The sequence below is a fragment of the Kitasatospora sp. NPDC023120 genome (assembly GCF_055560835.1).
The window spans coordinates 129,115-184,768 of sequence record NZ_JBVHHY010000017.1 but is presented as its reverse complement, the minus strand read 5'-3'; the positions used below and the strand labels follow the sequence as shown (position 1 = coordinate 184,768).

General features: G+C 71.7%; 53 protein-coding genes and 1 riboswitch (1 of these 54 cut by a window edge). Of the genes, 27 read left to right on the top strand and 26 right to left on the bottom strand.

Going from position 1 to position 55,654, the window contains the following annotated elements; genetic code table 11:
• A protein-coding gene (locus tag ACZ3TI_RS25145; RefSeq protein ID WP_465729785.1) for an RNA polymerase sigma factor SigF crosses the window boundary here: on the top strand, nt 1-517 show its 3' portion. The gene continues 503 nt to the left of window position 1, outside the view; only the last 517 of its 1,020 coding nucleotides appear in the window; its start codon lies beyond the left edge, outside the window; the stop codon is at nt 515-517.
• A gap of 58 nt (nt 518-575) precedes the next feature.
• On the opposite strand, the gene ACZ3TI_RS25140 is transcribed toward ACZ3TI_RS25145, so the two are convergent.
• Nucleotides 576-1,004, bottom strand: a complete 429-nt coding sequence (locus tag ACZ3TI_RS25140; RefSeq protein ID WP_465729783.1) for a hypothetical protein — start codon at nt 1,002-1,004, stop codon at nt 576-578.
• A gap of 50 nt (nt 1,005-1,054) precedes the next feature.
• Between ACZ3TI_RS25140 and ACZ3TI_RS25135 the strand changes: the two genes are divergently transcribed.
• Entirely contained in the window at nt 1,055-2,026 is a 972-nt protein-coding gene (locus tag ACZ3TI_RS25135) for a diacylglycerol/lipid kinase family protein (protein ID WP_465729781.1), read from the top strand.
• A 368-nt stretch (nt 2,027-2,394) separates the two neighbouring features.
• Nucleotides 2,395-2,646 carry a WhiB family transcriptional regulator gene (locus tag ACZ3TI_RS25130; RefSeq protein WP_014138019.1) on the top strand — a complete coding sequence of 84 codons (252 nt, stop codon included), beginning with the start codon at nt 2,395-2,397 and terminating at the stop codon, nt 2,644-2,646.
• A 499-nt stretch (nt 2,647-3,145) separates the two neighbouring features.
• Here the strand turns inward: ACZ3TI_RS25130 and ACZ3TI_RS25125 are convergent, their stop codons facing one another.
• From ACZ3TI_RS25125 to ACZ3TI_RS25095, 7 genes are all read right to left on the bottom strand, one after another.
• Entirely contained in the window at nt 3,146-4,666 is a 1,521-nt protein-coding gene (locus tag ACZ3TI_RS25125) for a sensor histidine kinase (protein WP_465729779.1), read from the bottom strand.
• A gap of 442 nt (nt 4,667-5,108) precedes the next feature.
• Nucleotides 5,109-6,167, bottom strand: coding sequence for an SIS domain-containing protein (locus ACZ3TI_RS25120; RefSeq protein ID WP_465729777.1), 1,059 nt, complete (start codon nt 6,165-6,167; stop codon nt 5,109-5,111).
• Between the two features lie 187 nt (nt 6,168-6,354).
• On the bottom strand, nt 6,355-7,632 hold the full coding sequence (locus tag ACZ3TI_RS25115; RefSeq protein WP_465729843.1) for an extracellular solute-binding protein: 1,278 nt from the start codon (nt 7,630-7,632) through the stop codon (nt 6,355-6,357).
• 468 nt (nt 7,633-8,100) lie between these two features.
• Entirely contained in the window at nt 8,101-9,654 is a 1,554-nt protein-coding gene (locus tag ACZ3TI_RS25110; protein ID WP_465729775.1) for a glycoside hydrolase family 3 protein, read from the bottom strand.
• Nucleotides 9,655-9,660: 6 nt separating this feature from the next.
• A complete protein-coding gene (locus ACZ3TI_RS25105; protein WP_465729773.1) occupies nt 9,661-10,488 on the bottom strand; it encodes a carbohydrate ABC transporter permease in 828 nt (275 codons plus the stop codon).
• The gene (locus tag ACZ3TI_RS25100; protein WP_465729771.1) at nt 10,485-11,513 is read right to left on the bottom strand and encodes a carbohydrate ABC transporter permease; all 1,029 of its coding nucleotides are present in this window, start codon (nt 11,511-11,513) and stop codon (nt 10,485-10,487) included. The genes ACZ3TI_RS25105 and ACZ3TI_RS25100 overlap by 4 nt, the downstream gene beginning before the upstream one ends.
• Nucleotides 11,514-11,602: 89 nt before the next feature.
• Complete coding sequence (locus ACZ3TI_RS25095) at nt 11,603-12,892, bottom strand: extracellular solute-binding protein (protein WP_465729769.1); 1,290 nt, start codon at nt 12,890-12,892, stop codon at nt 11,603-11,605.
• 336 nt (nt 12,893-13,228) lie between these two features.
• Between ACZ3TI_RS25095 and ACZ3TI_RS25090 the strand changes: the two genes are divergently transcribed.
• The 4 genes from ACZ3TI_RS25090 to ACZ3TI_RS25075 all read left to right on the top strand — a co-directional run bounded on the left by ACZ3TI_RS25090 (nt 13,229) and on the right by ACZ3TI_RS25075 (nt 17,139).
• The gene (locus ACZ3TI_RS25090) at nt 13,229-14,020 is read left to right on the top strand and encodes a GntR family transcriptional regulator (RefSeq protein WP_391553897.1); all 792 of its coding nucleotides are present in this window, start codon (nt 13,229-13,231) and stop codon (nt 14,018-14,020) included.
• A 290-nt stretch (nt 14,021-14,310) separates the two neighbouring features.
• Nucleotides 14,311-14,586: a DUF3311 domain-containing protein gene (locus ACZ3TI_RS25085; protein ID WP_465729767.1), complete on the top strand. Its 276-nt coding sequence runs from the start codon at nt 14,311-14,313 to the stop codon at nt 14,584-14,586.
• Nucleotides 14,583-16,196: a monocarboxylate uptake permease MctP gene (gene mctP / locus ACZ3TI_RS25080; RefSeq protein WP_465729765.1), complete on the top strand. Its 1,614-nt coding sequence runs from the start codon at nt 14,583-14,585 to the stop codon at nt 16,194-16,196. The genes ACZ3TI_RS25085 and mctP overlap by 4 nt, the downstream gene beginning before the upstream one ends.
• 154 nt (nt 16,197-16,350) lie before the next feature.
• Entirely contained in the window at nt 16,351-17,139 is a 789-nt protein-coding gene (locus ACZ3TI_RS25075) for a histidine phosphatase family protein (protein WP_465729763.1), read from the top strand.
• A 7-nt stretch (nt 17,140-17,146) separates the two neighbouring features.
• Here ACZ3TI_RS25075 and ACZ3TI_RS25070 read toward each other — a convergent pair whose 3' ends face one another.
• From ACZ3TI_RS25070 to ACZ3TI_RS25060, 3 genes are all read right to left on the bottom strand, one after another.
• Nucleotides 17,147-17,269, bottom strand: coding sequence for a hypothetical protein (locus ACZ3TI_RS25070; RefSeq protein WP_465729761.1), 123 nt, complete (start codon nt 17,267-17,269; stop codon nt 17,147-17,149).
• Between the two features lie 4 nt (nt 17,270-17,273).
• Entirely contained in the window at nt 17,274-18,230 is a 957-nt protein-coding gene (locus tag ACZ3TI_RS25065; RefSeq protein WP_465729759.1) for a helix-turn-helix domain-containing protein, read from the bottom strand.
• 69 nt (nt 18,231-18,299) lie between these two features.
• Complete coding sequence (locus ACZ3TI_RS25060) at nt 18,300-18,521, bottom strand: hypothetical protein (protein ID WP_465729757.1); 222 nt, start codon at nt 18,519-18,521, stop codon at nt 18,300-18,302.
• A gap of 104 nt (nt 18,522-18,625) precedes the next feature.
• Between ACZ3TI_RS25060 and ACZ3TI_RS25055 the strand changes: the two genes are divergently transcribed.
• Nucleotides 18,626-19,120: a GNAT family N-acetyltransferase gene (locus ACZ3TI_RS25055; RefSeq protein WP_465729755.1), complete on the top strand. Its 495-nt coding sequence runs from the start codon at nt 18,626-18,628 to the stop codon at nt 19,118-19,120.
• A 27-nt stretch (nt 19,121-19,147) separates the two neighbouring features.
• Here ACZ3TI_RS25055 and ACZ3TI_RS25050 read toward each other — a convergent pair whose 3' ends face one another.
• The 3 genes from ACZ3TI_RS25050 to ACZ3TI_RS25040 form a co-directional block, all read right to left on the bottom strand.
• Nucleotides 19,148-20,833: an ArnT family glycosyltransferase gene (locus ACZ3TI_RS25050; protein ID WP_465729753.1), complete on the bottom strand. Its 1,686-nt coding sequence runs from the start codon at nt 20,831-20,833 to the stop codon at nt 19,148-19,150.
• A gap of 129 nt (nt 20,834-20,962) precedes the next feature.
• Entirely contained in the window at nt 20,963-22,162 is a 1,200-nt protein-coding gene (locus tag ACZ3TI_RS25045) for a LamG domain-containing protein (RefSeq protein ID WP_465729751.1), read from the bottom strand.
• Nucleotides 22,163-22,436: 274 nt separating this feature from the next.
• The gene (locus ACZ3TI_RS25040; protein WP_465729749.1) at nt 22,437-23,663 is read right to left on the bottom strand and encodes a ricin-type beta-trefoil lectin domain protein; all 1,227 of its coding nucleotides are present in this window, start codon (nt 23,661-23,663) and stop codon (nt 22,437-22,439) included.
• A 434-nt stretch (nt 23,664-24,097) separates the two neighbouring features.
• Here ACZ3TI_RS25040 and ACZ3TI_RS25035 point away from each other — a divergent pair, with 434 nt between their 5' ends.
• From ACZ3TI_RS25035 to ACZ3TI_RS25015, 5 genes are all read left to right on the top strand, one after another.
• Nucleotides 24,098-25,516: a glycosyltransferase family 2 protein gene (locus ACZ3TI_RS25035; protein ID WP_465729841.1), complete on the top strand. Its 1,419-nt coding sequence runs from the start codon at nt 24,098-24,100 to the stop codon at nt 25,514-25,516.
• 5 nt (nt 25,517-25,521) lie between these two features.
• Entirely contained in the window at nt 25,522-26,625 is a 1,104-nt protein-coding gene (locus ACZ3TI_RS25030) for a glycoside hydrolase family 26 protein (protein ID WP_465729747.1), read from the top strand.
• Nucleotides 26,622-28,397 (top strand): glycosyltransferase family 39 protein, encoded by a 1,776-nt coding sequence (locus ACZ3TI_RS25025; RefSeq protein WP_465729745.1) that lies wholly within the window; start codon nt 26,622-26,624, stop codon nt 28,395-28,397. Before ACZ3TI_RS25030 ends, ACZ3TI_RS25025 begins: the two co-directional genes overlap by 4 nt.
• 73 nt (nt 28,398-28,470) lie before the next feature.
• Nucleotides 28,471-28,602, top strand: a riboswitch (cobalamin riboswitch).
• 191 nt (nt 28,603-28,793) lie between these two features.
• Nucleotides 28,794-31,193 carry a ribonucleoside-diphosphate reductase subunit alpha gene (locus tag ACZ3TI_RS25020; protein ID WP_465729839.1) on the top strand — a complete coding sequence of 800 codons (2,400 nt, stop codon included), beginning with the start codon at nt 28,794-28,796 and terminating at the stop codon, nt 31,191-31,193.
• 17 nt (nt 31,194-31,210) lie between these two features.
• Nucleotides 31,211-32,206 carry a ribonucleotide-diphosphate reductase subunit beta gene (locus tag ACZ3TI_RS25015; protein ID WP_402219409.1) on the top strand — a complete coding sequence of 332 codons (996 nt, stop codon included), beginning with the start codon at nt 31,211-31,213 and terminating at the stop codon, nt 32,204-32,206.
• Nucleotides 32,207-32,270: 64 nt separating this feature from the next.
• On the opposite strand, the gene ACZ3TI_RS25010 is transcribed toward ACZ3TI_RS25015, so the two are convergent.
• Nucleotides 32,271-32,492, bottom strand: a complete 222-nt coding sequence (locus tag ACZ3TI_RS25010; protein WP_465729744.1) for a DUF397 domain-containing protein — start codon at nt 32,490-32,492, stop codon at nt 32,271-32,273.
• Nucleotides 32,485-33,354, bottom strand: a complete 870-nt coding sequence (locus ACZ3TI_RS25005) for a helix-turn-helix domain-containing protein (protein WP_465729742.1) — start codon at nt 33,352-33,354, stop codon at nt 32,485-32,487. The genes ACZ3TI_RS25010 and ACZ3TI_RS25005 overlap by 8 nt, the downstream gene beginning before the upstream one ends.
• A gap of 229 nt (nt 33,355-33,583) precedes the next feature.
• Here ACZ3TI_RS25005 and ACZ3TI_RS25000 point away from each other — a divergent pair, with 229 nt between their 5' ends.
• The 8 genes from ACZ3TI_RS25000 (at nt 33,584) to ACZ3TI_RS24965 (ending at nt 37,978) form a co-directional block, all read left to right on the top strand.
• Nucleotides 33,584-34,015 carry an ATP-binding protein gene (locus tag ACZ3TI_RS25000; RefSeq protein WP_465729740.1) on the top strand — a complete coding sequence of 144 codons (432 nt, stop codon included), beginning with the start codon at nt 33,584-33,586 and terminating at the stop codon, nt 34,013-34,015.
• 233 nt (nt 34,016-34,248) lie between these two features.
• The gene (locus ACZ3TI_RS24995; protein WP_465729738.1) at nt 34,249-34,452 is read left to right on the top strand and encodes a hypothetical protein; all 204 of its coding nucleotides are present in this window, start codon (nt 34,249-34,251) and stop codon (nt 34,450-34,452) included.
• The gene (locus ACZ3TI_RS24990; RefSeq protein ID WP_465729736.1) at nt 34,430-34,945 is read left to right on the top strand and encodes a DUF6879 family protein; all 516 of its coding nucleotides are present in this window, start codon (nt 34,430-34,432) and stop codon (nt 34,943-34,945) included. Before ACZ3TI_RS24995 ends, ACZ3TI_RS24990 begins: the two co-directional genes overlap by 23 nt.
• On the top strand, nt 34,921-35,235 hold the full coding sequence (locus ACZ3TI_RS24985; RefSeq protein WP_465729734.1) for a helix-turn-helix domain-containing protein: 315 nt from the start codon (nt 34,921-34,923) through the stop codon (nt 35,233-35,235). Before ACZ3TI_RS24990 ends, ACZ3TI_RS24985 begins: the two co-directional genes overlap by 25 nt.
• A gap of 50 nt (nt 35,236-35,285) precedes the next feature.
• On the top strand, nt 35,286-35,771 hold the full coding sequence (locus ACZ3TI_RS24980) for a DUF5753 domain-containing protein (RefSeq protein ID WP_465729732.1): 486 nt from the start codon (nt 35,286-35,288) through the stop codon (nt 35,769-35,771).
• A gap of 219 nt (nt 35,772-35,990) precedes the next feature.
• Nucleotides 35,991-36,212, top strand: coding sequence for a hypothetical protein (locus ACZ3TI_RS24975; protein ID WP_465729730.1), 222 nt, complete (start codon nt 35,991-35,993; stop codon nt 36,210-36,212).
• A 106-nt stretch (nt 36,213-36,318) separates the two neighbouring features.
• Nucleotides 36,319-36,555 carry a DUF397 domain-containing protein gene (locus tag ACZ3TI_RS24970; protein ID WP_465729728.1) on the top strand — a complete coding sequence of 79 codons (237 nt, stop codon included), beginning with the start codon at nt 36,319-36,321 and terminating at the stop codon, nt 36,553-36,555.
• Between the two features lie 370 nt (nt 36,556-36,925).
• On the top strand, nt 36,926-37,978 hold the full coding sequence (locus ACZ3TI_RS24965; RefSeq protein ID WP_465729726.1) for a ferritin-like domain-containing protein: 1,053 nt from the start codon (nt 36,926-36,928) through the stop codon (nt 37,976-37,978).
• Nucleotides 37,979-38,344: 366 nt separating this feature from the next.
• On the opposite strand, the gene def is transcribed toward ACZ3TI_RS24965, so the two are convergent.
• The 8 genes from def to ACZ3TI_RS24925 form a co-directional block, all read right to left on the bottom strand.
• Nucleotides 38,345-38,998, bottom strand: coding sequence for a peptide deformylase (def, locus tag ACZ3TI_RS24960; protein WP_465729724.1), 654 nt, complete (start codon nt 38,996-38,998; stop codon nt 38,345-38,347).
• Nucleotides 38,999-39,046: 48 nt separating this feature from the next.
• On the bottom strand, nt 39,047-40,039 hold the full coding sequence (locus ACZ3TI_RS24955; RefSeq protein ID WP_465729722.1) for a tetratricopeptide repeat protein: 993 nt from the start codon (nt 40,037-40,039) through the stop codon (nt 39,047-39,049).
• Nucleotides 40,040-40,384: 345 nt separating this feature from the next.
• Nucleotides 40,385-41,713 carry an HD-GYP domain-containing protein gene (locus tag ACZ3TI_RS24950; RefSeq protein WP_465729837.1) on the bottom strand — a complete coding sequence of 443 codons (1,329 nt, stop codon included), beginning with the start codon at nt 41,711-41,713 and terminating at the stop codon, nt 40,385-40,387.
• A 50-nt stretch (nt 41,714-41,763) separates the two neighbouring features.
• On the bottom strand, nt 41,764-43,197 hold the full coding sequence (locus ACZ3TI_RS24945; protein WP_465729720.1) for an HD-GYP domain-containing protein: 1,434 nt from the start codon (nt 43,195-43,197) through the stop codon (nt 41,764-41,766).
• A 352-nt stretch (nt 43,198-43,549) separates the two neighbouring features.
• A complete protein-coding gene (rsrA, locus tag ACZ3TI_RS24940) occupies nt 43,550-43,963 on the bottom strand; it encodes a mycothiol system anti-sigma-R factor (RefSeq protein WP_465729718.1) in 414 nt (137 codons plus the stop codon).
• Nucleotides 43,960-44,703 carry a sigma-70 family RNA polymerase sigma factor gene (locus ACZ3TI_RS24935; protein ID WP_465729716.1) on the bottom strand — a complete coding sequence of 248 codons (744 nt, stop codon included), beginning with the start codon at nt 44,701-44,703 and terminating at the stop codon, nt 43,960-43,962. The genes rsrA and ACZ3TI_RS24935 overlap by 4 nt, the downstream gene beginning before the upstream one ends.
• A gap of 377 nt (nt 44,704-45,080) precedes the next feature.
• A complete protein-coding gene (locus ACZ3TI_RS24930) occupies nt 45,081-45,716 on the bottom strand; it encodes an alpha/beta hydrolase family protein (protein WP_465729714.1) in 636 nt (211 codons plus the stop codon).
• 28 nt (nt 45,717-45,744) lie between these two features.
• Nucleotides 45,745-46,497, bottom strand: coding sequence for an SOS response-associated peptidase (locus tag ACZ3TI_RS24925; RefSeq protein ID WP_465729712.1), 753 nt, complete (start codon nt 46,495-46,497; stop codon nt 45,745-45,747).
• A 150-nt stretch (nt 46,498-46,647) separates the two neighbouring features.
• On the opposite strand from ACZ3TI_RS24925, the gene ACZ3TI_RS24920 reads away from it, so the two are divergent.
• The 5 genes from ACZ3TI_RS24920 to hisN all read left to right on the top strand — a co-directional run bounded on the left by ACZ3TI_RS24920 (nt 46,648) and on the right by hisN (nt 51,198).
• A complete protein-coding gene (locus ACZ3TI_RS24920; RefSeq protein ID WP_465729710.1) occupies nt 46,648-47,373 on the top strand; it encodes a M50 family metallopeptidase in 726 nt (241 codons plus the stop codon).
• Between the two features lie 94 nt (nt 47,374-47,467).
• A complete protein-coding gene (gene aroA / locus ACZ3TI_RS24915; RefSeq protein ID WP_465729708.1) occupies nt 47,468-48,799 on the top strand; it encodes a 3-phosphoshikimate 1-carboxyvinyltransferase in 1,332 nt (443 codons plus the stop codon).
• A 15-nt stretch (nt 48,800-48,814) separates the two neighbouring features.
• A complete protein-coding gene (gene rsgA / locus ACZ3TI_RS24910; RefSeq protein WP_465729706.1) occupies nt 48,815-49,870 on the top strand; it encodes a ribosome small subunit-dependent GTPase A in 1,056 nt (351 codons plus the stop codon).
• Between the two features lie 121 nt (nt 49,871-49,991).
• Nucleotides 49,992-50,315 carry a DMT family transporter gene (locus ACZ3TI_RS24905; protein WP_465729704.1) on the top strand — a complete coding sequence of 108 codons (324 nt, stop codon included), beginning with the start codon at nt 49,992-49,994 and terminating at the stop codon, nt 50,313-50,315.
• 85 nt (nt 50,316-50,400) lie between these two features.
• A complete protein-coding gene (hisN, locus tag ACZ3TI_RS24900; RefSeq protein ID WP_396544470.1) occupies nt 50,401-51,198 on the top strand; it encodes a histidinol-phosphatase in 798 nt (265 codons plus the stop codon).
• A 70-nt stretch (nt 51,199-51,268) separates the two neighbouring features.
• On the opposite strand, the gene ACZ3TI_RS24895 is transcribed toward hisN, so the two are convergent.
• On the bottom strand, nt 51,269-52,744 hold the full coding sequence (locus ACZ3TI_RS24895) for a catalase (RefSeq protein WP_465729701.1): 1,476 nt from the start codon (nt 52,742-52,744) through the stop codon (nt 51,269-51,271).
• A gap of 105 nt (nt 52,745-52,849) precedes the next feature.
• Here ACZ3TI_RS24895 and ACZ3TI_RS24890 point away from each other — a divergent pair, with 105 nt between their 5' ends.
• On the top strand, nt 52,850-53,275 hold the full coding sequence (locus tag ACZ3TI_RS24890; RefSeq protein ID WP_465729699.1) for a Fur family transcriptional regulator: 426 nt from the start codon (nt 52,850-52,852) through the stop codon (nt 53,273-53,275).
• A 7-nt stretch (nt 53,276-53,282) separates the two neighbouring features.
• On the opposite strand, the gene ACZ3TI_RS24885 is transcribed toward ACZ3TI_RS24890, so the two are convergent.
• Nucleotides 53,283-55,256, bottom strand: a complete 1,974-nt coding sequence (locus ACZ3TI_RS24885) for a tetratricopeptide repeat protein (protein WP_465729697.1) — start codon at nt 55,254-55,256, stop codon at nt 53,283-53,285.
• Nucleotides 55,257-55,654: the final 398 nt, after the last annotated feature.

The window sequence follows — 55,654 nt, the reverse complement described above, 5'->3', positions numbered from 1 at the left end:
GACCTACGCGACGCCGACCATCGTCGGGGAGATCAAGCGGCACTTCCGCGACAAGGGCTGGGCGGTGCGCGTCCCGCGCCGGCTGCAGGAGCTGCGGCTGTCGCTCACCACGGCGACCAGCGAGCTCTCCCAGCGGCACGGCCGCTCCCCCACGGTGCACGAGCTGGCCGAACACCTGGGGATCTCCGAGGAGGACGTCCTGGAGGGCTTGGAGTCCGCCAACGCGTACTCCACGCTGTCCCTGGACGTGCCGGACAGCGACGACGAGTCGCCGGCCGTCGCGGACACCCTGGGCGCCACCGACGAGGCGCTGGAGGGCGTCGAGTACCGCGAGTCGCTCAAGCCGCTGCTGGCCCAACTGCCGCCCCGGGAGCAGAAGATCCTGGTGCTGCGGTTCTTCCGGAACATGACCCAGTCGCAGATCGCCGCCGAGGTGGGGATCTCCCAGATGCACGTGTCCCGACTGCTCGCCCGGACGCTGGCCCAGCTGCGGGAGAAGCTCCTGGTGGAGGAGTAGGGCTGACGGTCGCTCGGCTCCGGCCGGGCGACCGCCCGGCCGTCCGGCGGCCCTGCGCTCAGTCCTCGGACGGGGCGTACAGGGCCGCCGTCGACTTCGGGTTCAGCAGCGAGCCGATGCCCACCAGCCCGAGCAGGCCGACCAGCCCGCCGACGGCGACCATCGAGCCGCCGCTCTCGATCATGTAGTAGGCGACCGGCAGGCAGATCGAGTTGGTCAGCACTGCCGGGCTGCGGCCCCAGCGGCGCGCCTTCAGCAGCGCGCGGGCGGCCAGCACCGGCAGCACGCCGAGCAGCACGATGACCACGCCGCCGAACTCGTTCAGGGCGAGCTGCTTGGACTGGCCGGACAGTGCGGCCACCATGTCCCAGACGCCGACGACGGCCAGCGCGGCGCCCTCCAGGGCGGTGATGGCGGCGCCCAGGGTCAGGGACGCCGGACGGCCGGAGCCGCCCGCGGGTACGGGTGCGGAGGTTTCTGCGGTCACTCCAGCAGGGTAGCCGCCGGTTGGTCCGTACCGACCCGTAGGCTTTCCCCATGCGCGCTCTCCTGGTCGTGAACCACAAGGCCACCACCACCAGTGGCCGGACCAGGGACGTCCTGATCCACGCGCTGCGCAGCGACCTCAAGCTGGAGGTGGCCGAGACGCAGTACCGGGGCCACGCGCGCGACCTGGCCCGGGAGGCGGCGGAGGACGGCACCGTCGACCTGGTGGTGGCACTGGGCGGCGACGGCACCGTCAACGAGGTGGTGAACGGGCTGCTGGCGCACGGCCCGGGCGAGAAGGTCCCGCGACTGGCCGTGGTGCCGGGCGGTTCGACCAATGTGTTCGCCCGCGCGCTGGGCCTGCCCAACGACCCGGTGGAGGCCACCGGCGCCCTGCTGCACGCACTGGAGCACGGACGGGAGCGCCCGATCGGCCTGGGCAAGGCGATGACCGACGGGCTGCCGGACCGCTGGTTCACCTTCACCGCCGGCCTCGGCTTCGACGCCGGGGTGGTCGGCCGGGTCGAGGAGCAGCGCAAGGCCGGGCGCAAGTCCACCCACGCCCTCTACGTCAAGCAGGCGATCCGGCACTACTTCACCCAGCGTGAGCAGCGCCGCTCCGGCCCGGTCTCCCTTGAGCTGCCGGGCCACGAGGCCGTGCCGGGGCTGGTGCTGTCGATAGTCAGCAACACCTCGCCGTGGACGTTCCTCGGCAACCGTCCGGTCTATCCCTCGCCGCTCGCCTCCTTCGACACGGATCTGGACGTCTTCGGGATCACCCGGATGACGGCGTTCGGCACGGCTCGAACGATCCGTCAGATCCTGCGGTCGTACGCGCCTTCGAGCGACGGCGCACCGCCGGTCGGCCCGTCCGGGAAGCACGTCGTCTCCTATCACGACGTCAGACACTTCACCTTGGTTTCAGAGGAACCCACCCCGTTCCAGGTGGACGGCGACCATCTTGGAGACAGGAGTCGCGTCAGTTTCACAGGCGTACGGCGGGCACTGCGTGTGATTGTGTGACCGGAAGCGGGGTTCACCCTTCTTCTCGAACGCACAAGCCCCCTTCACTCCATAGAAGTACTGGCTGTGAGGTAGGCGACACCGAAGAATCAAAAATTCCTCCCCGAAGGGGGTTGTATCCGAGCCCGAGGTTTGCGAACCTCTACATGGCGATCGGGACACATCGCAGCGACGGCGACTCCGGAACCACGGAGCACCGACCGCGGGGTGTCCCTCGAATCGCCGAATCCCCCCCAGCACAGACCACCCGGGTCCGGTAGGCCTTTGGTCTCTTTTGCTGTCGTGGGATTCGTGAAAGCGTTCACATTCACAAAGCCATCGATTATGCCGCCCGGGCCACCCCCGTCGGCAGGAGGAGTTGGACGACCATGGACTGGCGCCACCGCGCTGTCTGCCGCGAAGAGGACCCGGAGCTGTTCTTCCCGATCGGGAACACCGGTCCTGCTCTGCTGCAGATCGAGGAAGCCAAGGCCGTGTGCCGCCGCTGTCCGGTCATGGAGCAGTGCCTCCAGTGGGCCCTCGAGACCGGCCAGGACGCCGGCGTCTGGGGCGGCATGAGCGAGGACGAGCGTCGCGCGATGAAGCGCCGTGCTGCCCGCAACCGCGCCCGCACCGCCTGATCGCGCTGATCACACGGCGTAGCACCAGCAGTGACCGCAGTACCGATCAACACATGATCAAAGGCTTCCCTGCACCTCCTGGTGAAGCCTTCCGCACAAAGGACCTTGCTCGACTCGGTCCCGCGACACCGGACCCGTCCAGCCACTTGATACTGTTCACTTAGAGCAATACTGTGGAGCTGTGGCGCTCACCGTGTGCAACGCACCGGCGAGGTGTCGCACTACCCAGAGCCCCCGTTCCGGCCGACTCCCCCCGACGGCCGGAACGGGTTGAGAGGCCCTGTCGACCCACCCCCCCCCGGTCGACAGGGCCTCGTTTCTGTTTCCGCGCGTCGTCCGCGTCGTGCGCGTTCTCGCGTCGTGCGCAGCGGGTCGGGTGCGCCAGGCGCGCGGAGTGCTCACCCGGCGCGTCCGTCCGGGCACGCGCCCCTGCCGCGCGCCTGAACGCAACGGATTCTCAGCAGAATCTCAGCCGGCCGGGGCCGTGGCCGACCGGGCCTCAGCGGACCGGGATCTGAAGGACCACCTTGGTGCCGCCGTTCGGGCCGGCCACCATGTCGAAGGTGCCGCCGAGCTCACCGGTGGCCAGCGTCCGGACGATCTGGAGCCCGAGGTTCCCCGCCGTCTTCGGGTCGAAGCCCTCCGGCATGCCCCGACCGTCGTCCTGCACCGTGATCAGCAAGTACTCCTCCGGGCGGGCACCGCCGTTCCAGCTGTCCGACCAGCCCATCCCGGTGGCCGGGGCCCGCCCGCGCAGCGCGCTGACCTCCAGGTTCCCGGAGGCCGTCGGGCCGAAGGCGTGCTCCAGGGCGTTCTGCAGCAGCTCGGTCAGCACCATCGACAGCGGGGTGGCCACCTCGGCGGACAGGATGCCGAAGCTGCCGGTGCGGCGGGTCGCCACCCGGCCGTCCTGGGACAGCTCCATCGCCATCGCCAGCACCCGGTCGGCGATCTCGTCGAAGGCCACCTGCTCGTCCAGCGCCTGGGAGAGGGTCTCGTGCACGATCGCGATCGAGCCGACCCGGCGCACCGCCTCGTCCAGCGCGGCCCGCCCGGACTCCGACTCCATCCGGCGGGACTGCAGCCGCAGCAGGGCCGCGACGGTCTGCAGGTTGTTCTTCACCCGGTGGTGGATCTCCCGGATGGTGGCGTCCTTGGTCATCAGCTCGCGGTCGCGGCGGCGCAGCTCGGTGACGTCGCGGCAGAGCACCAGCGAACCGGTCAGGGTGCCCTTGGGCTTGAGCGGGATCGCCCGCAGGGTCACCACTCCCCCCTGCGCCTCCACCTCGGTCTGCCGCGGCGCCCAGCCGCTGGCCACCTTCACCAGCGCCTCGTGGACCGCTCCCCGGGACGGCGGAGCGAGGTCGGCGGTGGTGCGGCCGAGGTGGCTGCCGACCAGGTCGGTGGTGAGGCCGAGACGGTGGTAGGCGGAGAGCGCGTTGGGGCTGGCGTAGGTGACGATGCCGTCCGCGTCCAGGCGGATCAGGCCGTCGCCGACCCGGGGCGCGGCGTCCATGTCGATCTGCTCGTGGCCGGGGAAGGGGAAGCTGCCGGCCGCGATCATCTGCGCCAGGTCGGAGGCACTCTGCAGGTAGGTGAGCTCCAGCCGGCTGGGGGTGCGGACGGTCAGCAGGTTGGTGTTGCGGGCGATCACCCCGAGCACCTTGCCCTCGCGCCGGACCGGGATCGACTCGACCCGGACCGGGACCTCCTCGCGCCACTCCGGGTCGCCCTCGCGCACGATCCGGCCCTCGTCGAAGGCGGCGTCCAGCAGCGGGCGGCGACCACGCGGGACGAGGTGGCCGACCATGTCGTCCTGGTAGGAGGTCGGCCCGGTGTTGGGCCGCATCTGCGCCACCGAGACGTAGCGGATGCCGTCCCAGGTGGGGATCCACAGCACCAGGTCGGCGAAGGAGAGGTCGGAGAGCAGCTGCCACTCCGAGACCAGCATGTGGAGCCATTCCACGTCGGCCCCGGTGAGGGTGGTGTGGCGGCGGACGAGTTCGTTCAGCGAGGGCACATGGCGAGGGTAGCGCCGACGGTCCGGGCGGGGCGCGGCGGACCGGCGGGCGGACCGGGCGTGAAGGTCTCGCGACCGGGAGGAGTTGTTTAGACCAATTTGGCAGGAGGCCTGGACAACCCAGATTGGTCTAGTCCACAATGGAAGGGCACCAAGGAGAGGCCCCCGCGCAACTGCCCTGACCGCGCGCGGCCTTTCCTCGGTCGGACGCCGCCGATCGAGGACCCCGCACAGTCCTCGATCGTCCCCGGTGCCCGACGACAGCTCCGGGCTACGGTGCCGCATGGGTTGAGGGTCCCGTGTCGGCGCCGTGGCCCGTAGTGCTTTCCGGGCACCGCCCGTCCCCCGAACCACGTCCCGCCGCTCAGCGGTCCGGCCCCCGTCCACAGCCTGTGGACGGGGGCCGGACCGTATCCGCCCGAGGCGGGTGGGCGAGTGACGGCTACCTGGTTTCGGTGACCTTGGCCAGGGCGCGGGGGGCGTCCGGATCCTGGCCGCGGGCGATGGTGACCTCGTACGCGAGCAGTTGCAGCGGGAGGATCTCCAGGATCGGCTGCACCTCCTCGGGCACGCCGGCCGGGAGGGCGAAGCCCGCCGAAGCGGCGTCGACCTGCGCCTGCTGGCCGATCACCACCAGGTCGGCGCCGCGGCCGCGCAGGCGGTCCAGCACCGGCTGCAGCGCCTCGCCGCCCTTGCCGTCCGGGACGATCGCGATGACCGGCGACACGTTGTCCACCATGGCGAGCGGCCCGTGCAGCAGGTCCGCGCCGGAGAACGGGCTGGCCGGGATGTAGGTGGTCTCCATCAGCTTCAGCGCCGCCTCGCGGGCGGTCGGGTAGCCGTAGCCGCGCGAGGTGATGACCAGGCGCTGGGCGAAGCGGTAGCGCTCGGCGAGCGCCTTCACCTCGGCCTGCCGGGCCAGCACGCCGGCGGCCAGGCCGGGCAGCGCCTTGGCGTCCGCGCCGTCGCCGCCCCGCAGCCCCTCGACCAGCAGGTAGAGCGCCAGCAGCTCGGCGGTGTAGGTCTTGGTGGCGGGCAGCGCCTTCTCCGGACCGGCCAGCACGTCGATGTGGAACTCGGAGACCTCGGCCAGCGGCGAGGCGGAGTTGTTGGTGACCGCGAGGGTGATCGCGCCGGCCTCGCGGGCGGCCTTGGTGGAGGCCACCAGGTCCGGCGAGCCGCCGGACTGGCTGACGGTGATCACCAGGACGTCGGTGAGGTCGGGCTTGGCGCCGTACGCGGTGGTGGTGGACATCGAGGTGAGCCCGGCGGGCTTGCCGAGCAGGATCTCGATCAGGTACTTGGCGTACAGCGCGGCGTTGTCGGACGTGCCGCGCGCGGTGAGCAGGACGAAGCGCGGGTTGCGGGCGGCGATCCCGGCCGCGATCTCGCCGATCTTCGGGGCACCCTCGTCGAGGATGCGCTGGAGGACGGCCGGCTGCTCGGCCATCTCCGCCGCCATGATCCGGCCGGGGACGGAAACAGTCTGCGGGTCGGACATCTGGGTCTGCCTCCGATGAGATGGTTCGACCCCGCCCGGGCGGCTGCCCGACGGGGGATCTCTACGGCGGCGAGTCCGCACACTCGCTGCGGTTCTTCGTGCCTGGCAATCCTACGGGCGCGCCCGCCCCGGAGCACCTCCGTCCGCCCGCTCCCGGCTCCGGGTGCGGGCGGACGACGGCGCGGGGTCAGGACGCCTTGTTGATCAGTTGGTCGATCGCGGCGTCGGCCTCCTTGGTGGCCTGGTCCACCGACTTGCCCTTGAGGATCGCGGTCAGCATGTCGGGGATGATCTTCTGCTTCTCGACCGCGCCCCAGCCGGGCGCCAGCGGGGTGAACCAGGCGTCCGGGACGGCGTTGGCCGCGGCGGCGGTGGACGGCTTGCTCTTCAGCGGGTTCAGCTGGTTGAGGTTGTTCGGCAGGATGTCCTTGTCCGCCAGCGCCTGCTCGGACTTGGTGCTGGTGAACATCCGGATCCAGTCGGCCGCCGGCCCCGCCGACGGGGACTTGGCGGTGACGGCGAGGTCGGATCCGCCGATGAAGGTCGGCAGCGGCTTGCCGTCCGGGCCGGGCATGGTGGCCACCTTGACGGAGTCCTTGAGGCTCGGGTCACCGGTGACGGGCGCGGTGACGCCGGCCGCCTCGTAGCCGTTGCCGTAGAAGGACGCGGCGTGCCCGCGCGCCATCGCCTCGTACTGGTTCTGCTCGTTCACCGTCACGTCGCCCTTGTTGTACTTGCGCACCAGGTCGACGAAGTGGCCGATGCCCTCCTGGGACTTGGGGTCGTGCAGGGTGCCGTGCCAGTTGCCCGAGCTGTCGAACTTGGCGATGCCGCCGCCGTACCCGGCCACGTAGCTCATCGCCGCGTACCAGTACGGGCCGGGCAGGTAGAGCGGGGAGAAGGTCCTGTCCGCCTTGTTCTTGTCCGCGACCTTGTCCAGGGCGGCCAGCAGTTCGGTCTCGGTCTTCGGGAACTCGGCGCTGCCGGTGGCCTGTTGGAAGGCGGCGGAGTTGTAGATGGCGACCCGGGAGCCGGCGTAGTACGGCACGCACCAGAGCTTGTCCTGGTAGGTGCAGGTGTTGGCGAGCGCCTTGATCCAGCTGTCGGAGTTGTCGAAGGTGGTCCGGTCCACCGGCGCCAGCGCACCGGACAGCACGTACTTCATGGTCTCGGTGTTGCCCAGCTCGACCACGTCGGGGGCGGCGCCCTCGGCGATGGCCTTGTCCAGCTTGGCGACCTTGTCCGCCCAGCCCTGGTAGGAGAGCTTGAGGGTGACCTTCGGGTACTTCGCGGCGAACTCGTCGTTGACCCGCTGGACCAGGTCGGGCCAGTTCTTCTGGGCGTCGTCCATCAGCCAGACGGTGACGGTGCCGGTGGCCGTCTTCGGGTCGGCGGCGGCGCTCCTGCCGTCGCCCGACGGCGATCCCGAGGAGGAACAGGCCGTCAGGCCCGCCGCCAGTGCCATGGTCCCGAGAGCCGAGACGAGCTGACGCTTATTCACGCCGTCCTCCGAGGGTGTTCTAGAGCCGTGATGCCCGCCGGCAGCGTGATTGGCGCCCGCAGCGGAGATTCCGGACAGGGGGCGGCGAGGAGCTTCGGGGTGGGCCGATACCACATCCGGCGAGGTTGAACCTCGAACCGGATGACTGGACTCTGGCCTAGACCAAAGGTGGTGTCAACGGCCAACAGCCTTTGTGGCCAAGGCCGTTGCAGAGCCGTTGTACCCCGTGGCGATCAGTCGCCGACCCGTCACCTTGAGTGGGACTTAAGGTGGATTTAAGGCCTGCTTGAGGGAACGCCGTCACCGGCGGGTCCCGGCTCGACGCCGGGGAGGGCGCCGGGAGAAACGGAACGGGCCCGCCATGCGACATGCGCATGACGGGCCCGTCGGCGGACGCCTCCCGGAGCTGGCCGGTGACGTCCTGCACGCGGTTCAGCCGACCGCTCCCGGCTGCCCGGTGAGCACCTCCACGGCCGCCAGCCCGCAGACCCGGGCGGCGCCGTGGGTGGCGATGTAGAGCGCGCCGACCGGCTCGGACTGGGGCAGCCCCATCTCGACCACGGCGGCGTCCGGGCGGGCCGCGACCAGGCGGCTCAGCACGGCGGACATCCACGGGTAGCGGTGCGCGTCCCGGACCACCAGCACCAGGCGGCGGCCCTCGGCGCCGGCCACCAGCTCGTCGACCAGGGCGTCCAGCTGCTCCGGAGCGGCCTCGGCCGCCGACACCTCGCGGGTGCGGGTGCCGGGGAAGCGGTCGGCCAGCATGCCGGCCACGCCCCACGGGGTGACGCCGCCGACCGCGATGTTCGGCTCGTCCGAGAACGAGGCCACGTACGGGCGCTCGCTCACCGGAGGCGTCACCAGGCCCGGGGCCCGGACCACCTTCAGCGCCCGGCGCGCGGCCCGCAGGCCGACCGCCAGGTCGGGCTCCGGCCGCTCGCCCTGGGCCGAGATCCGGCCCCAGCTGCCCAGCGCCCGGACCCGCGCGGCGGCGTCCGCCAGCCGCTCCTCGTCGAGGTGCCCGGCCCGCACGCCCGCCACGATGGCGTCGCGCAGCATCAGCACGGTCTCCTCGTCGGCGAGCCCGCCGCCGACGCAGATCGCGTCCGCACCGGCCGCCAGGGCCAGCACCGTGCCCTCGCCCATCCCGAAGGTGTCGGCGATGGCGCCCATCTCGATCGCGTCGCTGACGATCAGGCCCTGGTAGCCGAGGCCGCCGTCGGCGGGGGCGGCGCGCAGCAGGTCGCGCAACACGGTCGGGCTCAGGGTGGCCGGCAGCTTCGGGTCCAGCACCGGGATCATGATGTGGGCGGTCATCACGGCCTTGGTGCCGGCCGCGATCGCCGCCTGGAACGGGATCAGGTCGCGGGCCCGCAGCACGTCCAGGTCGACGTCGATGACCGGCAGGCCGTGGTGCGAGTCCACCGCGGTGTCGCCGTGGCCGGGGAAGTGCTTGGAGCAGGCGGCCACTCCGGCCGACTGCAGGCCCTCGACCCAGGCGGCGGTGTGCCGGGCGCACAGCTCGGGGTCGGCGCCGAAGGAGCGGACGCCGATGACCGGGTTGCGCGGGTTGGAGTTGACGTCCGCGGTGGGCGCCCAGTTGTAGTTGACGCCGGCCGCGGCCAGCGCCCGGCCGAGCTCGCGGGCGACGTCCCGGGTCAGCGCCGGGTCGTCGATCGCGCCGAGCGCGAGGTTGCCGGGCCAGGACGAGCCGGAGCCCGCCTCCAGCCGGGTGACGTCCCCGCTCTCCTCGTCGATGGCGATCAGGAGGTCGGGGTTCTCGGCGCGCAGCGCCCGGGTGAGCGCGGCGAGCTGGTCGAGGTCGACCACGTTGCGGTCGAACAGCGCGACCGAGCCGAGGCCGGCGGCGAGGTGGCGCAGCAACCACTGCGGCGGCTCGGTGCCGACGAAGCCGGGCTGCAGGACGGTCAGGGCGTCGCGGTGCAGCTGGTCGCTGTCCGGCACGGTGGGAACGAGGATGCTCACGGTGACTCAGCCCTTCACGGCGCCGTCGGTCAGACCGCCGACCGCCTTGCGCTGGAGGAAGATGAACAGGATCAGCACGGGGATGGCGAACATCGTGGACGCGGCCATGGTGGCGCCCCAGTCGTTGCCGAAGGCGGTCTTGAAGGAGGACAGCCACAGCGGGAGGGTCTTGCCCTCCTCCTTGTTGAGCATCAGGACGAGCGGGAACTCGTTCCACGCCGTGATGAAGCCGAACAGCGAGGTCGACATCAGACCGGGGGCCAGCAGCGGGAAGACCACCTTCACGAAGGCCTGGGTGCGGGTGCAGCCGTCCACCATGGCCGACTCCTCCAGCTCCCTGGGCACGGCGGCGATGAAGCCGCGCAGCGTCCAGATGGTGAAGGGAAGGATCATCATCATGTAGAAGAGCGTCAGCGGCAGCAGGCTGTTCAGCATGTCGTTGTCGCGGGCGATGATGTACGCCGCGATGGTCATGACCTCCCAGGGCGCCATCTGCGCGACCATGATGACCAGCACGAAGGTCTTGCGGCCGCGGAACCTCATCCGGGCGATGGCGAAGGACGCCAGGGTCGCGATCACCAGCGAGATCAGCACCGCACCGACCGTGACGGTGACGCTGTTGGTGACGAACTCCCAGAAGTGCTCCGCGTTGACCGCGGTGGTGAAGTGGTCGATCGTGCCGTCGAGCGGGAGGAAGACCGGCGTCTTGCTGATGATGTCGCGGTCCTGCTTGAAGGAGGTCGCGACCATCCAGTAGACGGGGAAGATGAAGAAGACGAAGAGGACGACCGCGATCACGTTCGGCCAGGTACGTCCGAAGAGAGAGCGCCTCACAGCTCGTCCTCCTGCTTGATCATGATGCGGAAGTAGTACGCCATCAGCGCGCCCAGCATCAGGATGGTGAGCACCGCGATCGCGGAGCCGATGCCGTAGTGCTGCCCGGACGTGCCCTCCAGGTAGGCGTGCACGGGCAGGGTCCTGGTCAGGTTCTCGGGGCCGCCACCGTTGATCGCGTAGACCTGGGTGAAGGACTTGAACACCCAGATGACTTCGAGGAACGTCGTGGCGAGGAAGAACGGCTTCAGGTTGGGGAAGATCACCAGGCTGAAGATCTTGCCGGAGCCGGCGCCGTCCATCCGGGCGGCCTCGTAGAGCTCCCTGGGGATGGTGGTCAGGCCGGCGTACATGTTGAACGCCACGAAGGGGATCGACTGCCAGACGATCAGCAGGATGACGACGAAGAAGGTCGAGTACTGCGAGCTGAGCCAGTTGTAGTCGGCCATCGAGTGCCAGCCGAGCTGGTCCAGGAACCAGTTGACGACGCCCCACTGCTGGTCGAACAGCCAGGTGTAGACGGTGGTCGCGGCGACCACCGGCATGGCCCAGGCCATCAGCAGCGCGATCGACAGCGCCAGGCGCATCCGCTTGCCGAGGTGGTTGAGCAGCAGGCCGACCAGCGTGCCGCCGACCATGATCAGCACCACGTTGACCAGGGTGAAGACGACCGTGCGGCCGGTGACCGACCAGAAGTCCGGGTCGGTGAGCTGCTCCGTGTAGTTGTCGAAGCCGGTCCACTCGGTCAAGTGCATGACCAGCTGGCGCCTGTTGAGGTTCTGGAACGACAGCAGGACCGTCTTGACCAGCGGCCAACCCAGCAGGGCGATGGTCGCCACCATGGCCGGCAGCAGCAGCAGGTACGGGGCGAGGCGGGCGCCCGGTCCGCGGCCGCCCGCCGTTCTGGTGCCCTTCGGCGCGGCGCCCTCGGAACCGCCGCGCGCGGCACTCGTCCCACTTCCGGCCACCACGGCCTGCCCCGCGTCCGGGGACGGTGCCTGCACCCGCTCTGAATGCACAGCCATCGTTCTCACTTCCTCACAACCCGACCACGACGGACAGGCGCCGCCCACCGGCCCCCCGCCGGGAGCCGGTGAGCGACGCCGCTCAGTTGTCACTGCTTCTGGTTGAGCCGCTTCGCGATCTCGTCGTCGTACTTCTTGGCCGTGGCCGCGTAGTCGCCACCCTGCAGGGCGGCGGTCAGGAACTCCTTGATCGGGTTCGGCTTGTCCTCGACGCTCGCCCAGTTCGGGGTGTTCGGGGTGATGCCGCCGACCGCCGCGGCCGACTGGGCGGCCTTCGCGAAGTCACCGGTGATCTGGCCGTTCAGCGCGGCCTTGTTCGGGATGTTGCCCGCGGCGGCGACCAGGCCCTCGTTCTTGTCGTTGAGGGCGACCTTCAGGAAGTCCTTCGCCATGTCGGTGTTCTTGCTCTGCGAGGCGACCGCGAGGTTCGAGCCGCCGAGGAAGACGCCGGACGGCTTGTCGGCGGTCTTGCCCGGGAGCGGGAAGAAGCCGATCTTGTCCTTGGCCATCTCCTCCGGCTTGGGGAGCTCCCAGCCGAGGGCGATCATGGCGCCGACGTTGCCCTTGGCGAAGACGTCCTTCTGCTGCGGGGTGGCCTCGTCCTTGTCCTTCGGCCCGGTGGCCGAGTAGCTCTGCAGCTTCTTGTAGGTCTCGAAGGCCTTCTGCGCCTCGGGCGAGGACAGGCCGCCGACCCACTTGTCGCCGTCCTTCTTGGCGATCTTGCCGCCCTCGCCGGTGAGCAGGCCGAAGTAGGTGTACCACTCCTGGCCCGGCAGGTAGATCGGGTCGGCGACGCCCTCGGTGGTCTTGAGCTTGTCCAGGTCGGCGTAGAACTCGTCCAGGGTCTTCGGGGCGGCGGTCAGACCGGCCTTGGTCCAGAGGTCCTTGTTGTAGGCGACGACGCGGTTGGAGACCCACCACGGGGCGGCGTACTGCTTGCCGTCCAGGATCGCGGCCTCGTTCTGGTTGGCGGCCCAGCCGTCGCCGCCCAGGTTGGCCTTGTCCTTGGTGATGTCGAGCAGGCCGCCCGAGGCCGCGTAGCCGGCGGTCTGGGTGTTGCCGATCTCCAGGACGTCGACCGAGCCCTCGGACAGCGCGGCGGTCACCTTCGGGCCGATGCCGTCCCACTCCTGGATCTGGAAGTCCACCTTGGAGCCCGGGTAGGCGGTCTCGAAGTCGGCCTTGACCGCGTCCGTCCAGCCCTTCGGGGCCGAGCCGGTCATCAGCCACACCTTCAGCGTCTTGCCCTTGTACTTGTCGGCCGCCGAGGCGGACGACGACTTCGAGTCGCCGTCGCTCTTCTTGCCGTCCGAGCCACAAGCCGCCAGGCCGACGACCATTGCTGCGACGCCGACCGCCGCGATGAGCTGACGCTTCACGCCATCCTCCTGAGGGATGCCTGGTTTACCCCCGTCGGGCGGTAGCGGCAGACCCACACAAAGCGGGGGAAACGGTGCCGCGGACCCTTCGAACGGGTGGGGGGATTCGTAGTGACCGGCCTAGTGGTGTAGACCAGATGCCTGGAGCTTGGCCTAGACCAATGGGCCTGTCAACGGCTGTTCGACCGATCTCGACCACCCGTTATCAAGCCGACACCGCTCATCGTTCATCGCGTGATGAGGTATTCGTTCCGTAGCCATACATGCAACGATGTGAACCGTTAACGATGTGGCGGGGCCTGTGAAGGCCCCGCGAGAAGCGGGAGAACAGGTCCGATGAGCAGTGACGGGGGAACCACCGCCCAGGCCGACGACCCCGAGGTGAAGAACCTCCCGACGCAGACCGGCACCGACCCGACCGCGCGCGTCCCCAAGTACTACGGACTCAAGCGCCACCTGCTGCAGCTCACCGAGACCCAGCCCGCCGGCACCCCGGTCCCGCCCGAGCGCGCGCTGGCCGCCCAGTTCGACACCTCGCGCACCACCGTCCGTCAGGCCCTGCAGGAGCTGGTCGTCGAGGGCCGGCTGGAGCGCATCCAGGGCAAGGGCACCTTCGTCGCCAAGCCCAAGGTCGCCCAGGCGCTGCAGCTCACCTCCTACACCGAGGACATGCGGGCCCAGGGCCTGGAGCCCACCTCCCGGCTGATCGAGATCGGCTACATCACCGCCGACGACCGGCTCGCCCCGCTGCTCGACATCAAGCCCGGCGGCCGCGTGCTGCGGATCGAGCGGCTGCGCCTGGCCAACGGCGACCCGATGGCCATCGAGGTCGCCCACCTGTCCGCCAAGCGCTTCCCCGCCCTGCGGCGCAACCTCGCCAAGCACAACTCGCTGTACGCGGCGCTGCGCGAGGTGTACGGGGTCACCGTGGCCGAGGCCGAGGAGACCATCGAGACCACCCTCGCCAACCCGCGCGAGGCCGGGCTGCTCGGCTCCGACCTCGGGCTGCCGATGCTGCAGCTGTCCCGGCACTCCTTCGACGCCGAGGGCGACCCGGTCGAGTGGGTCCGCTCCATCTACCGGGGCGACCGGTACAAGTTCATCACCCGGCTGAAGCGTCCGGAGTAACCGGGCGCCCCCACGGCGCCTCGGGCACCGGCGCGCGCGACCCGCACGCCGGTGCCTTCTGCGTCCCCGGCCTTCGCCTCCGTCCGGATGGCGGGAAGTTGCGCCGATACCAGTGACATGGATCACCCCATGCTCTAGATTGCGCAGCCATACTGACTGCCGATCACCGATGGTGCTGCTCGGCGGGCTCGTGGGGGCGCGGGACGCCGCCCGGGCTGCGGCGCCGACGGGGAGAACCCTCCGGAGCGGAGCCGAAGATGCCGTCTGATCCCGATATCGTCGAAGATGTCATGCCCGAGCCACCCGGGGCTCCCGTCCCGGTGGTGACGCCCGAGCGCGTGCTGGCCGGTCTCGCCCTGCTCGTGCCGATCGTCGCGATGATGTGGGTGTCCTCCTACGACAAGGGCGACCCGGTGGTGGCCGGATGGCCGTTCTTCTACTGGTACCAGCTGCTCTGGGTGCCGGTGTCGGCGGTCTTCACCGTCGCCGCCTACCTGCTGATCAACCGGGACGAGAAGGCCCGCAGGACGGCCCGCGGGGCGGCCCCGAAGGGCGGTGCGCGATGAAGGACGTCAACGTGCCGGCCCTCGTGGTCTTCGTGCTGTTCTTCGCCCTGGTCACCGTGATGGGCTTCCTCGCCTCCCGCTGGCGCCGCGCGGACGACGCGGCGCACCTGGACGAGTGGGGCCTCGGCGGGCGCAGCTTCGGGACCTGGGTGACCTGGTTCCTGCTCGGCGGCGACCTCTACACCGCGTACACCTTCGTCGCCGTCCCGGCGGCGGTGTACGCGACCGGCGCGGCGGGCTTCTTCGCGGTGCCGTACACGATCATCGCCTACCCGCTGGTCTTCCTCTTCCTCCCCCGGCTCTGGTCGGTCTCCCGGGTGCACGGCTACGTGACCCCGGCCGACTTCGTGCGCGGCCGGTACGGCTCGCGGCCGCTGTCCCTGGTGGTCGCGCTGACCGGGATCCTGGCCACCATGCCGTACATCGCGCTCCAACTCGTCGGCATCCAGGCGGTGCTGGACGTGCTGGGGGTCGGCGGCGGGGAGAACGCCAACTGGTTCGTCAAGGACCTCCCGCTGTTCATCGCCTTCGGCGTGCTGGCCGCCTACACCTACTCCTCCGGGCTGCGCGCCCCGGCGCTGATCGCCTTCGTCAAGGACGCCCTGATCTACATCGTGATCATCGTCGCGGTGATCTACATCCCGATCCGCCTCGGCGGCTACGGGCACATCTTCGACGCGGCCGCGCACAAGTTCAGCGCGCCGGGCTCCAAGGGCTCGATGACCGTCCCGCACGACAAGCAGTGGACGTACGCGACGCTGGCGCTCGGCTCGGCGATGGCGCTGTTCATGTACCCGCACTCGGTGACCGGCGTGCTGGCCTCCAAGTCCCGCAACACCGTGCGCCGCAACATGGCGATCATGCCCGCCTACTCGCTGATGCTGGGCCTGCTGGCGCTGCTCGGCTTCATGGCGATCGCGGCGGGCGTCGGCCAGGGCGTGAAGGGCTACAACGCGCAGCTCTCGGTGCCGCAGCTGTTCGCGAGCATGTTCCCGGACTGGTTCACCGGCGTGGCCTTCGCCGCGATCGGGATCGGCGCCCTGGTGCCCGCCGCCATCATGTCGATCGCGGCGGCCAACCTGTTCACCCGCAACGTCTACAAGGAGTGGCTCAAGCCCGCCGCCACCCCCGCCGACGAGACCCGGGTCGCCAAGGCGGTCTCGCTGCTGGTGAAGGTCGGCGCGCTGGTCTTCGTGCTCGGCATGGACAAGCAGGCCGCGATCAACCTCCAGCTGCTCGGCGGCCTGTGGATCCTGCAGACCTTCGTGGCGATCGTCGGCGGCCTGTTCACCCGCTGGTTCCACCACTGGGCGCTGTTCGCCGGCTGGGCGGCCGGCATGGCCTACGGCACCTGGCAGGCGTACGGGATCGCCAGCCCCGCCACCAAGCACTTCGGCGGCAACGCGACCGAGATCCCCGGCATCGGCGAGATCGGCTACATCGGCCTGACCGCCTTCGTGCTGAACCTGGTCGTCGCCGTGGTGCTCACCCTGGTGCTGCGGGCGGTCAAGGCGCCGCAGGGCCCGGACGAGACCAAGCCGTCCGACTACAGCGCCGACGCAGGCGACGACGAGCTGAAGAACGCGCCGGAGCCCGTAGCGGCGCACTGATTCGCGCCGTACGCGCCCTGTGATCGCGCCGCCTTCTCCGTGAACACTGGAGAAGGCGGCGCGATCATATGTATGTACAGGCGTGCACGCCGGGCACCACCAGACCGGACCGGCAACCGGCCGGAACCTGATCGACCACGGGGAGCTCGCGGCCATGGCAGAACTCGGTACCACCCTCAACGGCAAGCACCAGCCCACCCTGAACCCGCTCGGCGCCAACGGCTCGCCGCCGGCCACCCGGCTGCCGTCCGTGCTGATCGCCACCCGGCACGGCGAGTCCACCGCCAACGTCGAGTTCCAGCTGGCCGAGGCCACCGGCGCGCTCAGCGTCCCGATCAGCTGCCGCGACGCCGACATCCCGCTGTCGCTGCACGGCCGGCAGCAGGCGCAGGCGCTCGGCCGCTGGTGGGCCGCCCTGCCCAGCACCGACCGCCCGCGCAGCGTCTGGTGCTCACCGTACGTGCGCACCGCCGAGACCGCCCGGATCGCGCTCGCCCGGGCCGCCGGGCTCGGCGCCGTCCCGGTCTCGCTGGCCGTCCGCTACGACGAGCGGCTGCGCGACCGCGAGCTCGGCATCCTGGAGATGCTGCCCAAGGCCGCCATCGAGGCCAAGTACCCGGAGGAGGCGGCCCGGCGGCGCAAGATGGGCGAGCTGTACTACCGCCCGCCCGGCGGCGAGTCCTGGGCCGACGTCGCGCTGCGGGTGCGCAGCCTGCTGCGGGACGTCTGCGAGGAGGAGGCCGGCCGGCCCGTCCTGCTGGTCGCGCACGACTGCACGGTGCTGATGCTGCGCTACGCGCTGGACCGGCTCACCGAGGACCGGCTCACCGCTCTCGGACCGGTGCACAACTGCTCCACCAGTATGTGGCGGGCCCGGGAGGGGCGGCTGCGCCCGGACGGCTGGAACGGCGTCGACCACCTGACGGCCCCGGACACCGACTGACGAATCGTCACTTCGGCGCCCGGTCCTGGCCCTGGTCGTGGTCCTGGTCCTGGTCCTGGTCGTGGTCCTGGCCCTGGCCCCGGTTCGGCACCGGCGCGGTTTCAGCACCGGCTCGGTTCAGCACCGGCACCGGCTCAGTTCAGTACCGGGTCGGCGAAGCAGCGCCGGTAGGTCAGCGGCGTGGTGCCCAGCCGGCGGCCGAAGTGGTGCCGCAGGGCGGCCGCGTTGCCGAAGCCGCAGCGGGCGGCGATCGCGTCCACCGACTCGGTGGTGGACTCCAGCATCCGCTGGGCGAGCAGCACCCGCTGCCCGACCAGCCAGCGGTGCGGGGTGGTGCCGGTCTCCTGCTGGAAGCGGCGGGCGAAGGTGCGCGGCGACATGTGCGCCCGGGCGGCCAGCTGCTCGACGGTGGCCTCCTCGTCCAGGTGGTGACGCATCCAGTCGAGCAGCGGGGCCAGCGATTCGCCGTCACCCTCGGGCAGCGGACGGTTCACGAACTGGGCCTGCCCGCCCTCCCGGTGCGGTGCCACCACCATCCGGCGGGCGATCTCCCGCGCCACCTCGGCGCCCTGGACCTTGCGCACCAGGTGCAGGCAGGCGTCGATGCCGGCCGCCGTCCCGGCGGAGGTGATCACCGGGTCGTCGTCCACGTACAGCACGTCCTGCTCGACGGTGGTCAGCGGGAAGCGCGCGGCCAGCGCATCGCCGTGCCGCCAGTGGGTCGCGGCGCGGCGGCCGTCCAGCAGCCCGGCGGCGCCCAGCACGAAGGCGCCGCTGCAGATGGAGAGCACCCGTCCGCCGTCCGCGACCACCCCGCGCAGCGCCTCCAGCAGCGGCTCGGGGTAGTCGGGCCGGATCGTCGCCGCGGTGACCACCGCGAGGTCGGCCCCGGCCAGCCGCTCGGGACCGTACGGGACGTCCACCGCGAAGCCGGAGTGGGTGGCGTGCGGCCCCGGGCGGGCGCCGGCGACCGCGAAGTCGTAGCCGGGCAGCCCCTCGGCGGTGCGGTCGAGCCCGAACACCTCGCAGGCGACGCCCAGTTCGAAGGGATGCACCTTCTCCAGCACCACCGCGACCACGTTCTTCAGCATGCCGTCCAGGATGCCCCGCCCGTCCGCGTCGACGTAAGCCCCGGGGTGGCAGGATTTCGAGGCAATCGGTCATTCCTGCCACTCGTGGCCGCCGTCCCGCCCGGCCACAGTGGAGCCATGGACAGCGACACCCTCGCCAGCGCACTCGCCCTGGCCGGAGCCGTCGGCGGCTCCGGCCTGCTCGGCGTCCTGATCGGCCGCGAGGTCGACCGCGGCCCGGCGGCCGGCCGCGACAACTACCACCGCCCGGGCGGCTACCCGGCCGACCCCGCCCACCCCGACCGGCTGCACGGCACCGCGCCCGCCGCCCCGGCCGCCCTCCCGACCCGTTCGACCCGTTCGACCCGTTCGACCCCGGAGCTTCCCGCTCCGCACGGCTCCGGCACACTGGCCGCATGGACTACCTCATCCGCCGGGCCCTCCCGGAGGACCTCGAAGACGCCGGCCGCATCACCGTCGATGCCTTCGTCGGCGGGGGCTTCACCTCCCCCGGGAGCAGCTACGTCGAGCTCCTGCGCGACACCGATCGCCGGGCCCGGGAGGCCGAGCTCCTGGTCGCGGTCGACCCGGCCGGAGGGCGGGTCCTCGGCTGCGTGACCTTCGCGGTCGGCGGCACCGAGTGGGCGGACATCGCCACCCGGCAGGAGGGCGAGATCCGGATGCTCGCCACCGACCCCGCCGCCCGCGGCCGCGGCGTGGGCGAGGCCCTGGTCCGCGCCTCCCTCGCCCGCACCCGCGAACTCGGCCTCGCCGGCATGGCCTTCTCCACTCGCCCCGAGATGACCGCCGCCCACCGCGTCTACGAACGCGTCGGCTTCCGCCGCACCCCCGACCGCGACTGGTCGCCCTACCCGGGGATGGACCTGATGGTCTACACCCTGGCGTTCTGAGCGCCCGTCACGCCCCCTCGGCGCCCGTCACGGCTTCTTGTCGTACCCGGGCGCCACGTAGACGGTGTACCGGCCGTGCTCGCCGCTCTTCACGACGGTGGCCACCCGGTACCCGGCGGCCTTCAGCGTCGGCTGGATCGCCTTGTCGGTGGCCGCGGTCTGGGTGAAGTCCAGGACCACGACCTTCCACTCGTGCGCCTGGATCCCGGCCTGGATCGCGGGCACGCCGTTCTGCATCTGCCCGGTGGCCGGGTCACGGCGGAAGACCGCCACCAGGTCGTGCCACTGCTGCCAGTTGCTCTGCTTGCGCAGGTAGTACGCGGGGACGTTGTAGTTCTCGACCAGGTACTTGTCCTCGCCCTTGACGACGTACGGCTCCAGCGCGGCGACGAACTCCTCGGAGTTCGACCACTCCCCGTACATCTCCCGGCCCTGGGCCGCGCCCACCCAGGCCAGCGGGCCGACCACCAGCGCGGCTGCGGCGACCCCGGCCACCAGGTGCAGGCGCCCCTTCAGCCACAGCACCGCACGGGCCAGCACCAGGCCCACCACGATGCAGGAGAACCAGGCTCCGAAGTCGACGTGCTTCTGCAGCGACAGCCAGGTGTGGATGCGGATCTGGTTCACCGGCGCCATCAACCCGGCGAGCAGCAGCAGCACGGCCAGCCAGAACTCGGGCCACGCCGCACCGCCTCCGCGGCGCGCCCGCACCAGCTGCGCCAGCACGCCGATCAGCGCCACCACCAGCAGCGGGCCCACCCAGCGGGCGGCCTCCGAGGCCACGTAGGAGTACGAGTCGTGGCCCGGGGCGCGCTGGAGCGTGGTGTGGTTGAAGCCGTTGACGTAGCGCTCGCCGGCCGCCAGGGCCGCCGCGCCGACCGCCACCACGAAGGTGAGCAGGACGAGCAGTCCGCGCCGCCAGGCTTCCCAGGAGCGGAGCGATCCGCGCGGCCCGGCCAGCACGGCGATGCCCGCCACCACCGGCACCCACAGCAGCGCGGCGTACTTGGTGGCGCCCGCCAGCGCCAGCAGCAGACCGGAGGCGACCAGGCTCGGGTACCCGCCGCCGGTGGTCATCCGCACCGCGAAGTACCCGGCCCAAGCGAGGATCGCCAGCGCCATCGCGTCGTAGGTGGCCAGGCCGCCCAGGAACTGGGTGGGGCCGAGCGCGACGAAGGCGGCCGCCGCGCAGAAGGCCGCGAGCGAGCCGTGCAGCCGCCGGGTCGCCAGGTGGACGGCCACGGTGGCGGAGAGCATGAACGCCAGGCTCAGCAGCCGGGCGCCGTTCAGCCCGCCGAGGAAGTCCGCGACGGCCACCACGACCGGGTAGATCAGCGGGGAGCCGGAGAAGAAGGTCTCGTACGTCGACACCGGCGTGCCGTGCCGCAGGTGCGCGATCTCCTGGTAGCCCGCGTAGATGTAGGTGCCCTCGTCGATGAAGGCGGTGTTGCTGAGGATCAGGTGGTACGAGAGCGCCCCCTGGACCAGCAGCACGGCCAGCAGCGGCAGCCAGTCGGCGCGCAGCGCCGGCCGGGCCGGGTGCGGCACCCGGGGCGGCCCGGGCTTGCGGCGGCGCCGGTCGGCCGCGTACTGCCGGGCCGGCCCGGCGGCCGCGCGGTCGCGCTCGCCGAGGCCCACCCCACCCCGCCTGGCCCCGCCCAGGACGGGCTTGCGGGTGGACTCGGGCCGGATCCAGCGGCCGTCCGCGCTCATCAGTACTGCTCCTCATCTGGGACTTCACGCCCGGACGCGTCCTGGCGGACGCAGGCTCCGGGACGCGCTTCGGCCGCCGCCCCACTGCCGGGGACGGCGGCCGGACGTTCACAAAGGCCTACGGCGGGCTCAGCCGCCGCTGAGCCAGGCGCCCGTCGGCGGGACGGACGGCGGCGAGCTCGGACCGGCCACGATCTTGACGATGTCGGCCTCGGGCAGCACCTGGCCCCAGACCTGGATGTCGGCGACCGCGCCGTGCCAGGGGTCGGCCCACTGCGAGTTGGAGCTCAGCCGCCCCACCTGCAGGGAGTTGGTGCCGCTCGGCTGCACCCCGGCCGACTTGGCCGAGGACTGCGGAGCGCCGTTGACGTACAGGGTGAGCTGGCCCGACGGATCGTCGTACACCCCGGTCAGCAGCACCCACTGGTTGACCGTCGCGTCGCCCTTGGACCAGGCGATCGCCGAACCGCCGCCCGGCACCTGGACCTTGAAGTACCACTGGTCGTGACCGTTGTTGTTGGCCCGGCCCAGCGAGTACGAGTAGTACTGGCCGTCACCCTGGCTGATCGCGCTGCGGTTGCCGTTGGGCAGGTCGACCAGCACCCGGGCGGAGACCGTGAAGCTCTTGCTCACGTCGACCACCGAGGCCGAGGTCGAGGCGAAGGAGTCCTGGCCGCTGGGCAGCTTGAGGACCTGTCCGGAGAACCCGGCCATCGTCCCCGGCTTGGCGTCGGCGCCCAGGTTGAGCGCCGTCGGGCCCGTCTTGGCCGGCAGGCTGCCGACGGTCGGCGGGCTGTCGATGCCCTTGACCGGCGGAGCGCTCGACGAGGTCGACGGGCCGGTCGAGCCGGACGCCGTCGGACTGGCCGAACTCGTGCTCTGCGCGGTCTTCGTGTCGTCCTTGGACTTGCGCTGGAGGAACCAGTAGCCGCCACCGGCCGCGGCCACGACGACGACCGCGGCCGTCAGCGCGCCGATCAGCTTGAGCCGGCGGCCGCGCTTGGCGGCCTGCTCGTTCCGCTCGGCCAGCGCCTCCCAGTCCGGCGTGCCGGATGAGGCGGCCGGCGGCGAGAAGCCGCCCTGCTGCTGCCACGGCACCGAGGGCTGCGGCGGCTGTGCCGCGGGCGGGAAGGCCTGCGGGCCGGGCTGCGGGCCGGGCTGCGGCTGGCCGGCCTGCGGCACGGGCGGCTGGGGCTGGACGGCCTGCGGCGGCTGGGGCACGGGCTGCTGCTGGACGGGCTGCGCCTGCTGCGGCGCCACCGGGCCGGGCTGTACCGGCCCCGGCATCGGCACCGGCGGCACGGGCTGCGGCACCGGATGCGGCGTCATCTGCTGGGGATGCTGCGCAGGCGCACCGGGCGGCGGCCCGTAGCCGGACGCGGGGCCGAAGGCACCGCTCGGAGACTGCGGTGGCACACCGGTGGCCGGAGCGGCCCCCCCGGCCGGTGCCTGCTGCGGTGGCGTGGGCGGCTGGCCCGGCTCGCCACTCGGTACCGGTCGATCGCTCATGGCCGGAATGCTAGGGCATCCGCCCCGACACGCCCATGGGGGGTGCGCGGACGAAACGTCAATGCTGCCGCGATTCCGGTTGTGAGGCGCCGCGTCACGCGACCCCGTTGTACGGCAGCTTCCAGCGCTGCGAGACCGCGTCCGCGCACGGCCGCAGGAGCACCGCCGTACCGTCCGCGAGGGCACCGCCCGCGGTGCCCAGGCACAGCCCCGAGTCCGGGTGCCGCAGCCGCTGCCCCGAGGTGGGCGTCCAGCGCTGCGCGGAGCCGCCGGTGCAATCGGCCAGGGTGACCGACGAGCGGTCGGAACTCGGCGCCAGGCAGGCCGCTCCCCCGCGCAGCGAGCCGTCGTTGCCGACCGTCCAGCCGGTCGAGACGCCCGGGTCGCCGCAGGTCCCGACGGTCACCGGGGTGCCCGCGAGCCCGCCGCCGCCGTGCCGCAGGCAGATCCCGGGCGCCCCCGCCGGGACCTCCCCGGCCGGCAGACCGACCCGGTTGTGGAAGGCGAAGGACTCGCTGCGCAGGCCGGTGCCTCCGCTCCACACCTCGAAGCCCGCCTGCACCCGGCACAGGTAGGAGCCCTTGGGGACGTACCCGCGCGCCATCGCGTCGGCGGTGAACAGCCGCAGGTTGAGGCCGCGGGTGGTGTGGGTCGGTTCTGTGCGCACGTAGCTGATCACGCTGTGCGGGCCGGTGATCGGGGCCTGGTAGACGTGGTAGCTCGCGTCCCCGAACCGCTGGGAGTCCGCAACCTTGTCCCCGGCCGGGCGCACGTTGTCGGTGGCGTCCAGCCAGACCATCAGCTCGGCGCTCTCCCCCGGCAGGCAGTTGTCCGGGCTGGAGCCGTACCAGAGGTCGAAGGAGAGGTTGAAGGAGCCGCTCACCCGCCCGTTGGCGTCCCAGTCCGCGGTCGCGTCGCCGAGCGCGCTGACCGGGACGGGCAGTCCGCTCGCGCCCGGGGCTGTGGAGACGTTGGGGTAGGCGCCCGGGGCGAGCGGGTTCTTCGGGACGAAGTCGCGGATCTGACCGACCGTGAACCCGCTGTCCCCGACCGGGTCCACGCAGACCGTGCCCGCGGTGTTCCACGGGTTCGGTTCGAGGATCTTCGACCCACCGTCCATCGCCAGCTTGGGGAAGGGCTCCTGGGCGGTCGAGCAGAGGCCCGGACCGGCCGCCACCGTCGTCGCCGCGGCGGTCGGCGGCTGCTCCACCGCCCGGACCTCGCCGCTGCAGCCGGCCAGCAGCGCCGCGACCGTGCCGAGCACGGCCACCGCCCTCAGCCCCCGCGCGACGCGCCCGACCGCGCCGTCCTCGATGCTCATCACTCTTCCCCGAACCGTCCTGACCGCTGGGCGGACACCGTACACAAGTGCTCCACCCGCACTTCCGTTCACATCACGATCGGAACTCGATATCGGTTCCGGATGGCTGACGGAAGAGGGGGGAGCGAACTGACCGCAACCGGTCCCGTACGATCCTGGCGTCCCCCCGCAACCCGACCGACAACGGCCGCCACGCGGGGACGGTTCAGACTCAATACGGTTTCGGGGGAGTAGAGCACGTGACTGTCACCGAGGGCACGCGACTCGCGGGCAGCGGTCCAGCGCCCGTCTCACGACGCCGGAGCCGACGGGACCCGGCCGCCCGCAACCAGTGGGGCCTGCTCCCCCAACCACCGGACAACACCGAGAAGTACCTGTACGCGCGCACCAACCTCTGGGTGCTGACCTGCTTCTCCCTCATCAGCTTCGGCTGCATGGTGGCCAGCGAGATCGGCCTGCTGAGCGCGACGCCGTGGTTCTTCGTGTTCGTCCCGCCGCTCGCCTTCACGATCGTCTACTACCTGATCTCCCGGTGGGTGCACGGCTTCAACCAGACCTTCGACCTCGCCGCGCACCGCGCCCTGGTCAAGGGCTGGCGGCCCGAGCGCTATCCGACCGTCGACATCTTCCTGCCCGTCGCCGGCGAGCCGATCGAGGTGCTGCACAACACCTGGACGCACGTCGCCCGACTGCGCGACCAGTACCCGGGCGAGGTCACCCCGTACGTCCTGGACGACAGCAACAGCCCGCAGCTCGCGCAGATGGCGGTCGACTTCGAGTTCGTCTACGGCACCCGCAACAAGCTCGGCTGGTTCAAGAAGGCCGGCAACCTGCAGTTCGGCTTCCGCAATTCCGACAGCGACTACATCCTCATCCTGGACGCCGACTTCGCGCCCCGGCCGGACCTGCTGAACGAGATGCTCCCGTACCTGGAGGCCGACCCCCGCCTCGGCATCGTCCAGTCCCCGCAGTTCTTCCGCATCCTGGACTCGCAGAACTGGATCGAACGCGGCGCCGGCGCCGTCCAGGAGCTGTTCTACCGGACCGTCCAGGTCTCCCGGCAGAGCAACGACGGCGCCATCTGCGTCGGCAGCTGCGCGATCTACCGGCGCGAAGCGCTGGAGGAGAACGGCGGCACCACCCTGATCGGCCACTCCGAGGACGTACACACCGGCTTCGACCTGCGCCGCCTCGGCTGGGACCTGCAGTACATACCCATCGCGCTGGCCACCGGCGTCTGCCCCGACAACGTCGGCGGCTTCTTCAACCAGCAGTACCGCTGGTGCACCGGATCGATGAGCCTGCTCGGCAGCAAGAAGTTCTGGCAGACGAAGCTGCGACCGATCACCCGCGCCTGTTACCTGTCGGGGTTCTTCTACTACATCCACACGGCGCTGTTCACCGTCGTCTCACCACTCATCCCGATCGTCCTGCTGCTCGCCCGGCCCGACCTGATCCGCTGGCAGAACACCGCGCTGGTCCTGCCCGGGCTGCTCTACGCGACGGTGATCTTTCCGCTCTGGCACCGCAACCCCTACCGGCTGGAAGCCTGGGCCGCCCGCATGATGTACGGCTGGGCGCACGTCTTCGCCATCTGGGACATCGTGCGCCGCAACCGGATGGCCTGGCAGCCGACCGGCTCCAGCGGCGCCAAGAAGAACAAGACCCGCCGGTTCTGGATCGGCGTCATCGCCTGGGGCGGCGGGACGGCCCTGCTCTGGGTGCTGCTGAGCATCTGGCGGATGCTCACCATGGGCCCGCTGAACTTCGCCCTCGTGCTCGCCTCCGGCCTGTTCTACGCCACCATCGTGGGCCGGGTCCTCGTCCAGCCCCGCCCCACGGAAGCAGTGTGATCGCCATGACCGCCCACCCCCGACGGGCCACCCGGCTCCGTCGCCGGCTGGCGCTCCCGCTCCTGACCGTCGGCCTGCTGCTCGCCACTGCCTGCGGCCCCGAGGACCCGGGCTTCGCGATGCAGGAGGGCCTCGCCCAGCCCGCCTCGGCCGCCACCACCGCCACCCCGGGCGCCGCGACCCCTTCTCCCGGCACCGGCACCGCGGCCCCCTCCGCGGCCGCCAAGCCCAAGGCCCTGCCGGCCGGCGTCCCGTACGACGTCACGCCGCTGCTCAAGCCGAGCCACAAGTACCTCGGCGCCGCCCTCCAGGACGTCCCCGGCTCGATGGACGCGCTGGCGCCCTACAGCGGCGCGATCGGCAAGCAGCCCAACGTCCTGGAGTACTACTCCCATTGGAAGGGCGGCTTCGACACCGCCGGGGTGCGCCGGATCTACGAAGCCGGCGCGCTGCCCTACATGGCCTGGGAGCCGTACGACCACTCGCTCGCCTCGATCGCGGCCGGGGACACCGACGACTACGTGCGAGGCGTCGCCAAGGCCGTCGCCAAGCTCAACCTGCCGATCGCCGTCAGCATCGCCCACGAGATGAACGGCGACTGGTACCCGTGGGGCCGCCAGGCCTCCGGCCCGGAGGAGTTCGTCGCCGCCTGGCGCCACGTCCACGACCTCTTCGACCAGGCCGGCGCCACCAACGTGATCTGGGTCTGGAGCCCCAACATCACCGACCCCGCGCCCAACACCCGCCTGGCGCCGTACTACCCCGGCGACACCTACGTCGACTGGGCCGGCATGACCGGCTACTTCACCCGCACCGGGCCGAAGACCTTCGAGACCCTGTACGGGCCGACCATGGCCGAGATCCGCACCTTCTCCAAGAAGCCCTTCTTCATCAGCGAGACCGCCTCCGAGCAGGGCAAGCGCCAACGCGCGGACATCGACCAGCTGTTCTCCGGGCTGGAGGCCCACGACGACGTCGTCGGCTTCGTCTGGTTCAACATCGTCAAGCGGGCGGACTGGCGGGTCGAGGCCGTCCCGGACACCCTCGCCGCCTTCAAGCAGCGCGTGTCCGACCCCCGCTACGGCTTCGACATCCGGAACCCCCGATGAGCACTGACTCCGAGTTCAACCCGTTCGCCCCCCTCCCCCGCCGCCGCGGGCCGAAGGGCGAAACCCCGCCCGGCAACACACCGTCCGGCGAAACCCCGCCCGGCGACACCCGGCCCAGCGGCACCGCGCGCGGTCGCGATGCCCGCGGCCGCTCCGCCGAGCCCGAGCCGGCGGTCCCCGAGTTCCGCGCCGACACGGCCGTGGCCGTCGCCGTCGACAACCCCGACGGCATCGAGCTGGCCCCGTACACCATCCCGCAGGTCCCCGCGATCGGCTGGGACCCGGGCACCAGCCCCCGCCGCCGCTGGATCGCCCGCGGCCTGCTCGGCGCCGTCCTGGCCGTCCAGGCCGCGCTCTCGCTGCGCCTGCTCGCCGCCGCACACCCCGACGAGGCCGCCGCCATGGTGGCCGGCCGCCAGCAGCTCGCCCACCTGCTGCACGGCACCCCGGTCACCACCGACCTGGTCGACCGGATCAACGGCTCGCCCTGGCTCTATCCGCCGCTGGCCGGCGCCGCCGCCGACGCCAACGGCATCTGGGGCATCCGGCTGCTCAGCCTGGGCTTCGCGCTGGTCACCACGGTGCTGCTGTACTCGCTGACCCGGCGGCTGTTCAACGAGCGGGTCGCCATCTGCGCGATAGCCGTCTACGCCGTGCTGCAGTCCACCGTCGTGGTCGGCTTCTACGCCGCCCCCGAGTCCCTCGCCGTGCTGCTGGTCGCCCTCGCGGCCTGGGCCACGGTGTTCACCGCCCGGCGCCATCCGGCGCTGGTCCTGACGGCCGCCCCGGCCGCCGCGCTGGCCTGCGCCGTCGCCTACTCAGCGGCCCTCGCGGTCCCCGCCCTGGTCGCCCTCGCGCTGGCCACCGCCCGTCCGCACCGCCGACCCGGTCCGGCCGCCCTGCGCGCACTGCTGCTGGCCGCGGGCACCGCCGTCCTGCTGCTGCCGTACGGCACGCTCGGCAAGGTCGCCGAGTGGTCGCCCTCGCACGGCAACGCCCCCGGCTCGGCCGGCTCCATCCTGCTCTCCACCCTCCAGTGGGCCGGCCTGTTCACCGTCCTCGCGGTGGCCGGCACGGTCGCCTACGCCCGCCACGAGCAGATGAACGAGCACGACGCGCCGGAGAAGGAGTCCGTCCCCTCCACCCGGGGCCAGCGTGCCCTGCTCGGCACCGTGCTGACCGCCACCGCCCTGCTCGTCCCGGCCGCCCACCTGTGGACCGGCACCTCGGGAGCGCTGTTCCGCCACCTCGGGTACGGGATGCTGCTCGCCGCCCCGCTCGCCGGGGTCGGCCTGACCCGGCTGGTCGGCGCCCACTTCCGCCACCCCCAGCTCGGCATCCTGGTCTGGGTCGCGCTGCTCGCCCTCGGCCTGGAGCAGTCCGCCCTGCGCTACCAGAACGGGCCCGACTCCGGCCGGCTGCTGGCCGTCCTGCGGGTGCACGCGGTGCCGCAGGGCCGCTACCTCACCGAGGTCGACGGACTCGCCGAGTACTACCTCGGCGCGGTCAGCAGACCCGAGCAGTGGGTCTCCGCGCGCACCGGCACGGACTACCGCGACGCCGCCGGCGTACAGCACCACGGGGACGACGGGAGCGTCGCCGCGATCCGCGACGGCTGGTTCACCATGGTCGTCCTCGACAGCACCGCGCCGCGCGCCACCGACCGGGCCCTGAGCGCCGCTCTGGCGGTAGGCGGACAGTACCGGCTGGTCGCCCAATTCACCTCGCCGACCGGCGATTCGAGCACGTACAAGGTCTATCTCAAGCACTGACGGCCCACCCGGCCCGCCCGCACCGGCGACACGACAGCCACAACATATGGTGCCGCCGCAGTCCGGCGCCACTACATGTATGCTCACTCCTGCTGTCGATGCAGGGGAACCCGGTGGGAATCCGGGACTGCCCCGCAGCGGTGTGCGGGCGGCTGGAGCAGCCGTCCCCGCGAGTCCGAGTACCTGCCGGCGGCGTGCGCCACGGCCCTCCCGCAGAGGCCGCGCCAGCACCAGTAGTACCCCTCCGGGCCTCGCGGGCGGGCCGGGGAGACACCTCGCGCGACGCCGTTTGCGTTCGTGCCGTGCTCCCCTGCCCCGATCGGCCCGGCGGCCCCCGATCACCGCCGCCGATCGCCGCCAGGAGAGAGCGCCTTGACCACCGCTGCCTCAGCCACCCTGCCCGCCCAGGGCTCCGGTACCGCCTTCACCGACCCGACGGTCTCCGACCCCGGCGGCTCCCTGCTGCGGCTGCTCACCGACCGCAGTGCCGACCTCCCCGAGGTCGACCCCGGCCATGTCGCCGCCGCCGCGCTGCGCGGCCGCCACGCCGGCTCGGACTTCGCCGAGCTGCGCGGGCTGGCCGTGGACGCCGCCGCGTCGATGATCGCCGAGGACCCCCAGTACTCGAAGCTGGCCGCCCGGCTGCTCGCCCTGGAGATCGTCGACGAGGCGAACAGCCAGGGCGCCACGTCCTTCTCCGCCTCGATCGCCGTCGGCCACGCCGAGGGCCTGATCGGCGACACCACCGCGGCCTTCGTCGCCAAGCACGCCGCCGCCCTGGACGCCCTGATCGACGCCGCGGGCGACGACCGCTTCGAGTACTTCGGCCTGCGCACCGTGCAGTCCCGCTACCTGCTGCGCCACCCGATCACCCGCAAGGTGGTCGAGACCCCGCAGCACTTCCTGCTCCGCGTCGCCTGTGGCCTGGCGGTCGGCGACAGCGAGCAGTCGGTGCGCGAGGTCGCCGAGCTGTACGGCCTGATGAGCCGTCTGGAGTACCTGACCTCCTCTCCGACGCTCTTCAACTCCGGCACCCGGCACCCGCAGATGTCGAGCTGCTACCTGCTCGACTCGCCGTTGGACAACCTGGACTCGATCTACAACCGCTACGCGCAGATCGCCCGGCTGTCCAAGCACGCCGGCGGCATCGGCCTGTCCTACTCGCGCATCCGCTCGCGCGGCAGCCTGATCCGCGGCACCAACGGCAAGTCCAACGGCATCGTGCCGTTCCTGCGCACCCTCGACTCCTCGGTCGCCGCCGTCAACCAGGGCGGCCGCCGCAAGGGCGCCGCCTGCGTCTACCTGGAGACCTGGCACGCCGACATCGAGGAGTTCCTCGAGCTGCGCGACAACACCGGCGAGGAGGCCCGCCGCACCCACAACCTCAACCTGGCGCACTGGATCCCGGACGAGTTCATGCGCCGGGTCAACGCCAACGAGGACTGGTCGCTGTTCTCCCCGGCGGACGTGCCCGAGCTGGTCGACCTGTGGGGCGCCGACTTCGACGAGGCGTACCGCAAGGCCGAGCTGGCCGGCAAGGCCGTCCGCACGATCCCCGCGCAGACCCTGTACGCCCGCATGATGCGCACCCTGGCGCAGACCGGCAACGGCTGGATGACCTTCAAGGACGCCTCCAACCGCGCCGCCAACCAGACCGCGCTGCCGGGCCGCACGGTGCACTCCTCCAACCTGTGCACCGAGATCCTGGAGGTCACGGACGACTCCGAGACCGCGGTCTGCAACCTGGGGTCGGTCAACCTCGGTGCGCACGTCGCCGCAGGCGCCTCGACCGACGACCTGCTGGGCGCGATGGACTGGGAGCGGCTGGACGCCACCGTGCGTACCGCCGTCACCTTCCTCGACCGCGTGGTGGACATCAACTTCTACCCGACCACCGAGGCCGGCACCTCCAACTCCCGGTGGCGCCCGGTGGGCCTCGGCGTGATGGGCCTGCAGGACGTCTTCTTCAAGCTGCGGATCGACTTCGACTCGGCCGAGGCGAAGCAGCTGTCCACCCTGATCGCCGAGCGCATCATGCTCACCGCCTACGAGCGCTCCGCCGACCTGGCCGAGCAGCTGGGCCGCCACGAGGCGTACGGCGAGACCCGCGCCGCCCGCGGCGAGCTGCACATCGACCACTTCCCGTCCGCCGCCCCGCAGTGGGCCGACCGCTGGACCGCGCTGCGCGCCCGCATCGCCGAGACCGGCCTGCGCAACTCGCTGCTGCTGGCCATCGCGCCGACCGCGACCATCGCGTCCATCGCCGGCGTGTACGAGTGCATCGAGCCGCAGGTGTCCAACCTGTTCAAGCGCGAGACGCTGAGCGGCGAGTTCCTGCAGGTCAACCCGTACCTGGTGCGCGAGCTCAAGGAGCTCGGCGTCTGGGACCAGCAGACCCGCGACTCGCTGCGCGACGCCAACGGCTCGGTGCAGGAGCTCAGCTGGCTGCCGGCCGAGGTCCGTTCGCTGTACCGGACGGCCTGGGAGCTGCCGCAGCGCGCGCTGATCGACCTGGCCGCGGCGCGCATGCCGTACCTGGACCAGAGCCAGTCGCTGAACCTCTTCATGGCGGCGCCGACCATCGGCAAGCTCAGCTCGATGTACGCCTACGCGTGGAAGGTCGGTCTGAAGACCACCTACTACCTGCGTTCGCGCCCGGCCACCCGGATCGCCCAGGCCGCGTCGGGCACCGCCCGCACCGCCGTGCCGGTTCCCGCCCCCACCATGACCCAGGCCGAACAGGACGCCATCGCCTGCTCCCTGGAGAACCCCGAGTCCTGCGAGGCCTGCCAGTGAGCACCGAAGACCGCAAGATGCTGCTCGACCCCGGCTTCGAGCTGACCCTGCGCCCGATGCGCTACCCGTCGTTCTACGACCGGTACCGGGACGCGATCAAGAACACCTGGACCGTGGAGGAGGTGGACCTGCACTCCGACGTCGCCGACCTCGCCAAGCTGAGCGAGGGCGAGCGGCACATGATCGGCCGGCTGGTCGCCTTCTTCGCGACCGGCGACTCGATCGTCGCGAACAACGTGGTGCTGAGCCTCTACAAGCACATCAACTCGCCCGAGGCGCGGCTGTACCTCTCGCGGCAGCTGTTCGAAGAGGCCGTCCACGTGCAGTTCTACCTGACGCTGCTGGACACCTACCTGCCCGACCCGGAGGACCGCGCGGCCGCGTTCGCCGCGGTGGAGAACATCCCCTCCATCGCGCAGAAGGCCAAGTTCTGCTTCAAGTACATGAACGCGGTCGACCACATCGACTCGCTGCAGACGAAGGAGGACAGGCGGGCGTTCCTGCTCAACCTGATCTGCTTCGCGGCGTGCGTCGAGGGCCTGTTCTTCTACGGCGCGTTCGCGTACGTGTACTGGTTCCGGAGCCGGGGCCTGCTGCACGGCCTGGCCACGGGCACCAACTGGGTGTTCCGCGACGAGTCCATGCACATGGACTTCGCGTTCTCCGTGGTGGACACCGTCCGCGAGGAGGAGCCCGACCTCTTCGACGACGAGATGGCCAAGCAGGTCACGGAGATGCTGGAGGAGGCCGTCGAGGCCGAGCTCCAGTTCGCCCAGGACCTGTGCGGTGACGGCCTGCCCGGCATGAACACCGCCTCGATGCGCGAGTACCTGCAGGCTGTGGCGGACCAGCGCCTGGCCCGCCTGGGCCTGCCGATCCGGTACGGCTCGGCGAACCCGTTCGGGTTCATGGAGCTGCAGAACGTCCAGGAGCTGACCAACTTCTTCGAGCGCCGGGTGTCGGCGTACCAGGTGGCGGTCGAGGGTTCGGTCTCCTTCGACGACGACTTCTAAGAGTCGGATACGACGAGAGCGGTGCCCCGCACGGCCACAGCCCGTGCGGGGCACCGCTGTTAGTTCAATCGGTCGGAAACTCGCCGAGCTTGACCCCGGCGAGGAAGGAAGACCACGCCGAAGCCGGGAAGAGGAGGGCAGGCCCGTCGGGGTCCTTCGAGTCACGGACCGGCACGACCCCGGTCACGCCAACCGCAACCTCCACACAGTTGCTCTGCGCGCCTGAGAACGACGACTTTTGCCAGATGAGGTCAGCAGCGGCTGCACCCTCGTGGATGCTACTCATCGCTGTGCATTCCTTTCGCGATGCGCTCGATGAGCGCGACTGATTCCTTTCGAGGCAGAGACTCGGCCAACGCCCGCCGGAACAGGTTGGAGTACTTGAAGACCTCTCCCGGCTCCTCGATGTAGAGCGTGCTGAGGAGGCTGTCCACGTACACGACATCCGTCTCGGTACTCTCGGGGAAGCTCAGGATGACGAGCGGCCCGAACAGCGCGGCGTGGACATCCGAATCCTCCGGCAGCACCTGGACGTTGATGTTCGGCTGGTCTGCCATGACCAGCAGGTAGTCGAGTTGCTCGCGCATCACCGCCCGCCCACCGATCTGGTGCTTCAGCACGGACTCCGACAGCACGCCCCAGAGCCGGAGCGGAGACTCACGCTCCAGCACTGAGCGCCGTTCCCGTCGGACTTTCGTCAGCTGCTCGACCTGTTCAACGGTGGCGTCTTCTATCTGCGCCCGCACGACAGCTCGCGTGTAGTCCTCGGTTTGCAAGAGCCCTGGGACAAGAAAGGTCTCTACGCTGTAGGCGTCCGAGGCATCAGCCTCCAACGAGATGTAGTCCGCATAGAGGGGCGACAGCGCATCCGAATACCGGTCCCACCAGCCACGCAGCCGCCCATCGCGCGCCAGATCCTCCAACCGGCTACGCGTCGCCTGGTCCGTCACGCCGTAGAGGTCAAGTAGCAGCCGGAGATCCACAAGCCTGATACCGGACTGTGCGGCCTCGATCCGACTGATCTTGCTCTCGGCGCAGTCCAGTTGCCTGGCGGACTGCGCCATCGTCATCCGCGCAGCAACCCGCAGCTCCTTGAGCGTCCGAGCCAGACGTCGCTGTCGAACCGTCGGATTCCTGTTCACGGGCACGCGTTGACCTCCCAGCGGTATGTGCGTTGCCAGTCTGCCGCCCTCTGCCCGCGACAACAATCTTTGATCATTTCCAAAGTCGAGACTTGCACTCCAGAAGAACCGGGGGGGCATGCTACTCAACGTAGTCCGCTAGACGACACAACGTGATCACGGCGGGCTCTTCACCCGGGCATTCCCATGCCTTCTTCAGCCGCTGTCACCCGCACACTCCAGAGGTGGCCCCGCCATGCCTGAAACCATCTCCCCCGCCCCCACCGAGCAGACCTGCTGGCTGCCCAAGCACCCCGAGTCCCCCCGAGCCGCCCGTCAGGAGCTGCGCGACTTGCTGCTCCCCCACCCCTCCGGTGAACCGCTGCTCCCCACCGGCGAGTTGCTCGTGAGCGAGCTGGTCACCAACGCCGTGCGGCACGCCCGAACCCCGCGCGGACGCCTGATCTTCATCCGCTTCCACCTCGCCGCGGACGACACCCTCCGCATCGAGGTGCACGACGCCGACAGCGAGAAGCCCACCCTCCGCGACGCCTCCGAGCACGCCGAGGCCGGCCGAGGCCTGCTCCTCGTCCACGAGTTGGCCACCCAGTGGGGATGCTCCCCGCGCGACGGCGGTATCGGAAAGTTCGTCTGGTGCCACATCTGCCCCGAGACGGCCGCCGCGTGAGCGCCGTCCGGGCGGGGATCACGGACATCATGAGGCCCACCGAGTTCCGCACCCTGGACCACGCACTGCCCGTCCTCTGGGAGCGCGTGCGCTCTCCCCGTCTCCGCCCGGCGCTCACGCCGGGCGGAGACGGCCCACGCACCCGACCGATTTCTCGTTCTCGAAAGGAATTCTTGACCCGGCGCCTTCGGAGTCGGGAACATCGAGCGAGAAGCCAAGGGGAGGCAACAGCCATGAAGCTGACCGAACTCGACAGCTCCTGCGACAAGGGGCCATGTCCGACTATCTACGCCACTGACACCGGGGAGTTGGTCGTCCAGGGCTTCAAGGTGGAGGATCCGGAAGCGCTGGCGACAATGCAGCTTCCGGACACCGAGACAGCTGTACGAATCCCGATCGATCTCCTGATGAGGGTTGCCCGTGACCATCTCTCCTGACGCCTTCGACGGATTTCAGCAGGAGGCGTTCCGGCTGGAAACACTCGATGATTACAGCAAGTCCGGCAACGTCGATACATATCAGGCGTTCCTGGCCGGAGAGCCTCAGCCTGCCGACTACAACGCCATGTGGTTGGCGCAGGTCCGACGGAACACCGACGCCGGTCGCCGGATGTACCGGGTCCACGTCCTGGCGCGGCCGCTCACGCCGTACCTCCAATTCGAGCTGGGTTGGGGATACCGGACGAACGCCACGGCTGGCGAGGAGTTCTTCATCCTCGACATCACGGAGAAGTGGAACCCTCTCGAAGGCGTTCCCGACTTCTGGATGTTCGATGAGTCCACGACCGTTTCCATGACCTATGACGACGAAGGCGGGTTCCTCGGCGCAGAGGAGGAGGCCGACGTGCACAAGTGGGTTCACTGGCGAGACACGGCCTTGGATCATGCTGAGCCGTTCACGGCCTGGTGGGAGCGATACAACAGCAGGTGAGGGAAAACATCGGTAGCACGCTGCGGGAACTGCGAAAGGCCAGCGGGAAGGAGGCCAAAGCAGTCGCCCGCAGCGCTGCCATGTCTCCGTCCAAGTTGAGCCGCATCGAGACGGGGAAGCTCACCCCGACGGCGATGGACGTGGACCGCATCCTCACGGCCATCGGAGTGTCCGATGAAGTTCGGGCCGGCCTGGTCGAGACAGCCCGTCGGGAAGCTACCGAGGCCACGGCCTGGCGTTTGTATCGCCGCAGTGGGTTCCACCTGCACCAGGCGCCATCCAGGCCGTAGAGGCCGAGACTGCCGTTCAACGGATCTTCCAGCCGTCCTGCATCCCCGGCTTGTGCCAGACACCCGAGTATGTCCGGGCCATCCTGAACACGAAGGACCTGACAGACGAGATGCTGTCGCGGACCGTCGGCGCCCGACTCCAACGTCAAGCCGTACTCTTCGAGTCCGCCAAGTCGTTCCGCTACCTGATCACCGAATCGGTGCTGCGCTGGCGGCTTGTCTCCCCACCCGAGATGGCCGTCCAACTGGACCGGCTCATCTCGCTCTCTCGCCTCCCCAACGTGTCGATCGGCATCGTGCCACTGACCGCACCGATGACTGAAGCGCCGTCCTCATCGTTCGTCGTCTACGACAATCGGATGGTGATCGTGGAGATCCCCCATGCGGAAATCACCACCAGCGAGCCGAAAGACGTGGAGCTATACCTGGCGCGGTTCGCTCGATTCGAAGTCAAGGCTCTGACGGGCGAACCCATGCGGCGCATGCTCGAAGACATCCGGGACGAGTTCCTGGAGGAACAGGACGGCGGCCGGTAGCACGCAATCCTCGGTCCACAATGGGCCTCCCGCCTTCGGGAAGCACCCCAAGGTCGGTAGCCGAGCAGCCGAGCGCAGGAAGTCGACTCCTCCGACTTCCTGCACCACAACGGTAGCCACCCCTAATTCTTTCGGGAACAGGAAAGCGCACAGGAGTCGGGCCGGGCCTCCCGTAATTTGGTGGCTCCCCGAAACTCTTCCAGGATCCCGGGAGCCACCATGCCCGCCACGAATTCCGCACAGCCGAGCGAAACGAGCCCGCCGCCGAAGCGCCGCCGTACGCACGCGGAACTCATGGCGCTGGTCGACAACAATCCGGTCCGGAAGGACCTCACCACCGGGCGGCTGGTCGAGATCGTGGGCGCGCAGGACGGCCTGGCCCTGGTCCGGCCGCTGTTCGAGCCGGACGCCCCTCCCGCCGAGTTCCCGTCGAGCAGCTGACCACGCGCATCAGCCTCTGGAGCTGACTCCTCACACGTCCGCCCAAGTCCTGGGCGGAGCGGGGCCGTTCCGTGCGGCCCCATCACGACACCGGAAGGTGCAGGCGATGACCGATCACAACCTGTACGAACTCGACCTCTCCCGGGTCGAGTTCAACCGCGCGTGCGGCGGCAACCAGGGCGGGGGCGACGACGGCGAGTCGTGCGTGACCCTCGGCCTGGTGCGGCACGGCGTCTACGCCCTCGGCGACTCCAAGCGCCCCGACCGCGCGCCCCTGCTGTTCACCGCCGAGGAGCTGACCACCGCCGGGATCGACCCCGCCCGGTTCGGCCTCTCGGTCTGAGGCCCCTGGCTCCCGACCGCCGCCCGCCGCGACCTCGCCCTCGACCAACTCGCCCGTGGCTCCGACGTGGTGTGGTCCCGCTGGGTGTCCGACAGCCGCTGGTCGGGCCACTACGTCATCGTGTGCCCCAACAAGGCCTGGCCGAGCATCCCCTGCCCGACCGGGTAGCCCGCTCGGTAGTTCACGCCGGAGGACCGGTCGCCGCGCCGGGCCCCGCACCTCCCGTCGAGCGCCCGCCACGCGCCGCCCGTCCGAATGAACTCCCGGGCCACACCGACCTCCCACGCGTACGCACGATCCGCCCCGGGCTACGTTCCGCGCACAGCCGCACGACGAACACCCGCCGACCGAGAGGGGCCCACCCGTGCCGATGACCGGAATCCTGGACTACGAGAGCGACGCGATCGTCCAGCTGATGAACATCGCCGAGGAGGACTGGACGGAGCAGGAGCTCAAGGACGCCCTCCAGCGGGCGATCATGCTGGAGCTCTCCACCATCCCGCCCTACGCCACCGCGCTCTGGTCGATCACCGACCCGGACAACTCCAAGCCCGTCCGCCACACCATCCGCGAGATCGTCTTCGACGAGATGTCGCACTTCGGTCTGGTCTGCAACATGCTCACCAGCATCGGCGGCTCCGTCGTCCTCAACGACCCGCTCACCGTCCCCAAGTACCCGGGTGAGCTGCCCGGCGGGGTCAACCCCGGGCTCACCGTGTTCCTCAGCGGTCTGACCAGGGAGTCGGCCGCCCTCTTCGCCGACATCGAGAAGCCGGAGAACCCGCTCGCCTTCGCCGCCGACGGCAACACCATCGGCGCCTTCTACCAACGCATCGCCGACGTCTTCCCGAAGTTCGCCCACCTGCTCACCGGCCAGAACCAGGTGACCTTCCCGCTCTCGAACCACGGCGCCGGCAACAACATCGTCGCGATGAACACCATCGACGACGTGCTGAAGGCGATCACCGTCATCCAGTCCCAGGGCGAGGGCACCACGGCCTCCCCGGAGAACCCCTTCCCCGGCGCACCGGGTGAACTCGCCCACTACTACGCGTTCAAGGAGATCGCGGTCGGCAAGAAGCTGGTGAAGAATCCCGCGACCGGGAGGTTCGAGTTCACCGGCGCCGACGTTCCGCTCCCGGACGCCTCCCCGGTCGCCCGCGTCCCCGCCGGCGGCTGGGCCAACGACCCGGCCAACGCGCCCGACCCGACCACGGCCGACGCGTTGAGGACCTTCAACACGACCTACAGCACCATGCTGACCAACCTCCACGCGGCGTGGAACGGCAACGGGAACGCGCTCTTCGACGCGATCGGGAACATGGGCGACCTGGGCGACGCCGCGCGGACGATCAACGCCATCAAGCTCCCCGCCGACCCCCGCCACACCTACGGCCCGGAGTGGCTCTTCGTCTCCCACTGACCGAACCGCGCGCTCCCGCCCGGCGCACGAACGCCGGGCGGGAGCCCGACGAGCCGCCCACGCCTGCGCGACCGCCTCCCCGGTCTCGGCCTTCACCGCCTCCCCGGTCTCAGCCTTCACCGCCGGGCCCGCCCGCCGACAGCGCGCGGCCCATGACCTCGGCGACCCTCCTGGTGTTGCCGTGGGACACGGACGCGCACACGATGACGGCCTTCATGACGGCTCTCCTCCCGCTCGGTCACTCCTGGGCAAGGGACCGGGCGGGGCGGCGGAACGTGACATCGCCGGCCGGGAACGCCGAAGGCCGGTACGGAGAGCTCCGTACCGGCCTTCGCCGTGATGCCGGGCCCAACGGCCGCTGTGCCGTTACGCGTTCGGCACGGTCGCGTACTTCGGCGTGCCCTCGGCCATCTGCTTCAGGGCGTCCTTGCGGTCCCGCTTCGACAGCTTGTCGATGTAGAGGGTGCCGTACAGGTGGTCGGTCTCGTGCTGCAGGCAGCGGGCGAAGAAGCCGGTGCCCTCGACGCGGATCGGCTTGCCGTCCTTGTCGACGCCGGTCACCGCGGCGAAGTCCGGGCGGGGCAGCTCGGCGTAGGCGCTGGGGACGGACAGGCAGCCCTCGTTGCCGTCGTCGAGGACGCGGCGACGGCCGGCCGGGTACTCCTCCAGCTTCGGGTTGATCACGTGGCCGATGTGGCGCACGCCCTCGTCGTCCGGGCAGTCGTAGACGAAGACCTTGAGGTCCACGCCGATCTGGTTGGCGGCGAGGCCGACACCCTCGGCGGCGTACATCGACTGGAACATGTCGTCGATCAGCGCGGAGAGCTCGCCGTCGAAGGCGGTGACGTCCTTGACCTCGCGGTGCAGGACGGGGTTGCCGACGACGGTGATCGGACGGGCGGCGCCCTTGCTGAGGTCGGGCTCCTCGCCGATCACCTTCACGGGGGCCTCGGGAGCCGCCCCCTCCACGTCGTGCTCGTGCTCGTGCGAGTGGTCGTGCTGCTCGGCCTGCTCCGCCATGTCTTCGTCTTCCGCTTCCATAGGTCTACGCGTACCTCACCAGGGTACTCAGCAGACTTCTTCGAGATCCCGGTAAGCCCGGGTTCCGGGGGAGGCCGCGACCCAGCGGTCCAGCAGGGCCCGCACCAGGTGGGCGGGGGCGGCGATCCCGCACTCGCGCTCGACCAGCCAGGACATCCCGGCGGCGCCGCCCTGGCTGAGGTGGCTGAGGTGCCCGGGGTGGGCGGCGTCGCCGTCGTCGTGCGGGTCGTGGTGGGCGGCGATGCCGTCGTCGGAGGCCATCCGGCTCTCCGAGCAGGCGCGGCACAGCAGCCGCACCGAGGAGGTCCAGTCCTCGGCCGCGTAGCCGGCGTCGGCGACCAGCCGCTCCAGCGCGTCCCGGTCCCCGGCGGTGGAGGCCTGCAGCAGCACCACGTAGGTCGGCACCGGGGAGGGCGCCCACAGCTCGATCTCGTCGAACACGGGGTAGGCGACGCCATCGGTGACCCGCTCGCCGTGCGGGGCGCCGTCGTGCAGCACCACCTCGCCCCAGCGGCGGCCGGAGGAGGGCAGCGGGATGGAGAGCACCTCGATCCGGGCCGGGTCCAGGCGGCGGCCCCAGACCACCTCGGACTCGCCGTCCGGGGAGAGCCGCACCGGGGTGGTGCCGAGGTCCAGGCTGACCGGGCCGTCGGGCTGCCCGCCGGGGCCGCCGGGCAGCTTCAGCCCGTACGCCTGCCAGGCGCGGCGGGCCAGCGGCCAGTCCTGCAGGGCGGTGGCGGTGATGCCGAGGTTCCACCAGTCGGGGGCGCCGTGCTCGCGGTCCAGCAGGGCGACGGCCCGCAGGCCGGCCGAACGCGCCTGCTCCCAGTCCCGGCGGAACTTGTGCAGCAGGGCGAGGTTGAACCAGGAGTCGGAGAGCCAGGGCTCCAGGTCGGCGGCCATCACCAGCAGCGCGCCGGCGTCCTCGTAGCGGCCGTCGCCGATCAGCGTGAAGGCCCGGTCGGTCGTCTGCCGCCAGGTGGCGGACGGCCGGTGCCGTGCCCGGTGGAAGATCCTCACGTTCGTCCCTGCCGTCGTCGTCCGCTCAAGTCCCGTGCCACTGTGCCCGTACCGCCTCGGACGGCGGACGGGACCCGGTGCCCCGGGTCGGTGTTCCACGCTACGACCGCATCCAACCACGCCCGCCCCCGCCCGCGCTCCCCACCGCCGAGGTTGGGGTCCGCCCCTCCCCAGCCTGCCCGCCGGATCGCGCCCTCTCAACCCCTGGCGGGCGGAGCCCGGCCCCGGTCACCGGCCCGGGGGCTCCGGCCCGCCGGTCACCGCCCGCGGCCCCCGGCCCGCCACCACCGCCCGCAACCCCCCGCCCGCAGCCTCCGGGCCCCGGTCGACCCGGCGCTCCGGACCTCAGCCGCGGGCCGCACCGCCGACCCGGGCCAGCGCGTCCACCACCCGCGCGTCGTAGACCCGGCCGCGCCCCAGCCGGATCACCTCCAGCGCCTCCAGCCGCCCGACCGCCTCGCCGATGCCCCGGCCGCGCGCCGCGGTGAGCAGGTCGTCGTGGGCGTTGGCGACCCGGATGATCCGGGCCGCGAGCGGCACCGGGCCATCGCCGCCGGCCGGACCGACGCAGGGGTCGGCCAGCCGGGCGACCTGCTCCGCGACCTGCCGGGGCACCCCGGTGCGGCTGATCACCTCGCTGCCCAGCCGGGCGATCCGCTGCTGCTCGGCGCAGGGCAGCGCCGCGGTGGCGCCGTCCGGCACCGGTTCGACCAGGGACAGCTGGCCGACGTCGTGCATCAGCGCGGCGTACTCCAGCAGGGCGAGCTCGCGGGTGCCCAGGCCCAGCTCGCGCCCCAGCGCGCACGCCGTGTCCGCGACCCGGCGCGCGTGCCCGTGCGGGGTGTAGCCGGCCACCTCGGTGGCCCGGGCGAGGCTGGCGATGGTCTGCCCGGTGGTGGCCCGCACCGCGGCGGCCCGCCGGAAGGACACCTGGGCGAGCAGCAGCGGGGTGCAGAACAGCGGCAGTGCCCAGAGCCCGACCTCCCCGGCCGCGAGGCTGACCAGCATCCCGGTGGCGACGATCGCCGAACCGATCCCGAACAGCGAGCGCAGCTCGTCCTCCAGCGCCGCGGGGAACCGAAGCCCGCCCGCCGAACGGCGCAGCAGGGCCGCCAGGGTCGCGTCGCAGAGCGCGGCCAGCGCGGCGACGGCGGTCAGGAACGCCCCGTACGCCGGGCCCTCGGGCGAGAAGCGGTCGACCAGGCCGCCGTTGTACAGGGGCTGGAAGACGGCGGCCGCGAAGCCGACGGCGAGCAGCCGGCGGGCGGCGCTGTCGCGGCGGGCCTGGTCGCCCCAGGGCGGTCGGCGGTGCGGGCGGTCGGGGCGGTGCGGCAGGGCGAGCCCGGGCAGCCAGGCCAGCAGGAGGCCGACCCCGGTGACCGCGACCACCTGGAGCGTCCCGTGCGCGGTCGGCACCCCGCGCAGCGGCCCGAGCACGGCGTACGCCAGCGCACCGGCCGCGCCGATGGGCGCCTGTTCGCGATCCCCCGGAAGGGTGATCCGGACACACTCGCCGAGCGCGATCAGCGCGGTGAACGCCAGCGCGACCTCGGGCTCCGCGACCCCGCGCACCACGACCGCGCCCAGCGCGAGCGCCAGCAGCGCGGCGGCGGCCGCGTGCACCGCGCGGGCGGTGGGCCCGCACGCGGTACGACCGAGGAGCGCACGGACCAGGGCGGTACGGGCGCGGGCGGTGCGGCCGGGGGCCGCGCGGCCGGGCGCCGTCACGACTGCCCGGCCGCGGGGATGCTCCCGCCCTGGGCGGGCACCCGTCCGGGCGCCGCCCGGACGGGTTCGGGCACCCCCAGTGGGATGTCCGGGACGGCCCGGACGCAGTCCTCGGAGTACACCACCGGCTGCCAGCCGTGCACGGCCAGCGCGTCGATCAGCGCCCGCACCATCACCGGGTCGAACTGGCTGCCCGAGCAGCGCTCCAGCTCGGTGACCGCCTCGGCGACCGGGCGGCCGCGCCGGTAGGAGCGGGTGGAGGTCATCGAGTCGAAGGCGTCGGCGACCGAGATGATCCGCGCGAACTCGGGGATCTGCTCGCCGGTCAGGCCGCTCGGGTAGCCGCGTCCGTCCATCCGCTCGTGGTGGTGCAGGATCCCGGCGTGCGCCTCGCCGAGGAAGTCGATCCCGCGCACCAGCTCGAACCCGTACACCGGGTGGATCTCCACGGCCCGGCGCTCCGCCTCGGTGAGGGGACCGTTTCTGCGCAGCAGCTCGGTGGCCACCCCGAGCTTGCCGACGTCGTGCAGGATCCCGGCGAAGCGCAGGGTGCGCAGCCGTTCGTCCTCCATGCCGAGCTGAGTGGCGATCAGCACCGAGGCCCGGCCGACCCGTTCGCTGTGCCCGCGGGTGTAGGCGTCCTTGATCTCCACGGCCTGCACCAGCGACTGCACGGTGGCCTGGTGGGCGTCCCGTTCGCGCTGGCCCTGGGCGAACACCCAGGCGGAGATGGACAGCGGCAGCAGCGCCAGCAGCGCCGCGAACGCTCCGTACGGGCCCTGCCAGAGCACCGCGACCATCAGGCCGCCGGCCGCGTGCACCAGCACCGGCAGCCCGCACACCGAGCAGGCCCCGCGCAGCAGCACCCCGGCCCCGCGGCCCTCGCTGAGCATCACCATCACGCCCACCACCGCCCCGTTGACCAGGCAGAACGCGGCGACGGAGGCGAAGCCGGGCAGCAGCGCGGCGGGGAAGCGGGAACCCAGCAGCAGCTGCGGGCCGTGCAGCAGGTGGAAGACGACCGAGGAGACGAAGGCGCACAGCGCGAGCTGGGAGCCGTTGAACAGCTGGCGCCGGCGGCAGCCGGGCCCGCTCGGCCCGCCGAGCACCGCGGCCGGGGCGGCGACCAGGGCGGCGGCGGACGGCGGGAGCATCAGGACCCCGGCGAACAGCACCGGGAAGAAGGCGTTCACCCCGGGCCGGGCGGGCACCCGCTCGGGCGGCGGCGGGCGGCGCAGCAGCCGCCGCACCAGCACCAGGCAGGGGGTCGGCAGGCCCTGGGCCAGCGACTCCCAGCAACCGTGCAGGAAGGCCAGCAGTCCGACCTTGGGCCAGTCCACCGCTTCGCCGAGCCAGCGCGGCACCCCGGGGGCGGCCGCGGCGGGCAGCAGCGGCACCAGGCAGCACAGCGCCGCTACCGGGACGACCACCAGGTAGCGCGCCGCCCCCGGCGGCAGGGTCGCGCCTCCACTGTCGGTAGCGATCTCGACCTCCCCGCCGTCCGGGCCCGTGTTGCCTCAGCACGCCGGGCGAACCGGCGGTGAGCGTCCGTCAGGAGGATAGGCCGCCGTCCGGGCGCGGGGACGCATGATCGCGCGATGGCGCAGTTGGCGCACCGCCAACTCACTCGAACGAGTGACGGCGCGTGCGAGCACAGAACAGGAGCGGCCCCGGGAGCGCATGCTCCCGGGGCCGCTGAACTCCCTACCCGAACCACCCGAACTGCCCGAGCCGCCCGGTCCGCCCTCGTCGACGGACCGACGGACGGTCACGCCCGGCCGGTCACTCCGCCGGTGCTCCGGCCTCGACCGGCGCGCCGGGGCGCTCGGCGGGCTCCTCGCCCGCCCCGCCCTTCGCCGGCCTCGGCGCCGGACGGGCGGACTCGGCGTGCAGCTCGACCGCGGGCTCCACCGCGACCACCACCTGCTCGCCCGAGCGCTGCCCGGACCGGATCGAGTCGATCCTGGCCAACACCTTGCTGCGCAGGTCGGCCGGGGTGTCGTCGCACCCGCAGGAGCGCTTGATCAACGCCTTGATCGCCTGCTCCAGCCCGTACTGCTTCAGGCAGGGCGAGCACTCCTCGAAATGCACGCGCAACTTGGCGCAGTCGCCCTCGGCCATCTCGTTGTCGAGGAATTCATAGAGGTGGTCGAGGACCTCGCCACACTCGGTTTCGTGCGGATCGCCGCAGCTCATGAGCCCGAGCCCTTCGCTTCCTGCCCTGCCCCGCTACCGGCCGGGACGAGCCCGCGCTCACGGGCGTAATCCTCCAGCATGCCGCGCAGCTGACGGCGGCCGCGGTGCAGCCGGGACATCACCGTACCGATGGGAGTACCCATGATGTCCGCGATCTCCTTGTACGCAAAGCCTTCTACGTCCGCGAGATAGACGGCGATCCTGAATTCCTCCGGGATGGCCTGGAGCGCGTCCTTCACATCGCTGTCGGGGAGGTGGTCGAGCGCCTGGGTCTCCGCCGAGCGCAGACCGGTCGACATGTGCGACTCGGCCCTGGCCAGCTGCCAGTCCTCGATCTCCTCCGCCGCGGTGCGCTGGGGCTCCCGCTGCTTCTTGCGGTACGAGTTGATGAACGTGTTGGTGAGGATGCGGTACAGCCAGGCCTTGAGGTTCGTGCCCTCACGGAACTGGTGGAAGGACGCGTACGCCTTGGCGAACGCCTCCTGGAGCAGGTCCTCCGCATCGGCCGGGTTGCGCGTCATGCGCAGCGCCGCCGAGTACATCGGATCCAGGTAGCCCAGGGCGTCGCGCTCGAAGCGCTCCCGCCGGGCCTCCTCGCTCTCCTCCGCCGACACCCGGAAGGTGTCCTCACCGATCGCCTCGGCCAGCTCCTCACCGGTGAGCGCCTCGCCCGCAGGCCGGACCTCGTCCGGGCCACGACCCGGCTCGGCCTCGTGCTCGGTCCCGACGACCGGACCCACCTCCTCGGCATGACGGCCACGGCCCACGGCGGGCCGCCCAGAAATGGAGGATATCGGGCTGACGGGCTTCTCGCCCGCGTCAATCCACTCCGACCAGGAAGGGACGAAGGCCGTGGCGGCCTCGCGCTCCTCAGGCCGTTCGGGGCACGCGATCGAACCCATCTGCCCTGCCTCTCACCGGTGACTCGTGCTGACGAGGGTGTCAACCACACCGGCCCCGCCCACATTCCCGCCCGCACGCACCATTCACTCGCACGAGTGAGCGAGCGGAAACTCCCTGCTCACGGCGGCAGCGGCGCGGCGTCACGGCGACGCATCGGCACGGCGACGCAGCGGCACGGCGGCGCGGCGGCACGGCGACACCCGCGGCGGCGGCCTCACAGCAGCCGCAGCACCCAGTCCCCCACCGCCGCGCAGATCACGTCCAGCACCTCGTCCTGCCCCACCGGCGCCCGCTTGGGCACCGCGAAGCCGTGGCTGCCGTACGGCACCCCCACCAGCTCGTGCCCCTCCGGCAGCTCCGGGAACTCCTCCGGCCCGCCGAACGGGTCCTGCGCGCTCTGCACCACCAGCGTCGGCAGCCCGGACTCCAGCAGCTCCTCCGCGCGGCTCTTCTCCGGCTTGCCCGGCGGGTGCAGCGGGAACGCCAGCGCCACCACCCCCACCGCCCCGGTGGCCACGCCCGTCCGGCAGGCCACCCGCGCCCCGGCGCTGCGCCCTCCCACCACCAGCGGCAGGCCCTGCCCGGCCAGGTGCTCGGCGACCGGCCGCCAGCCGAGGTCCAGCGTCTTCGGCGCCGGGCCCAGCTTCCTGCCCGCCACCCGCCAGGGCTGCTCGACCAGCGCGACGTCGATCCCGCGCTCCGGCAGCTTCGCGGCCAGCGCCACCAGGTCCCGGGCCTCGATCCCGCCGCCCGCGCCGTGCCCCAGCGCCAGGACGGCCTTCGGCGCGGCCGCCCGGTGGTGGGTGATCCGGGCCTCCCCGGCCTCGGTGGGGACGAGTTCGGTGGTCATCTCTGCTACTCCCATACTCCCGAGCGCTTCAGAACAGGGTGGTCTCGTACTCGACCTCGACCCACGGCTCCTTGAGCTCCGGGCCGTTGTTGCGGATGCTGCCGACCGCCGGCGACACCGGGGTGGCCAGCAGCGCGCCGGGCGGCGGGGGTGTCAGCAGCCCGCGCAGCCCGTCCGGGTCGGTCTGCCGCGGGTCCAGCCACTCGTCCCAGGCCTCCGGGTCGAGGAACAGCGGCATCCGCTCGTGGATCGGCGCCAGCGACTCCTCGGCGTCCGTGGTGACGATCGTGAACGTCACCAGCCAGGCCTCCGGGTGCCCGGGCGGCACCGTCCGGTTGCGCCAGAACTCGTACAGCCCGGCCAGCGCCAGCGGGGTGCCGTCCGCCCGGGAGACGAAGTACGGCTTCTTGCGCGCCTTGCCCCGCTCGCCCGGCACCGTCTGCCACTCGTAGTAGCCGTCCACCGGCAGGACGCACCGGCGCGCGGCGAAGGCCTGCCGGTACGAGGGCTTCTCGTGCACCGTGTCCGACCGGGCGTTGATCATCTTCACCGCCGTCTCCGCGGTGTTCGACCACTGCGGCACCAGTCCCCAGCGCAGCACCCGCAGCTGCCGCACCGCCCGCGGCTGCTCCTTGGCCATCCGTTCCAGCACCACGAAGGCACTGTTCGTCGGCGCGACGTTCCAGTTCGGGTCCAGGGTCTCCTCGGGATCCCACTGCTCGACGTCGAACAGCTCGACGATGTCCTCGGGCTTGCTGCTGGCTGCGAACCGTCCGCACATGCGGGTCAGCTTGCCATGCCCGCCCGTCCGCGCCGCTTCCTCATCGCTTCCTCATGCCCGGACCAGAACCGCCCGCTCCCGCGTGCCCGTCCCCGCATGGGAGGCTGCCCCGAACGGCCCAACGCAGCGAACGGAGGCGGGGAAGATCAGATGAGCACCGACGACCAGACCCTGAGCGCCCTGTGGGACCAGGTCACCGGCAGCCAGCCCGCCCCGCCCGGCTGGCTGGTCCTGGCCACCGGCGCCGCCGCCCTGCTCACCGTCCTCACCCGCCCGCTCTGGCACGTCGCCCGCAACGCCGTCACCATCGCCCACGAGGGCGGCCACGGCCTGGTCGCGCGTCTCACGGGGCGCAAGCTCGCCGGCATCCGGCTGCACTCCGACACCTCCGGGCTCACCGTCTCCTACGGCCGGCCCACCGGCCCGGGCATGATCCTCACCGCCGCCGCCGGCTACACCGCGCCCGCCCTGCTCGGGCTCGGCTGCGCCGCCCTGCTCGCCGCCGACCGGATCACCCTGCTGCTCTGGCTGGCGATCGCCCTGCTGCTCGCCCTGCTCCTGCGCATCCGCAACGCCTTCGGCCTCTTCACCGTGCTGCTCGCCGGCGGCTCCTTCTTCCTGGTCTCCTGGTTCGGCAGCGCCGAGGTCCAGGCCGGCTTCGCCTACCTCGGCTGCTGGTTCCTGCTGTTCGGCGCCGTGCGCCCGGTCCTGGAGCTGCAGCACCAGCGCCGCATCGGCTGGGCCCGCGACTCCGACGCCGACCAGCTGGCCCGGCTCACCCACGTCCCCGCCCTCGCCTGGGTGACCGCCTTCCTGCTCGTCGCCCTCGCCTGCCTCGCACTCGGCGCGAGCTGGCTGCTCCAGCCGCTGCAGTGACCGGCCCGGCACGACCGCCCCGCGCCCGCCGCCCCCGTCCACGATCCGGCGGCCACGATCCGGGCGGTTCCGGTACGGCCCCTAGACTTGCCACATGACCGAGACCCTGTGGCCCGCCCCCGTCGCCACCAGCCCCGTCGACGCCACCGTCACCATCCCCGGCTCCAAGTCGGTCACCAACCGGGCCCTGGTGCTGGCGGCACTCGCCGCGAAGCCCGGCTGGGTGCGCCGTCCGCTGCGCAGCCGCGACTCCCAGCTGATGGCCGACGGCCTGCGCGCCCTCGGGGTCACCATCGAGGAGAAGGTCAACAACGACTCCGGCGGCACCGGCGGCGGCGAGGCCTGGCGGGTCATCCCCGCGCCCGCGCTGCTCGGCCCCGCCTCGGTCGACGTCGGCAACGCCGGCACGGTCATGCGCTTCCTGCCCCCGCTCGCCGTCCTCGCCGACGGCCCGGTGCACTTCGACGGCGACCCCCGCTGCTACGAGCGCCCCCAGCACGGCGTGATCAACGCCCTGCGCGCGCTCGGCGCCCGGATCGAGGACGGCGGCCGCGGCGCCTTCCCCCTCACCGTCCACGGCACCGGCTCGCTCGACGGCGGCCCGGTCGAGCTGGACGCCTCCTCCTCGTCCCAGTTCGTCTCCGCCCTGCTGCTCTCCGGCGCCCGCTACAACCACGGCATCGAGGTCCGGCACGTCGGCGGGCCGGTGCCGTCGCTGCCGCACATCCGGATGACCGTCGAGATGCTGCGCAAGGCCGGCGCCCAGGTCGACGCCCCCGAGGACGGCGGCGAGAAGGACGTCTGGCGGGTCACCCCCGGCGCCCTGATCGGCCGCGACCTGGTGGTCGAGCCGGACCTCTCCAACGCCGCGCCGTTCTTCGCCGCGGCCCTGGTCACCGGCGGCCGCGTCACCGTGCGCGACTGGCCCAAGCACACCACCCAGCCCGGCGACCAGCTGCGCGAGATCTACACCCGGATGGGCGGCGCCTGCGAGTTCACCGACGAGGGCCTGCAGTTCACCGGCACCGGCCGGATCCACGGCATCGAGGCGGACCTGCACGACGTCGGCGAGCTGACCCCGGTGATCGCCGCCGTCGCCGCGCTCGCCGACTCCGAGTCGCACCTGTACGGCATCGCCCACCTGCGCCTGCACGAGACCGACCGGCTCGCCGCGCTCGCCAAGGAGATCAACGACCTCGGCGGCGACGTCACGGAGACCGAGGACGGCCTGCGGATCCGCCCGCGCCCGCTGCACGGGGGCATCTTCCACACCTACGAGGACCACCGCCTGGCCACCGCCGCCGCGGTGCTCGGCCTCGCCGTGCCCGGCGTCGAGGTGGAGAACGTCGCCACCACCGCCAAGACCCTGCCCGACTTCCCGGGGATGTGGGCCGAGCTGCTCGGCGAAGCGGCGGCGGACCTCTGAGCGGAGACTGAGCACATGCGCCGCTACGGCAAGGACGCCGACGAGGACGACATCCGCAACCGCCCCGCCCGCCGGGGCTCCCGGCCGCGGACCAGGATCCGACCCAAGCACGAGGACGCCGCCGAGGCGATGGTGCTGACCGTCGACCGCGGCCGGCTCACCTGCCTGGTCGACCCGGGCACCAAGCACGAGCGCGAGGTCGTCGCCATGAAGGCCCGCGAGCTGGGCCGCAAGGGCGTCGTCGTCGGCGACGTGGTCAACCTGGTCGGCGACCTCTCCGGGGACGCCGACACCCTCGCCCGGATCGTCCGGGTCGAGGAGCGCAGCTCCGTGCTGCGGCGCACCGCGGACGACGACGACCCGTACGAGCGGATCGTCGTCGCCAACGCCGAGCAGCTGGCCATCGTCACCGCCCTGGCCGACCCGGAGCCGCGCCCCCGGCTGATCGACCGCTGCCTGGTGGCCGCCTACGACGCGGGCATGGAGCCGCTGCTGGTGCTCACCAAGTCCGACCTCGCCCCGGCCGCGTCGCTGCTGGACTCCTACGCCGCGCTCGGCATCCAGTACGTGGTCACCCGCCGCGACGAGCTGGAGACCACCGGCGCCGAGGCGGTCCGCGAGCACCTGCGCGGGCGCTCCACGGTGTTCATCGGGCACTCCGGCGTCGGCAAGACCACCCTGGTCAACGCCCTCGTCCCGGACCGCCAACGGCAGACCGGGCACGTCAACGCGGTCACCGGCCGCGGCCGGCACACCACCGTCTCGGCGCTCGCGCTGCGCCTGCCCCCGCCGCCCGGCGCCAAGCCGGGCTCCAAGAAGGCGCTGGACCCGGGCTGGGTGATCGACACCCCGGGCTTCCGCTCCTTCGGCCTCTCGCACATCGACCCGTCCCGGGTCATCCACGCCTTCCCCGACCTGGAGCCCGGCACTGCCGACTGCCCGCGCGCGTGCAGCCACGACGAGCAGGACTGCGCGCTGGACGCCTGGGTCGCCGACGGCCACGCCGAGGCCGCCCGGCTCTACTCGCTGCGCCGTCTGCTGTCCAGCAAGGAGGCCCGCGAGGGCGACTGAGCCCGGGGCTCCGCGGCGGAGTTCGCGACCGGTTCGAGGTGTCGGACCGTGCCCGCCTGGCGATCATAGGAAAGTCGGGCCGCGCACGGTCCGACCCGTCGATCGACTGGGAGGGCACACGATGGCATGGGCCCTGGTGGTCCTGGCCGGCCTGCTGGAGACCGGCTTCGCGATCAACCTCAAGCTCAGCGAGGGCTTCACCAAGCTCTGGCCCACCATCAGCTTCTGCGTGTTCGCCCTCGGCAGCTTCGGCCTGCTCACCCTCTCCCTGAAGAGCCTGCCGGTCGGCCCCGCCTACGCGGTGTGGACGGGCATCGGCGCGGCGGGCACCGCCGTCTACGGCATGGTCTTCCTGGACGAGAGCACCTCGGTGCTCAAGCTGGTCTCGATCTCCCTGGTGATCGCCGGCGTCATCGGCCTCCAGCTCACCGGCACGGCGCACTGAGACGCCGCGGGGCGCATCGGGACGCTCCGTCCCGCTCCGCGAGCCCGGCTGTGCCGATCGGGGCGGGCTCGCTAGGGTTTCGGACATGGCCGACTACCACGACGATCTCCGACTCGCCCACGTCCTCGCCGACTCGGCCGACTCGGTCACCCTGGAGCGCTTCCGCGCCCTCGACCTGAAGATCGAGACCAAGCCCGACCTCACCCCGGTGAGCGACGCCGACAAGGCCGCCGAGGAGCTGGTGCGCAGCGTGCTGCAGCGCGCCCGTCCGCGCGACGCGATCCTGGGCGAGGAGTTCGGCCTGCAGGGCTCCGGCCCGCGCCGCTGGGTGATCGACCCGATCGACGGCACCAAGAACTACATCCGCGGCGTCCCGGTCTGGGCCACCCTGATCGCCCTGCTGGAGGACGGCCCGGACGGCGTCGAGCGCCCGGTGGTCGGCATCGTGTCCGCCCCCGCGCTGCAGCGCCGCTGGTGGGCGGCCAAGGGCCTCGGCGCCTTCGCCGGCCGCAGCCTGGCCAAGGCCTCCCGGATCCACGTCTCCGGCGTCTCCCGGATCGAGGACGCGTCCTTCTCGTACTCCTCGCTCACCGGCTGGGAGGAGCGCGGCCGCCTCGACCCGTTCCTGGACCTCACCCGCGCCTGCTGGCGCACCCGCGCGTACGGCGACTTCTGGTCCTACATGATGGTCGCCGAGGGCGCGGTCGACATCGCCGCCGAGCCCGAGCTGTCGCTCTGGGACATGGCGGCGAACTGCGTCATCGTCGAGGAGGCCGGCGGGCGCTTCACCGGCCTGGACGGCATCCCCGGCCCGGGCGGCGCCGACGCCGTCGCCTCCAACGGCCTGCTGCACGAGGAAGCGCTGCGCCGGCTCTCGGTCTGAACGTGGTTGCAGGCCCTGTGACCAGTGGGAGCCGGTCACAGGGCCTGCTGCTTTCCCGGCCCGGTTGCCGCTACTGCTTGCGCAGCTCCCGGACCGCCGCGTCCAGCCGCTGCCCGTAGTCGGCGTCGGCCTTGCGGAAGTTGTCGATCGCCCGCTCCACGATGTCCTCGCGGTCGGCGGAGACCTTGGCGATGAAGCCCGCCAGGTTGGCGATCAGTCGCTGCTTCTCGTCCTCCGAGAACAGCCGGTACAGGGTGCCGGCCTGCACGAAGTCGTCGTCCTCGGCGTGCGAGGGCGCCACGTGGTTGCCGGTGTGCCCGTCGACGGCGGTGGCGGCCCACAGCGGGCGACCGGTCTGCACCGGGCCGCCGAAGCTGTTCGGCTCGTAGTTCTTCTGCCGCCCGTGGCGCCCGTCGTACAGGTGGCCGTCGCGGCCGTTGGTGCGGGCCTCGGTGGCGTGCGGGCGGTTCACCGGCAGGTGGTCGGCGTTGATGCCGACCCGGTAGCGGTGGGCGTCGGCGTACGCGAACAGGCGGCCCTGCAGCATCTTGTCCGGAGACGGGCCGATGCCGGGCACGAAGTGCGCCGGGGAGAAGACCGACTGCTCGACCTCGGCGAACACGTTGTCGGGATTGCGGTTGAGCTCCAGCCGGCCGATCTCGATCGGCGGGTAGTCGGCGTGCGGCCAGACCTTGGTCAGGTCGAAGGGGTTGAAGCGGTAGGCCGCCGCGTCCGCCGCCGGCATGATCTGGACCTGCACCGTCCAGCTGGGGAACTCGCCGCGCTCGATCGACTCGCGCAGGTCGCGCTGGTGGCTGTCCGGGTCCTCGCCGGCGAGGGCGTTGGCCTCGGCCTGGGTGAGGTTGCGGATGCCCTGGTCGGTCTTGAAGTGGTACTTGACCCAGAAGTGCTCGCCGGCCTCGTTCTGCCACTGGAAGGTGTGCGAGCCGTAGCCGTTCATGTGGCGGTAGGAGGCCGGGATGCCGCGGTCGCCGAACAGCCAGGTGACCTGGTGGGTCGCCTCGGGCGACAGGCCCCAGAAGTCCCAGACGTTGTCGGCCTCCTGCGAGCCGGTGTACGGGTCGCGCTTCTGGGTGTGGATGAAGTCGGGGAACTTGATGGCGTCCTTGATGAAGAACACCGGAGTGTTGTTGCCGACGAGGTCGTAGTTGCCCTCCTCGGTGTAGAACTTCAGCGCGAAGCCGCGCGGGTCGCGCACCGCGTCGGCCGCGCCGAGGTTGCCCGCGACGGTGGAGAAGCGCAGGAAGACCTCGGTCTGCTTGCCGACCTCGGACAGGAAGGCCGCCCGCGTCCAGGGCGTCACGTCGGCGGTGACCGTGAAGGTGCCGTACGCCCCGGCGCCGCGGGCGTGCACCACGCGCTCCGGGATCCGCTCGCGGTTGAAGTGGGCGAGCTTCTCGAAGAGCAGCTGGTCCTGGATCAGGGCCGGGCCGCCGACGCCTGCGGTCTCGGTGTTCTGGTTGTCGGCGACGGGGGCACCCGCCTCCGTGGTGAGGGTCGGGCTCAGCTCGTCCTGCGTGGTCATAACGGGTGCCTCCACGGGGTCCGGTCGTGATGACACGATCCTAACTTGGACTTTGTCCAAGTCAACACTGGAATCAATCCCGGACCCTGACTTAATCTGGTGTCCATGAACGACCTGCTGGAGAGACTGCGCGAACGCGGCTGGCGGCTGACCTCGCAGCGCCGGGTCGTGGCCGAGGTCCTCGGCGGCGAGCACGTGCACCTCACCGCCGACGAGGTGCACGCCCGCGCGGCGGCCCGGCTGCCCGAGATCAGCCGCGCCACCGTCTACAACACGCTCGGCGAGCTGGTCGCCCTCGGCGAGGTGCTGGAGGTCGCCACCGACGGCCGCGCCCGCCGCTACGACCCCAACGCGCACCGCGCCCACCAGCACCTGGTCTGCTCGGGCTGCGGCGCGATCCGGGACGTCCACCCGCACGGCGACCCGCTCGCCGCACTCCCCGCCGCCGAGCGCTTCGGCTTCACCGTGACGACCGCCGAGGTCACCTACCGCGGCCTGTGCCCCGAATGCCGCCCCCGGAGCAGGAGTTGAGCCCGCGCTACGCGCTCAGCTCGGCGTGCAGCGCGCCCAGCAGCCGTCCGGCGCGCTCCGCCACCTCGGCCGGACCGTAGTCGATCGCCCGCCGGCACCAGTTCTCCGCCTGCACCGGCTCGCCCCGGCGCAGCGCCAGCAGCGCGAGGCGCAGCGCGGCCCGTCCGTGCCCGGCGTCCGCGGCCCGGGTGTACCAGAGCATCGCCTCGGCCTCGCTGTCCTGCCGGGCCAGCAGCAGCCCCAGGTTGAACGCGGCGCTGCGGCTGCCGGCCTCGGCGGCCCGCCGGTACCAGCTCTCGGCGATCTCCAGCGCCCCGCGCTCGGCCGCCCGCACGCCCATCCGCACCTGCGCCCGCCGGTGCCCGGCGTCGGCCGCCAGCGCGTACCAGTGCTCGGCCTCGGCGTCCGCGTCCCCGCGCCGGTCCAGTAGCGAGGCCAGCCGGAACGCGCCCTCCGCGGAGCCGCCCGCGGCCGCCTGCCGGTAGCGCTCCAGCGCCCCGGCCAGGTTCCCGCGCTGCTCCTGGGCGACCGCCAGCTGCAGCGCCGCCTCGCCGTGCCCCTCGGCGGCGGCCCGCGCGTACCACTCCTGGGCCTGCCGCTGCTCGCCGCGCCCGGCGTGCAGCACGCCGAGGTTGAAGGCGCCGTCCACGCTGCCCGCCTCGGCGGCCTTGGAGAACCACGGCTGGGCGCCGGACTCGTCGCCGCGCTGCAGCAGCACCACGGCCAGCGCGTTGCAGGCCTCCCGGTGCCCGGCGTACGCGGCCCGGCGGTACCACTGCTCGGCCTGCTGCTCGCGGCCGGTGCCGGCGCAGAGCAGGCCGAGGTTGAAGGCGCCGTTCTGATCGCCCGCGTCCAGGGCGACGCGGTACCAGCGCTCGGCCTCCTTGGCCTCGCCGCGGCTCGCGTGCAGGGCGCCGAGCGCGTTGGCGGCGTTGCCGTCCCCGGCCTCGGCGGCCTCCTGCCACCACTCGGCGGCCGCCGCGAGGTCCCCGGAGTCGCGCAGCAGGAAGCCCAGCGCGCAGGCCGCGCGCGGCTCGCCGTTCTGCGCGGCCTGCCGGTACCAGCGGGCCGCCTCCTCCAGCAGCGGCTGCTCGGTGCGGGAGCGCTCCTCCAGCAGGACGCCGAGGCGCAGCGCGGCGCGGGCGTGGCTGCGGGCGGCGGCGGTGCGGTACCAGGTCTCGGCGGTCTCCTTGTCCCCGGCGGCCTCGCGCATCCGGGCCAGCCGGTAGGCGGCCTCCCGGTGCCCGGCGTCGGCGGAGACCTTGAACCAGCGCTCGGCCCGTACGTCCCGGCGGTGCTCCATCAGGTCGCCCAGCGCGTAGGCGCCGAGCGGGTGGCCGTGGTCGGCGGCGAAGTGCAGCCAGTACTCGGCGGCCTCCTCCTCGCCCTGGTCGCGCAGCTGCAGCCCGAGCGCGTGCGCGGCCGGGGCACTGCCCGCGACGGCGGCCTGGCGCCACCACTGGGCGGCCTCGGCCCGGTGGCCCTGCTGGTGCAGCAGCACGCCGAGGTTGTTGGCGGCGGCGCGCACCCCGGCCGCGGCCGCGGCGCGCAGGTACGGTTCGGCGTCCTCCAGGTCGCCGCGGCGCAGCAGCAGAGTGCCCAGCCGGCCGGCGGCGTCCGGGTCCCCGCCGTCGGCGGCCTGCCGGTGCCGGGCCTCCAGGGCGGCGGACTCGCGGGCGGCGAGCGCGGTCTCGAAGCTGGTCGGGTCCAGGCCCGCCGGGTCGAGCGCGGCGCCGGAGGCCGGCTCCTCGCCGGGGCGCTCCCCGTACGCGCCGACGGCGGCGGCGAACTGGCGGGTGGGCACGTGGACCAGGCTGTCCGGGCCGTAGCCCGGGGTGGGGCGCTCGGACAGTCCGCTGGTGCGCTGGGCGGGCAGGGCTCCGGGGCGGCTGTCGGGGCTCTCGACGCTCTCCGCCCAGGCGTCGGTGTCCGCCTCGGGTGCCGCGGCGGACTTGGCGCCTGACTTGCCGATCAGCCTCATGCCGACTCCCGCTCCCCCAGAGTGTCGCGGCATCGTGTCCCGGCGTACGACCGGGGGGACTCCCAGGAGAGGCGCCGGACCCGACGGCTGGTCAGCAGCCGTGCACCGTCCCCCATGTGTCCCATCGTCGCATCACCCGCTACCCGCGTACACCTGCCCCGGCCGAATTCGGGCGGGGCCGACCCGAAGCCGACGAACTTGCTTCGGCGCTTTGTCGATTTCCCGACACATCCACCCCACAAACCCCGCTGCCGTCCTCCTTGGCGACGGTCGATAGTACCGGAGCGGTTCCCACCGCTTCGGGATCGCGCGACCGCCCCCGGGGGAAACCCCCGGAAACGGGCCCGGAAACACCGGAGGCCCGGAGGAAGGATCCTCCGGGCCTCTGGCCTTTGTAG

What these genes read in the sequence shown, in the direction of transcription:
- ACZ3TI_RS25035 (WP_465729841.1), top strand. Translation starts at nt 24,098, where the DNA reads ATGGTGGCCAGCGAGATCGGCCTGCTGAGCGCGACGCCGTGGTTCTTC.
- ACZ3TI_RS25090 (WP_391553897.1), top strand. Translation starts at nt 13,229, where the DNA reads ATGAGCAGTGACGGGGGAACCACCGCCCAGGCCGACGACCCCGAGGTG.
- ACZ3TI_RS25130 (WP_014138019.1), top strand. Translation starts at nt 2,395, where the DNA reads ATGGACTGGCGCCACCGCGCTGTCTGCCGCGAAGAGGACCCGGAGCTG.
- ACZ3TI_RS25015 (WP_402219409.1), top strand. Translation starts at nt 31,211, where the DNA reads ATGCTGCTCGACCCCGGCTTCGAGCTGACCCTGCGCCCGATGCGCTAC.
- ACZ3TI_RS24885 (WP_465729697.1), bottom strand. Translation starts at nt 55,256, where the DNA reads ATGAGGCTGATCGGCAAGTCAGGCGCCAAGTCCGCCGCGGCACCCGAG.
- ACZ3TI_RS25065 (WP_465729759.1), bottom strand. Translation starts at nt 18,230, where the DNA reads ATGCTGAAGAACGTGGTCGCGGTGGTGCTGGAGAAGGTGCATCCCTTC.
- ACZ3TI_RS25075 (WP_465729763.1), top strand. Translation starts at nt 16,351, where the DNA reads ATGGCAGAACTCGGTACCACCCTCAACGGCAAGCACCAGCCCACCCTG.
- mctP (WP_465729765.1), top strand. Translation starts at nt 14,583, where the DNA reads ATGAAGGACGTCAACGTGCCGGCCCTCGTGGTCTTCGTGCTGTTCTTC.
- ACZ3TI_RS24905 (WP_465729704.1), top strand. Translation starts at nt 49,992, where the DNA reads ATGGCATGGGCCCTGGTGGTCCTGGCCGGCCTGCTGGAGACCGGCTTC.
- ACZ3TI_RS24930 (WP_465729714.1), bottom strand. Translation starts at nt 45,716, where the DNA reads ATGACCACCGAACTCGTCCCCACCGAGGCCGGGGAGGCCCGGATCACC.
- ACZ3TI_RS25115 (WP_465729843.1), bottom strand. Translation starts at nt 7,632, where the DNA reads ATGGCACTGGCGGCGGGCCTGACGGCCTGTTCCTCCTCGGGATCGCCG.
- ACZ3TI_RS25050 (WP_465729753.1), bottom strand. Translation starts at nt 20,833, where the DNA reads ATGAGCGCGGACGGCCGCTGGATCCGGCCCGAGTCCACCCGCAAGCCC.
- ACZ3TI_RS25010 (WP_465729744.1), bottom strand. Translation starts at nt 32,492, where the DNA reads ATGAGTAGCATCCACGAGGGTGCAGCCGCTGCTGACCTCATCTGGCAA.
- ACZ3TI_RS24925 (WP_465729712.1), bottom strand. Translation starts at nt 46,497, where the DNA reads ATGTGCGGACGGTTCGCAGCCAGCAGCAAGCCCGAGGACATCGTCGAG.
- ACZ3TI_RS25135 (WP_465729781.1), top strand. Translation starts at nt 1,055, where the DNA reads ATGCGCGCTCTCCTGGTCGTGAACCACAAGGCCACCACCACCAGTGGC.
- ACZ3TI_RS25025 (WP_465729745.1), top strand. Translation starts at nt 26,622, where the DNA reads ATGAGCACTGACTCCGAGTTCAACCCGTTCGCCCCCCTCCCCCGCCGC.
- ACZ3TI_RS25100 (WP_465729771.1), bottom strand. Translation starts at nt 11,513, where the DNA reads ATGGCTGTGCATTCAGAGCGGGTGCAGGCACCGTCCCCGGACGCGGGG.
- ACZ3TI_RS25030 (WP_465729747.1), top strand. Translation starts at nt 25,522, where the DNA reads ATGACCGCCCACCCCCGACGGGCCACCCGGCTCCGTCGCCGGCTGGCG.
- ACZ3TI_RS25120 (WP_465729777.1), bottom strand. Translation starts at nt 6,167, where the DNA reads ATGTCCGACCCGCAGACTGTTTCCGTCCCCGGCCGGATCATGGCGGCG.
- ACZ3TI_RS25045 (WP_465729751.1), bottom strand. Translation starts at nt 22,162, where the DNA reads ATGACGCCGCATCCGGTGCCGCAGCCCGTGCCGCCGGTGCCGATGCCG.
- aroA (WP_465729708.1), top strand. Translation starts at nt 47,468, where the DNA reads ATGACCGAGACCCTGTGGCCCGCCCCCGTCGCCACCAGCCCCGTCGAC.
- rsrA (WP_465729718.1), bottom strand. Translation starts at nt 43,963, where the DNA reads ATGAGCTGCGGCGATCCGCACGAAACCGAGTGTGGCGAGGTCCTCGAC.
- ACZ3TI_RS24890 (WP_465729699.1), top strand. Translation starts at nt 52,850, where the DNA reads ATGAACGACCTGCTGGAGAGACTGCGCGAACGCGGCTGGCGGCTGACC.
- ACZ3TI_RS25000 (WP_465729740.1), top strand. Translation starts at nt 33,584, where the DNA reads ATGCCTGAAACCATCTCCCCCGCCCCCACCGAGCAGACCTGCTGGCTG.
- ACZ3TI_RS25055 (WP_465729755.1), top strand. Translation starts at nt 18,626, where the DNA reads ATGGACTACCTCATCCGCCGGGCCCTCCCGGAGGACCTCGAAGACGCC.
- ACZ3TI_RS24995 (WP_465729738.1), top strand. Translation starts at nt 34,249, where the DNA reads ATGAAGCTGACCGAACTCGACAGCTCCTGCGACAAGGGGCCATGTCCG.
- ACZ3TI_RS24895 (WP_465729701.1), bottom strand. Translation starts at nt 52,744, where the DNA reads ATGACCACGCAGGACGAGCTGAGCCCGACCCTCACCACGGAGGCGGGT.
- hisN (WP_396544470.1), top strand. Translation starts at nt 50,401, where the DNA reads ATGGCCGACTACCACGACGATCTCCGACTCGCCCACGTCCTCGCCGAC.
- ACZ3TI_RS25040 (WP_465729749.1), bottom strand. Translation starts at nt 23,663, where the DNA reads ATGAGCATCGAGGACGGCGCGGTCGGGCGCGTCGCGCGGGGGCTGAGG.
- ACZ3TI_RS25085 (WP_465729767.1), top strand. Translation starts at nt 14,311, where the DNA reads ATGCCCGAGCCACCCGGGGCTCCCGTCCCGGTGGTGACGCCCGAGCGC.
- ACZ3TI_RS24970 (WP_465729728.1), top strand. Translation starts at nt 36,319, where the DNA reads ATGACCGATCACAACCTGTACGAACTCGACCTCTCCCGGGTCGAGTTC.
- rsgA (WP_465729706.1), top strand. Translation starts at nt 48,815, where the DNA reads ATGCGCCGCTACGGCAAGGACGCCGACGAGGACGACATCCGCAACCGC.
- def (WP_465729724.1), bottom strand. Translation starts at nt 38,998, where the DNA reads ATGGCGGAGCAGGCCGAGCAGCACGACCACTCGCACGAGCACGAGCAC.
- ACZ3TI_RS24965 (WP_465729726.1), top strand. Translation starts at nt 36,926, where the DNA reads ATGACCGGAATCCTGGACTACGAGAGCGACGCGATCGTCCAGCTGATG.
- ACZ3TI_RS24920 (WP_465729710.1), top strand. Translation starts at nt 46,648, where the DNA reads ATGAGCACCGACGACCAGACCCTGAGCGCCCTGTGGGACCAGGTCACC.
- ACZ3TI_RS24975 (WP_465729730.1), top strand. Translation starts at nt 35,991, where the DNA reads ATGCCCGCCACGAATTCCGCACAGCCGAGCGAAACGAGCCCGCCGCCG.